General features: G+C 72.8%; 51 protein-coding genes and 2 pseudogenes (2 of these 53 only partly in view). 25 read left to right on the forward strand and 28 right to left on the reverse strand.

The features are described 5' to 3' along the window. Window positions 1-432, reverse strand: the 5' end (the start) of a protein-coding gene (locus tag ACWDAK_RS00245) for an ATP-binding protein (protein ID WP_344638039.1). The gene continues 810 nt to the left of window position 1, outside the view; 432 of the gene's 1,242 nt are visible here — the first part of the coding sequence; it begins with the start codon at window positions 430-432; its stop codon lies off the left edge, out of view. 87 nt (window positions 433-519) lie between these two features. Further along, on the reverse strand, window positions 520-1,194 hold the full coding sequence (locus tag ACWDAK_RS00250) for a response regulator transcription factor (protein WP_344638040.1): 675 nt from the start codon (window positions 1,192-1,194) through the stop codon (window positions 520-522). An 847-nt stretch (window positions 1,195-2,041) separates the two neighbouring features. Here ACWDAK_RS00250 and ACWDAK_RS00255 point away from each other — a divergent pair. Then, the gene (locus tag ACWDAK_RS00255; RefSeq protein WP_344638041.1) at window positions 2,042-3,550 is read left to right on the forward strand and encodes a peptide MFS transporter; all 1,509 of its coding nucleotides are present in this window, start codon (window positions 2,042-2,044) and stop codon (window positions 3,548-3,550) included. Window positions 3,551-3,617: 67 nt separating this feature from the next. Here ACWDAK_RS00255 and hutI read toward each other — a convergent pair whose 3' ends face one another. The 5 genes from hutI to ACWDAK_RS00280 all read right to left on the reverse strand — a co-directional run bounded on the left by hutI (window position 3,618) and on the right by ACWDAK_RS00280 (window position 10,026). Next, a complete protein-coding gene (gene hutI, locus ACWDAK_RS00260) occupies window positions 3,618-4,787 on the reverse strand; it encodes an imidazolonepropionase (RefSeq protein WP_344638042.1) in 1,170 nt (389 codons plus the stop codon). Window positions 4,788-4,889: 102 nt separating this feature from the next. Further along, window positions 4,890-6,245, reverse strand: a complete 1,356-nt coding sequence (locus ACWDAK_RS00265; protein ID WP_427392855.1) for a formimidoylglutamate deiminase — start codon at window positions 6,243-6,245, stop codon at window positions 4,890-4,892. Beyond that, window positions 6,233-7,420, reverse strand: a complete 1,188-nt coding sequence (locus ACWDAK_RS00270) for an allantoate amidohydrolase (protein WP_427392875.1) — start codon at window positions 7,418-7,420, stop codon at window positions 6,233-6,235. The genes ACWDAK_RS00265 and ACWDAK_RS00270 overlap by 13 nt, the downstream gene beginning before the upstream one ends. A 20-nt stretch (window positions 7,421-7,440) precedes the next feature. Then, entirely contained in the window at window positions 7,441-9,114 is a 1,674-nt protein-coding gene (gene hutU / locus ACWDAK_RS00275) for a urocanate hydratase (protein WP_344638044.1), read from the reverse strand. Between the two features lie 174 nt (window positions 9,115-9,288). Further along, a complete protein-coding gene (locus ACWDAK_RS00280) occupies window positions 9,289-10,026 on the reverse strand; it encodes an SDR family oxidoreductase (RefSeq protein WP_427392854.1) in 738 nt (245 codons plus the stop codon). 119 nt (window positions 10,027-10,145) lie between these two features. Between ACWDAK_RS00280 and ACWDAK_RS00285 the strand changes: the two genes are divergently transcribed. Further along, window positions 10,146-10,772 (forward strand): TetR/AcrR family transcriptional regulator, encoded by a 627-nt coding sequence (locus ACWDAK_RS00285; RefSeq protein WP_344638046.1) that lies wholly within the window; start codon window positions 10,146-10,148, stop codon window positions 10,770-10,772. A 25-nt stretch (window positions 10,773-10,797) separates the two neighbouring features. Here the strand turns inward: ACWDAK_RS00285 and ACWDAK_RS00290 are convergent, their stop codons facing one another. From ACWDAK_RS00290 to hutH, 3 genes are all read right to left on the reverse strand, one after another. Next, on the reverse strand, window positions 10,798-11,145 hold the full coding sequence (locus tag ACWDAK_RS00290) for a hypothetical protein (RefSeq protein ID WP_427392853.1): 348 nt from the start codon (window positions 11,143-11,145) through the stop codon (window positions 10,798-10,800). A 144-nt stretch (window positions 11,146-11,289) separates the two neighbouring features. After that, entirely contained in the window at window positions 11,290-12,159 is an 870-nt protein-coding gene (locus tag ACWDAK_RS00295; protein WP_344638129.1) for a MurR/RpiR family transcriptional regulator, read from the reverse strand. Window positions 12,160-12,491: 332 nt separating this feature from the next. Continuing rightward, window positions 12,492-14,066, reverse strand: coding sequence for a histidine ammonia-lyase (gene hutH, locus ACWDAK_RS00300; protein ID WP_344638048.1), 1,575 nt, complete (start codon window positions 14,064-14,066; stop codon window positions 12,492-12,494). 208 nt (window positions 14,067-14,274) lie between these two features. On the opposite strand from hutH, the gene fdhD reads away from it, so the two are divergent. Next, on the forward strand, window positions 14,275-15,168 hold the full coding sequence (gene fdhD / locus ACWDAK_RS00305; RefSeq protein WP_344638049.1) for a formate dehydrogenase accessory sulfurtransferase FdhD: 894 nt from the start codon (window positions 14,275-14,277) through the stop codon (window positions 15,166-15,168). Window positions 15,169-15,290: 122 nt separating this feature from the next. Here the strand turns inward: fdhD and ACWDAK_RS00310 are convergent, their stop codons facing one another. Next, the gene (locus tag ACWDAK_RS00310) at window positions 15,291-16,538 is read right to left on the reverse strand and encodes a macrolide family glycosyltransferase (RefSeq protein ID WP_427392852.1); all 1,248 of its coding nucleotides are present in this window, start codon (window positions 16,536-16,538) and stop codon (window positions 15,291-15,293) included. 76 nt (window positions 16,539-16,614) lie between these two features. Between ACWDAK_RS00310 and ACWDAK_RS00315 the strand changes: the two genes are divergently transcribed. Continuing rightward, entirely contained in the window at window positions 16,615-17,214 is a 600-nt protein-coding gene (locus ACWDAK_RS00315) for a TetR/AcrR family transcriptional regulator (RefSeq protein WP_427392851.1), read from the forward strand. A 17-nt stretch (window positions 17,215-17,231) separates the two neighbouring features. On the opposite strand, the gene ACWDAK_RS00320 is transcribed toward ACWDAK_RS00315, so the two are convergent. The 4 genes and pseudogenes from ACWDAK_RS00320 to ACWDAK_RS00335 form a co-directional block, all read right to left on the reverse strand. Then, entirely contained in the window at window positions 17,232-17,606 is a 375-nt protein-coding gene (locus ACWDAK_RS00320) for a hypothetical protein (protein ID WP_344638052.1), read from the reverse strand. A gap of 690 nt (window positions 17,607-18,296) precedes the next feature. Next, window positions 18,297-19,454, reverse strand: a pseudogene (locus ACWDAK_RS00325) (GGDEF domain-containing protein); the annotation flags it as partial. A 266-nt stretch (window positions 19,455-19,720) separates the two neighbouring features. Continuing rightward, window positions 19,721-20,827, reverse strand: a complete 1,107-nt coding sequence (locus tag ACWDAK_RS00330) for an adenylate/guanylate cyclase domain-containing protein (RefSeq protein WP_344638053.1) — start codon at window positions 20,825-20,827, stop codon at window positions 19,721-19,723. 203 nt (window positions 20,828-21,030) lie between these two features. Further along, window positions 21,031-21,924, reverse strand: coding sequence for a biotin--[acetyl-CoA-carboxylase] ligase (locus ACWDAK_RS00335; RefSeq protein ID WP_344638054.1), 894 nt, complete (start codon window positions 21,922-21,924; stop codon window positions 21,031-21,033). Between the two features lie 291 nt (window positions 21,925-22,215). Here ACWDAK_RS00335 and ACWDAK_RS00340 point away from each other — a divergent pair, with 291 nt between their 5' ends. The 5 genes from ACWDAK_RS00340 (at window position 22,216) to ACWDAK_RS00360 (ending at window position 27,318) form a co-directional block, all read left to right on the forward strand. Next, window positions 22,216-23,805: an acyl-CoA carboxylase subunit beta gene (locus ACWDAK_RS00340; RefSeq protein ID WP_344638055.1), complete on the forward strand. Its 1,590-nt coding sequence runs from the start codon at window positions 22,216-22,218 to the stop codon at window positions 23,803-23,805. A 52-nt stretch (window positions 23,806-23,857) separates the two neighbouring features. Continuing rightward, a complete protein-coding gene (locus ACWDAK_RS00345) occupies window positions 23,858-24,076 on the forward strand; it encodes an acyl-CoA carboxylase subunit epsilon (RefSeq protein ID WP_344638056.1) in 219 nt (72 codons plus the stop codon). A gap of 179 nt (window positions 24,077-24,255) precedes the next feature. Further along, window positions 24,256-24,384: a morphogenic membrane protein MmpB gene (gene mmpB / locus ACWDAK_RS00350; protein WP_344638057.1), complete on the forward strand. Its 129-nt coding sequence runs from the start codon at window positions 24,256-24,258 to the stop codon at window positions 24,382-24,384. A gap of 109 nt (window positions 24,385-24,493) precedes the next feature. Continuing rightward, window positions 24,494-25,090: a nucleoside triphosphate pyrophosphatase gene (locus tag ACWDAK_RS00355; protein ID WP_344638058.1), complete on the forward strand. Its 597-nt coding sequence runs from the start codon at window positions 24,494-24,496 to the stop codon at window positions 25,088-25,090. Window positions 25,091-25,539: 449 nt separating this feature from the next. After that, a complete protein-coding gene (locus ACWDAK_RS00360) occupies window positions 25,540-27,318 on the forward strand; it encodes an acetyl/propionyl/methylcrotonyl-CoA carboxylase subunit alpha (RefSeq protein ID WP_427392850.1) in 1,779 nt (592 codons plus the stop codon). 374 nt (window positions 27,319-27,692) lie between these two features. On the opposite strand, the gene ACWDAK_RS00365 is transcribed toward ACWDAK_RS00360, so the two are convergent. Both ACWDAK_RS00365 and ACWDAK_RS00370 read right to left on the reverse strand, forming a co-directional pair. Continuing rightward, complete coding sequence (locus ACWDAK_RS00365; RefSeq protein ID WP_427392874.1) at window positions 27,693-28,619, reverse strand: DeoR/GlpR family DNA-binding transcription regulator; 927 nt, start codon at window positions 28,617-28,619, stop codon at window positions 27,693-27,695. 234 nt (window positions 28,620-28,853) lie between these two features. Beyond that, a complete protein-coding gene (locus ACWDAK_RS00370) occupies window positions 28,854-30,464 on the reverse strand; it encodes an NAD(P)H-quinone dehydrogenase (protein WP_425557704.1) in 1,611 nt (536 codons plus the stop codon). 21 nt (window positions 30,465-30,485) lie between these two features. Between ACWDAK_RS00370 and ACWDAK_RS00375 the strand changes: the two genes are divergently transcribed. From ACWDAK_RS00375 to ACWDAK_RS00385, 3 genes are all read left to right on the forward strand, one after another. After that, the gene (locus ACWDAK_RS00375; RefSeq protein WP_344638062.1) at window positions 30,486-30,923 is read left to right on the forward strand and encodes a gamma-glutamylcyclotransferase; all 438 of its coding nucleotides are present in this window, start codon (window positions 30,486-30,488) and stop codon (window positions 30,921-30,923) included. A 379-nt stretch (window positions 30,924-31,302) separates the two neighbouring features. Continuing rightward, window positions 31,303-32,136 (forward strand): purine-nucleoside phosphorylase, encoded by an 834-nt coding sequence (locus tag ACWDAK_RS00380; protein WP_427392849.1) that lies wholly within the window; start codon window positions 31,303-31,305, stop codon window positions 32,134-32,136. Window positions 32,137-32,410: 274 nt separating this feature from the next. Then, window positions 32,411-34,105 (forward strand): phospho-sugar mutase, encoded by a 1,695-nt coding sequence (locus ACWDAK_RS00385; protein WP_344638064.1) that lies wholly within the window; start codon window positions 32,411-32,413, stop codon window positions 34,103-34,105. A gap of 138 nt (window positions 34,106-34,243) precedes the next feature. Here ACWDAK_RS00385 and ACWDAK_RS00390 read toward each other — a convergent pair whose 3' ends face one another. Next, window positions 34,244-34,933: a PH domain-containing protein gene (locus ACWDAK_RS00390; protein WP_344638065.1), complete on the reverse strand. Its 690-nt coding sequence runs from the start codon at window positions 34,931-34,933 to the stop codon at window positions 34,244-34,246. Between the two features lie 238 nt (window positions 34,934-35,171). On the opposite strand from ACWDAK_RS00390, the gene deoC reads away from it, so the two are divergent. From deoC to ACWDAK_RS00415, 5 genes are all read left to right on the forward strand, one after another. Further along, the gene (gene deoC / locus ACWDAK_RS00395) at window positions 35,172-36,158 is read left to right on the forward strand and encodes a deoxyribose-phosphate aldolase (protein WP_344638066.1); all 987 of its coding nucleotides are present in this window, start codon (window positions 35,172-35,174) and stop codon (window positions 36,156-36,158) included. 4 nt (window positions 36,159-36,162) lie between these two features. After that, entirely contained in the window at window positions 36,163-37,644 is a 1,482-nt protein-coding gene (locus ACWDAK_RS00400; protein ID WP_427392848.1) for an aldehyde dehydrogenase family protein, read from the forward strand. After that, window positions 37,637-38,539: an aldehyde dehydrogenase family protein gene (locus ACWDAK_RS00405; RefSeq protein WP_427392847.1), complete on the forward strand. Its 903-nt coding sequence runs from the start codon at window positions 37,637-37,639 to the stop codon at window positions 38,537-38,539. The genes ACWDAK_RS00400 and ACWDAK_RS00405 overlap by 8 nt, the downstream gene beginning before the upstream one ends. A 252-nt stretch (window positions 38,540-38,791) precedes the next feature. Further along, on the forward strand, window positions 38,792-39,199 hold the full coding sequence (locus ACWDAK_RS00410; protein ID WP_344638069.1) for a hypothetical protein: 408 nt from the start codon (window positions 38,792-38,794) through the stop codon (window positions 39,197-39,199). 108 nt (window positions 39,200-39,307) lie between these two features. Continuing rightward, window positions 39,308-39,919 carry an ATP-binding protein gene (locus ACWDAK_RS00415; RefSeq protein ID WP_344638130.1) on the forward strand — a complete coding sequence of 204 codons (612 nt, stop codon included), beginning with the start codon at window positions 39,308-39,310 and terminating at the stop codon, window positions 39,917-39,919. Between the two features lie 18 nt (window positions 39,920-39,937). On the opposite strand, the gene ACWDAK_RS00420 is transcribed toward ACWDAK_RS00415, so the two are convergent. Beyond that, window positions 39,938-40,924 carry a zinc-dependent alcohol dehydrogenase family protein gene (locus ACWDAK_RS00420; protein ID WP_344638070.1) on the reverse strand — a complete coding sequence of 329 codons (987 nt, stop codon included), beginning with the start codon at window positions 40,922-40,924 and terminating at the stop codon, window positions 39,938-39,940. A 165-nt stretch (window positions 40,925-41,089) separates the two neighbouring features. On the opposite strand from ACWDAK_RS00420, the gene ACWDAK_RS00425 reads away from it, so the two are divergent. Further along, a complete protein-coding gene (locus ACWDAK_RS00425; protein ID WP_344638071.1) occupies window positions 41,090-42,043 on the forward strand; it encodes an AraC family transcriptional regulator in 954 nt (317 codons plus the stop codon). A 168-nt stretch (window positions 42,044-42,211) separates the two neighbouring features. Here ACWDAK_RS00425 and ACWDAK_RS00430 read toward each other — a convergent pair. After that, window positions 42,212-42,370 (reverse strand): annotated as a pseudogene (locus ACWDAK_RS00430) (diaminopimelate decarboxylase); the annotation flags it as partial. A 110-nt stretch (window positions 42,371-42,480) separates the two neighbouring features. Then, the gene (locus ACWDAK_RS00435; protein WP_427392846.1) at window positions 42,481-43,434 is read right to left on the reverse strand and encodes a SigE family RNA polymerase sigma factor; all 954 of its coding nucleotides are present in this window, start codon (window positions 43,432-43,434) and stop codon (window positions 42,481-42,483) included. A 276-nt stretch (window positions 43,435-43,710) separates the two neighbouring features. Between ACWDAK_RS00435 and ACWDAK_RS00440 the strand changes: the two genes are divergently transcribed. The 5 genes from ACWDAK_RS00440 (at window position 43,711) to ACWDAK_RS00460 (ending at window position 47,744) form a co-directional block, all read left to right on the forward strand. Continuing rightward, entirely contained in the window at window positions 43,711-44,394 is a 684-nt protein-coding gene (locus ACWDAK_RS00440) for a response regulator transcription factor (RefSeq protein WP_344638073.1), read from the forward strand. 111 nt (window positions 44,395-44,505) lie between these two features. Then, window positions 44,506-46,110: an ATP-binding protein gene (locus ACWDAK_RS00445; protein WP_427392845.1), complete on the forward strand. Its 1,605-nt coding sequence runs from the start codon at window positions 44,506-44,508 to the stop codon at window positions 46,108-46,110. Next, entirely contained in the window at window positions 46,107-46,484 is a 378-nt protein-coding gene (locus tag ACWDAK_RS00450; protein ID WP_344638075.1) for a sortase-dependent protein, read from the forward strand. Before ACWDAK_RS00445 ends, ACWDAK_RS00450 begins: the two co-directional genes overlap by 4 nt. 20 nt (window positions 46,485-46,504) lie before the next feature. Next, complete coding sequence (locus ACWDAK_RS00455) at window positions 46,505-47,410, forward strand: VanZ family protein (protein ID WP_427392844.1); 906 nt, start codon at window positions 46,505-46,507, stop codon at window positions 47,408-47,410. 151 nt (window positions 47,411-47,561) lie between these two features. Then, window positions 47,562-47,744, forward strand: coding sequence for a PspC domain-containing protein (locus ACWDAK_RS00460; protein ID WP_344638077.1), 183 nt, complete (start codon window positions 47,562-47,564; stop codon window positions 47,742-47,744). Between the two features lie 124 nt (window positions 47,745-47,868). Here ACWDAK_RS00460 and ACWDAK_RS00465 read toward each other — a convergent pair whose 3' ends face one another. The 3 genes from ACWDAK_RS00465 to ACWDAK_RS00475 form a co-directional block, all read right to left on the reverse strand. Continuing rightward, complete coding sequence (locus ACWDAK_RS00465; protein ID WP_427392843.1) at window positions 47,869-48,294, reverse strand: hypothetical protein; 426 nt, start codon at window positions 48,292-48,294, stop codon at window positions 47,869-47,871. Window positions 48,295-48,563: 269 nt separating this feature from the next. Further along, a complete protein-coding gene (locus ACWDAK_RS00470; RefSeq protein ID WP_344638079.1) occupies window positions 48,564-49,712 on the reverse strand; it encodes an adenosine deaminase in 1,149 nt (382 codons plus the stop codon). 242 nt (window positions 49,713-49,954) lie between these two features. Continuing rightward, window positions 49,955-50,911, reverse strand: a complete 957-nt coding sequence (locus ACWDAK_RS00475) for a LysR family transcriptional regulator (protein ID WP_344638080.1) — start codon at window positions 50,909-50,911, stop codon at window positions 49,955-49,957. Between the two features lie 63 nt (window positions 50,912-50,974). On the opposite strand from ACWDAK_RS00475, the gene ACWDAK_RS00480 reads away from it, so the two are divergent. Together ACWDAK_RS00480 and ACWDAK_RS00485 are read left to right on the forward strand one after the other, a co-directional pair. Continuing rightward, a complete protein-coding gene (locus ACWDAK_RS00480; RefSeq protein WP_427392842.1) occupies window positions 50,975-52,288 on the forward strand; it encodes an MFS transporter in 1,314 nt (437 codons plus the stop codon). Beyond that, window positions 52,285-52,839 (forward strand): Uma2 family endonuclease, encoded by a 555-nt coding sequence (locus ACWDAK_RS00485; RefSeq protein WP_427392841.1) that lies wholly within the window; start codon window positions 52,285-52,287, stop codon window positions 52,837-52,839. Before ACWDAK_RS00480 ends, ACWDAK_RS00485 begins: the two co-directional genes overlap by 4 nt. A 31-nt stretch (window positions 52,840-52,870) precedes the next feature. On the opposite strand, the gene ACWDAK_RS00490 is transcribed toward ACWDAK_RS00485, so the two are convergent. The 4 genes from ACWDAK_RS00490 to ACWDAK_RS00505 all read right to left on the reverse strand — a co-directional run. Then, window positions 52,871-54,154 (reverse strand): thymidine phosphorylase, encoded by a 1,284-nt coding sequence (locus ACWDAK_RS00490; protein WP_344638083.1) that lies wholly within the window; start codon window positions 54,152-54,154, stop codon window positions 52,871-52,873. 160 nt (window positions 54,155-54,314) lie between these two features. Next, a complete protein-coding gene (locus ACWDAK_RS00495; protein WP_344638084.1) occupies window positions 54,315-54,710 on the reverse strand; it encodes a cytidine deaminase in 396 nt (131 codons plus the stop codon). Further along, window positions 54,707-55,978, reverse strand: coding sequence for an ABC transporter permease (locus ACWDAK_RS00500; RefSeq protein ID WP_344638085.1), 1,272 nt, complete (start codon window positions 55,976-55,978; stop codon window positions 54,707-54,709). Before ACWDAK_RS00500 ends, ACWDAK_RS00495 begins: the two co-directional genes overlap by 4 nt. Continuing rightward, window positions 55,975-56,581, reverse strand: the 3' portion of a protein-coding gene (locus ACWDAK_RS00505; RefSeq protein ID WP_344638086.1) for an ABC transporter permease. Its footprint extends 548 nt past the window's final position; only the last 607 of its 1,155 coding nucleotides appear in the window; its start codon lies beyond the right edge, outside the window — the gene reads right to left on this strand; its stop codon occupies window positions 55,975-55,977. The genes ACWDAK_RS00500 and ACWDAK_RS00505 overlap by 4 nt, the downstream gene beginning before the upstream one ends.

Consider the following 56,581-nt stretch of genomic DNA (forward strand, 5'->3'; position numbering starts at 1 on the left):
CGCGAGCGCGACCGCCGCCTGGACCGCCAGCAGGGCCACCAGGCCGAGCAGCAGCAGCATGTTGCCGATCTCGCGGTCCACGTCGGTCCTGGACTGGACGACGGTGACCACCTCCCCGCTCAGCCCCTGCTCGGTGGCGGTGAGGGCGGGGCCGGTGACCGGGCGGCCGACAGCGATCAGCGGCTGGCCCGGGATGTCGACCGTGACGAAACTGCCGTCGGTGACCTGGGCGGCGAACTTCTCCCCGGTGACCGGCTCGCCCGCGGCCAGCCGGCTCTCCACCAGGCCGAGCACGCGGACGGCCGCCGCGTCGACCCGGTCGTTCGCGGCGTTGACGATGCTCTGCTTCTCGATCAGCGCGAGCGGGACACAGAACACCGCCACCACCACCAGGACCACGCCCAGCAGCGAGTTGATCATTCTGCGCTTCACGCCGGGATGCCCTCTGGTCGGTTCACTTGTGCGGTCTGGGGTCGGGGGCGGTCCTTCCCGAAGGCTCGGTCCTCCCCGAAGGCGGGGTCAGTTCTTCTCGAAGCGGAAGCCGACGCCGCGCACCGTGGCGATGTAGCGGGGGTTGGCCGCGTCGTCGCCGAGCTTCTTGCGCAGCCAGGAGATGTGCATGTCCAGGGTCTTGGTGGAGGTCCACCAAGTGGTGTCCCAGACCTGGCGCATGATCTCCTCGCGGGTCACCACCCGGCCGGCGTCCCGGACCAGCACCCGGAGCAGCTCGAACTCCTTGGCGGAGAGGGTCAGCTCCTCGTCGCCGAGCCAGGCGCGGTGCGACTCGATGTCGATCTTCACGCCGTGCGCGCCGGTGGTGAGCTGGTCCACGTTGCCGCGCCGCAGCAGCGCCCGGACCCGGGCGAGCAGCTCGGCCAGCCGGAAGGGCTTGGTGACGTAGTCGTCCGCGCCGGCGTCCAGGCCGACGACGGTGTCCACCTCGTCGGCGCGCGCGGTCAGCACCAGCACCGGGCAGCTGCGGCCGTCGGCGCGCAGCCGCCGGCAGACTTCAAGGCCGTCCATCTCGGGCAGGCCGAGATCGAGGACGACGAGGTCGACCTCCTCGGTCAGGGCGGCGCCGAGCGCGGACGGGCCGTCCTCGCGAACGAGGACCTCGTAACCCTCGCGGCGCAGCGCGCGGGCCAGCGGTTCGGAGATTGCCGGGTCGTCCTCGGCCAGCAGCACACAGGTCATGGGGCGATGGTAGTCGGCTTGGCGGCCCGCGATCAGGCCCCCCGGAGTGCGGATTCTCCTCGGACGGCGCAATCCCGTCCGGTCCTGCCCGGCTCACCGGACGCCGGATCCCGACGTGATCTCTCACCGACGGCGGGCTCGGGAGGGCGAATGGGGGGCAGCACAGCCGAGTTGCGGGGCGGACGAGGTCCCGGTCGGCTCCCCGCGCCGGGCGCACCGCGCTGATCCGCGTGCCGGCCGTCCTGGGCGGCTGGGTGTCGGACCGCCTCTGCGGCGCCCGCCGGGCGGTGCTGGCCGGCGCGCTGACCACCATGACCGGGAAGCCGAACGTCTCGACGATCGCCGGCCGGCTGGCTCCGGCGAAGTGCGGCAGCCAGATGCCGGGTACGCGGTTCCTCTCGATGGCGACCGGGGACGCGTGGCCGGCTGGACGACACGGCTGCGGCGGCTGGTCGGTGGGTCCCCGTACTTCTGGCTCCAGGGCGCGCCGGCGGCGCTCGCCGGGGCCGTGTTCCTGCTGGCGGCGGGCCGGATCCGACGACTGACGGGCGCTGTGAGGTAGTTCACAGAGCGTGATTGTTATCAATCGTTGCCATGCCCCCCTTCAACCCGAAGGTCGCTCGGGGATGGCCAAAAATCCTCCCGCATAAACCTGCGGTTCGAAGGAATAGTCACCGACTTGCCATGGAACTCGTCAGTCAAGTGCCTTGATCCTTTACTTGGGCAATACGCTCATAGCCCGTTTTGTCCTCCGATTGAGAGGAATACCGCCACGTACAGTGGCCTGGTACCCGTTCGCCCCAACCCCCCTCATGGGCGAACGCTTCAGGCAAGGAACCACTTACCTATGGCGTCTACGACCGTGGCTGCCGACCTCCAGTCGGCTCCCTCCAGCGGCAAGACCTTCCTCGGGCACCCCCGGGGCCTCGCCACGCTCTTCATGAGCGAGATGTGGGAGCGCTTCAGCTACTACGGCATGCGTGCCCTGCTGGTGCTCTACATGACCGCCTCCGTGGCCGAGGGCGGCCTCGGAATGAAGGTGGCCATCGCCAGCGCGGTGTACAGCGTGTACACGGCCATGGTCTACCTGCTGGCCCTGCCCGGCGGCTGGATCGCTGACCGCTTCCTCGGTGCGCGCAAGACCGTCGCGGTCGGCGGCACGATCATCATGATCGGCCACTTCCTGCTGGCCGTCCCGGCCTCCGTGTCGTTCTTCGTCGGCCTGGCCTTCATCGCCATCGGCTCCGGTCTGCTCAAGGCCAACATCTCCACGATGGTCGGCCACCTGTACGACGGCCCGAACGACCCCCGCCGCGACGGTGGCTTCACCGTCTTCTACATGGGCATCAACCTCGGTGCCTTCGCGGCCCCGCTGGTCATCGGCACCGTCGGCCAGAGCGTCAACTGGCACCTGGGCTTCGCCCTCGCCGGTGTCGGCATGGCCCTGGGTCTGGGCCAGTTCCTGCTGGGCACCCGCCACCTGAGCGCCAAGAGCGACGTGGTGACCTCGCCGATCTCCGCCGAGGAGAAGAGCGCGATCTTCCGCAAGGCCGGCATGTGGCTGGCCGCGGCCGTGGTCTTCTACGGCGTCGTCGTGGCGACCGGCTCCTTCACCATCGACTGGGCGGTCTGGCCGCTGTCGATCGCCGGCATCGCGATCCCGGTGTTCGTCTTCGCCAAGGTGAAGAAGGACCAGGACCTCAACTCGGACGAGCAGTCCAAGATGAGCGGCTACATCTGGTTCTTCATCGCCGCCGCCGTGTTCTGGATGATCTACGACCAGTCCGGCTCGACGCTGAACGTCTTCGCCGACAAGAACACCGCCTCGGACCTGTTCGGGATCAACTTCCCGTCCAGCTGGTTCCAGTCGCTGAACCCGCTCTACATCATGGCGCTGGCCCCGGTCTTCGCCTGGCTCTGGGTCTGGCTGTCCAAGCGCGGCAAGAACCCCAGCACCACCATGAAGTTCGCCATCGGTCTGCTGATGATCGGCGCCTCCTTCCTGGTGATGATGATGGCGATGGCCGCCGCCTCCGGTGGCGTCAAGGTCACCCCGCTGTGGCTGGCCATGGTCTACCTGATCCAGACCGTCGGTGAGCTGACCCTCTCCCCGGTCGGCCTCTCGGTCACCACCAAGCTGGCCCCGACCAAGTACGCCAGCCAGATGATGGGTGTCTGGTTCCTCGCCGTCACCGCCGGTGACTGCGTGGCCGCCATCTTCCAGCTGGTCCTCGGCGACGCCGCCGTCGGCAGCACCTGGTACTTCGCGGTCCAGGGCGTGATGGCCCTCATCGCCGGTGTCGCCCTGACGATGTACCGCAAGAAGGTCGTCGCCCTGATGGGTGACGTGCACTGACGCACCGCTGATCCCCACCGGCGAAGGGTCGGTACCCCCACGGGTACCGGCCCTTCGCCGCTTTGGCTCAGACCATCCGCACGCCCGCGCGCCAGACCGCCGCCGTGAGCGGCACGCCGGGACGGTAGGCCAGGTGCACGTGCGAGGGGGCGTCGAGCAGCTGCAGGTCGGCCCGGGCTCCCACGGTGATGCCGCCGACGTCGGTGCGCCGCAGCGCCCGGGCGCCGCCGGCGGTCGCGGCGTACACGGCCTCGTCCGGGGTCATGCCCATCTCGCGGACGGCCACCGCGATGCAGAAGGCCATCGAGCTGGTGAAGCTGGAGCCCGGGTTGCAGTCCGTGGACAGCGCGACGGTGGCGCCCGCATCCAGCAGCCGGCGCGCGTCGGGGTACTTCGCGCGGGTGGAGAACTCCGCGCCGGGGAGCAGGGTGGCCACGGTGTCCGACTCCGCCAGCGCGGCCACGTCGGCGTCGGAGAGATGGGTGCAGTGGTCGGCCGAGGCCGCGCCGAGCTCCACGGCCAGCTGCACCCCGGGCCCGTGGGACAGCTGGTTGGCGTGCACCCGGGGGATCAGTCCGCGCTCGGCCCCGGCGGTGAGGACGGCCCGGGCCTGGTCCCCGTCGAAGGCGCCCTGCTCGCAGAAGACGTCCACCCAGCGGGCGTGCGGAGCGCAGGCGTCCAACATCTCGCCGGTCACCAGCTCCACGTAGGCCGCCGGGTCGTCGGCGAACTCGGGGGCCACCACATGGGCGCCCAGGTAGGTGGTCTCGGGGGTGTGCGAGGCGGCGATCCGCAGCGCGCGTGCCTCGTCGGCGACCGTGAGGCCGTAGCCGGACTTGCACTCCACGGTGGTGGTGCCCTGGCGGAGCGCCTCGTTCAGGAAGCGGACCAGGTTGGCGTCCAGCTCCTCGTCGCTCGCGGCGCGGGTGGCGGCGACGGTGGTCCGGATGCCGCCCGCGCTGTAGGACTGGCCGGACATCCGGGCGTTGAACTCGGCGGTACGGTCACCGGCGAAGACCAGGTGCGCGTGCGAGTCCACGAAGCCCGGCAGTAGCGCCCGGCCGCCCGCCTCGTACCGCTCGTCGGCGGCGGGCGCCGAGGCCGCCGGGCCGACCCACGCCACCCGCCCGGCCTCGACCAGCACGGCGGCGTCCTCCAGCAGGCCCAGCGGGCCGGTGCCGTGCGCGGGGTCGTTGGTGACCAGACTGCCGACATCGGTGATCAGGAGAGTGCTCAAGGGAAGCCTTTCGGGGGGTTTCGGGGCGCGGAAGGTGCACCACCGGGGGCGCTGCGACTTCCCGCGCCCGTGGCCGCGAACCGTCCGCGCGCCTGGCAGGACTCAGGACTGCAGTGCGGCGATGGAGTCGCGCAGCGCCGCCGGAACGTCCGCGACCAGCTGGTGCACCCCGTCGCGGACGATCTGCCGGCCGCCCACCACCACGTGCCGGACGTCGGCGGCCGAGGCCGCGAAGACGGCCGTCTCGGCACCGAGCGCGGGGGCGGGCCCGGCGGTGCGTACCGAGTCCAGCGCGACCACGGCGAGGTCCGCCAGCGCACCGGCCTCGATCCGGCCCGCCTCGGGCCAGCCGAGCGAGGCGTGGCCGTCCTCGGTGCCGGCCCGCAGCAGGGCGCCGGCCGTCCAGTGGCCCCGGGTGCGGCTGTGCAGGCGCTCGTTCAGCTCCAGCGCCCGGGCCTCCTCGAACGGGTCGATGACGGCGTGGCTGTCGCTGCCCAGGGTGATCGGGCAGCCGCCGCTGGCCAGCCGCCGGGCCGGTCCGATGCCGTCCGCGAGGTCGCGTTCGGTGGTCGGGCACATGCAGATGTTGGTCGAGGAGTCGGTGAGCAGCCGGATGTCCTCGTCGGTGAGGTGGGTGGCGTGCACGGCCGAGGTGCGCGGGCCGAGGACGCCGTGGTCGGCGAGCAGCCGGGTCGGGGTGACGCCGTGGGCGGTGAGGCAGGCGTCGTTCTCGGCGGTCTGCTCGGAGAGGTGGACGTGCAGCGGTGCCCTGCGCATCGCCGCCCAGTGCGCGACGGTGGCCAGCTGGTCGGCCGGGACGGCCCGGACCGAGTGGATGGCCGCGCCGATCCTGGCGTGCCCGCGCTCCTTGAGCTCGCCGGCCCGCGCCGCCCAGGCGTCCGCGTCGCCGTCGCTGAACCGCAGCTGCGGCTCGGTGGGCTCGGCGCCGAACCCGGAGGAGAGGTAGCAGGTGTCCAGCAGGGTGATCCGGATGCCGGCCCGGGCCGCCGCCTCGATCAGCGCCTCACCCATGGCGTTGGCATCGCCGTAGCGGCCGCCGCCGGGCGCGTGGTGCAGGTAGTGGAACTCGCCGACGGCGGTGATCCCGGCGAGGGCCATCTCCGCGTACACGGCGGTGGCCAGCCCCAGGTAGCTGTCCGGGTCGAGCGCCCCGGCGAACCGGTACATGGTGTCCCGCCAGGTCCAGAAGGTGCCCGAGCCGATCTGGACGTGGCCGCGCAGGGCGCGGTGGAAGGCGTGCGAGTGGGCGTTGGCCTGGCCCGGCAGGGTCAGGCCGGTGAGCTTGACGGCGTCCGGCGGGCAGGGCCCGCTGTCCGGGGTGACCTCGGTGATCCTGCCGTCCGGGCCGACACCGATCAGCACCTCGTGCCCGACCACCGGACCGCCGGCGTGCGGCAGCCAGGCGTGCTCCGCCCAGTACGTGGCTACGGCTGGCATGCGAGGTCCTCCAGTACGTCGGCGAGGGCGGCCACTCCGGCGAGGCAGTCGGGCTCCTCGGCGTGCTCGGCCGGGGAGTGCGAGACTCCGCTCGGGTTCCGCACGAACAGCATGGCGGTCGGGATCACCGATGCCAGGATTCCGGCGTCGTGTCCCGCCCCGGTGGGCAGCACGGGGACGTTGCCGAGCAGCTTGGCGAGGCGGTCGCGCAGCGGGGAGTCGAAGTCGACGACCGGCGTGAACGACTCCCGGGTCAGCTCGACCCGCACGCCGTCGCGGGCACCGCGCTCGTACGCCGCCTGCCGGATCTCCTCGACCAGCGCGTCCAGGGTCCGCTCGTCGGCGGCCCGGGAGTCCAGCCAGCCGCGGACCAGGGAGGCGATGGCGTTGGTGCCGTTGGGCTCCACCGCGACCTTGCCGAAGGTGGCCAGCGCACCCGCCAGCTTCGCCTTCTTGCGGGCGGCGAGCACCGTGTTGGCGTAGGTGAGCATCGGGTCGCGGCGGTCCTCGATCCGGGTGGTGCCGGCGTGGTTGGCCTCGCCGTGGAAGTCGAAGCGCCAGCGGCCGTGCGGCCAGATCGCGCTGGCCACCCCGACCGGCTGCCCCTGGGTCAGGTAGCGGCCCTGCTCGACGTGCAGCTCGACGAAGGCGCCGATCCGGGCGAGCCGGTCGCCGTCCGCGCCGATCGCGCCCGGGTCGTGGCCGGCCCGCTCCATCGCGTCGGGCAGCCGCACGCCGTCGGCGTCGCGCAGCTCAAACGCCTGCTCGCGGCTCAGCACCCCCGCGCTCAGCCGCGATCCGACGCAGGCGACGCCGAACCGGGCGCCCTCCTCGTCCCCGAAGTTGACGATCGCCAGCGGCCTGCTGAACTCGGCACCGCGCAAGCGGAGTTCGTCCAGGGCGGCGAAGGAGGAGACCACCCCGAGCGGGCCGTCGAAGGCACCGCCGTCCGGGACGGAGTCCAGGTGCGAGCCGGTGACGACCGCGCCCTCGCCGCTCGGATCGCCCAGCCAGGCCCACTGGTTGCCGTTGCGGTCCAGCTCGTAGGTCAGGCCGCGTGAGCGGGCCTGTTCCTCGAACCAGGCCCGGCACTCGGCGTCGGCGGAGTTCCAGGCGAAGCGGCGGTAGCCGCCGGAGGAGGCGGAGCGGCCCACGGGGAGCAGCTCCGCCCACATCCGTTCGAAACTGCCGGAGGTCACAGCTCGCCCATCGGGACGCGCACCCCGCGCTCGGCCGCGACCTCACTGGCGCGGTCGTAGCCGGCGTCGACGTGCCGGATGACGCCCATGCCCGGGTCGTTGGTGAGCACCCGGCGGATCTTCTCGCCCGCGAGCGCCGTACCGTCGGCGACGGTGACCTGGCCGGCGTGGATCGAGCGGCCGATGCCGACGCCGCCGCCGTGGTGGATGGAGACCCAGGACGCGCCGGAGGCGACGTTGACCATGGCATTGAGCAGCGGCCAGTCGGCGATGGCGTCCGAACCGTCCAGCATCGCCTCGGTCTCGCGGTACGGGGAGGCGACCGAGCCGCAGTCGAGGTGGTCACGGCCGATGACGATCGGGGCGGAGAGCTCGCCGGAGGCGACCATGTCGTTGAAGCGCTCGCCGGCCTTGTCGCGCTCGCCGTAGCCGAGCCAGCAGATGCGCGCCGGGAGGCCCTGGAAGTGCACCTTCTCCTGGGCCATCTTGATCCAGCGGTGCAGCGACTCGTTCTCCGGGAAGAGGTCGAGCACGGCCTTGTCGGTCTTGTGGATGTCCTGCGCGTCACCGGAGAGCGCCGCCCAGCGGAACGGGCCCTTGCCCTCGCAGAACAGCGGGCGGATGTACGCCGGGACGAACCCGGGGAACTCGAAGGCCCGCTGGTAGCCCGCGAGTTGGGCCTCGCCGCGGATCGAGTTGCCGTAGTCGAAGACCTCGGCGCCGGCGTCCTGGAAGCCGACCATCGCCTCGACGTGCCTGGCCATCGACTCTCGGGAGCGCTGGGTGAACTCGGCCGGCTTGGCGGCGGCGTACTCGGCCATGTCGGCGAACTCGACGCCGATCGGCAGGTAGCTCAGCGGGTCGTGGGCGCTGGTCTGGTCGGTGACGATGTCGATCGGGGCGTCCATCGCCAGCAGCTGCGGGACCAGCTCGGCGGCGTTGCCCAGCACGCCGATGGAGAGCGGCTGCTTCTTGTCCCGGGCGGCGGTGGCCAGTTCGAGCGCGTGGGCGAGGTCCTTCGCCTCGACGTCCAGGTAGCGGTGCTCGATCCGGCGGGCGATCCGGGAGGGGTCGCAGTCGATGCAGATCGCCACGCCGCCGTTCATGGTGACGGCCAGCGGCTGGGCGCCGCCCATGCCGCCGAGACCGGCGGTCAGCGTGATGGTGCCCGCCAGCGTGCCGTTGAACTTCTTGGCGGCGACGGCGGCGAAGGTCTCGTAGGTGCCTTGCAGGATGCCCTGGGTGCCGATGTAGATCCAGGAACCGGCGGTCATCTGCCCGTACATGGTGAGCCCGAGGCTCTCCAGCCGGCGGAACTCCTCCCAGTTGGCCCAGTCGCCGACCAGGTTGGAGTTGGCGATCAGGACGCGCGGCGCCCACTCGTGGGTCTGCATCACACCGACCGGGCGGCCCGACTGGACCAGCATGGTCTCGTCCTGCTTGAGCGTCTGCAGGGTGCGGACCATCGCGTCGAACGAGCGCCAGTCGCGCGCGGCCTTGCCGGTGCCACCGTAGACGACCAGCTTGGACGGGTGCTCGGCGACCTCGGGGTCGAGGTTGTTCATGAGCATCCGCATCGCGGCTTCCTGCTGCCAGCCCTGCGCGGTCAGCTGAGTCCCGCGCGCCGCACGCACCTCGCGCGGGCCACTGCCCGCCTGCTGCTGAACCATGCTCCCGGCCTCCTTGCGGATGGATTCATTCAGGATCGAACGCTCTGAATATATCCAAACAAGAGGGCCGAGACCAGAGGGCAGTCCTGAATAGATCCATACAGCAGCAGACGGTCCGCCGGGCGGCCATCCGACGGGCGGGCGGTGGCCCGGCCCCGGCTTCGGCCGCCCGGCTCAGCGACCGGTGGCCAGGGTGGCGCCGCCGGCGCAGTCCAGCACGGTGCCGGTGACGAAGCCGTTGCCCGCGAGGTAGGTGATGGCCCGGGCGATGTCCTCGGGCCGGCCGACCCGGCCGACCGGGAGGCTCGCGGCAACACCCTCGAAGAGCGCGGCACGGTCGGCCTCCGGCATCCCGGCCCACCAGGCGGTGTCGACCACGCCCGGCGAGACCGCGTTGATCCGCAGCGGAGCCAGCTCGGCCGCGAGCGGCGGCACCGCCGACTCCAGCGCCCCGTTGACCGCCGCCAGGCCGGCCGAACCGGGGAGCGCGGCCCGCGCGGAGGCCGCCGTGATCAGCGTGACCGAGCCGTCCCGGCGGATCCTGGGAAGCGCAGCCCGGAGGATGCGCAGGTGCGCGAAGACCTTGCCGTCGAAGGCCGTGCGCAGGTCGGCCTCGGCGAGCTCGGCGAAGGGGCCGAGACCGATCGCACCGGAGCTGAGCGCGATCACCAGGTGGTCCAGCGGCTCGACCGCGGCGAAGAAGGCGGCCACCGAGTCCGGATCGGTGGCGTCCATCTCGGCGACGGCGACCGGGTGGCCGATCCGGGCCGCGGCGGCGTCGAGGCGCACCTTGGCCCGCCCGGTGATGACCACCTGGGCCCCGGCCTCGGCGAACTCCCGAGCGGTGGCTTCGCCGATGCCGTGGCTGGCACCCATGACGGCGACGCGCTGGCCTGCGAAGGATGCGGACATGGTGACTCCCCCGTGAAGAGGCCGGCCCAAGGACCACGGACCGGCGAGTTGTTGAGACGATCTGTCTCGACAAATCTTTGTCGAGACTCCCAGTCTCGTCAAGGTGTATTCTCGGCACCATGGAAGAACCGCAGGTCAGCGCCGTGGAAGAGAGCGGCCGTCCGGCAGCCGCCCGGCCGCACACCGGTCGCAGGCGCAACGAGGCGGCCCGGCAGGCGGTACTGAGCGCGACCATGGAGCTGCTCCGCGACCCCGGGCAGCAGGAGCTGACCATCGACAAGATCGCCCGCGCGGCGGGCGTCGGCAAGCAGACCGTCTACCGCTGGTGGCCCACCAAGGGCGCGGTGGTCGCCGAGGCGATGGACCGGCACGCGTCCGCCGTGGTCGAACTGCCCGACACCGGCTCGTTGTCCGGGGATCTCGCCGAGTTCTTCCGGGCCTCCTTCGCCGCACTGGCGGACCAGGGCATGACCCGGCTGCTCGTCGAAGTGGTGTCCGGGGCGCAGCGCGAGCGGGCGGTCGCCGCGGTGCTCGCCGACTTCACCGCCCGGCGCCGCTCCGCGCTCCGGCTGCTGTTCCAACGCGCCCAGGAGCGCGGCGAGTTGAGGCCGGACGCGGACCCGTCCGTACTGGTCGACCTCGGCTACGGCTTCCTCTGGTACCGGCTGCTGGTCGGCCACGAGCCGCTGGACGCGGCGGCCGCCCGGGCACTGGCCGAGCACCTGGCGGCCGCCGCGCGGCGCTGACGCCGAGGATCCGGGGGCAGGTGGCTCAGGCCGCCGCGCCGCCGTCCCAGTCGATGCCGATCTCGGCCAGCCAGGCGCGGTCCTCGGCGTCGGGCCCGACCAGGTCGCCCCGCGCGGCATCGGACCGCACGGCGTCGGGGGCGGCGGGAGCCGGCGGGCGCGGGATCTCCTGGATCGGGCCGAGGCCGTACTTCTCCGCCACCGCCGCGGCGGCCTCGTCCGGCTCGACGAGCCCGACGTGGACGGCGGACTCGTCGCCGACGTCCAGGACCACCACTTCCGGATCGGGCGGACGCCGCAGCGCGATACGACGGCCGCAGGTGGGGCAGGACCACTCGTCGGCCCCCGAGGCGAGCCGGCCGGTCAGTCTCATCTGGTGGATCGGACGCATGGCTGGCACCCCCGTCCGGCCCCTGCACCGGGGCCTGTTGATGAGATGCCCGCCCACGGGGTGTCAGCAACCGCCCCGGAGCGAGCGGATGTCTCCGTTTCCCGGCCGACCGGAGCGGCCGGGCGGCTATTCCAGGAACAGCCCGCGCGCCGCAGCCGAGTGCTCGATGGCCTCCAACCTGGCTTCCGCACCCGGGAGTTCGTCGCACATGCTCTGCAGCAGGACCCGGCCGAGCATCATCGGCGCGCAGGCGGTGTCGAAGACCAGACCGGTGCCGACCGCCGCCGGGAGGAGGAGGTCGGAGAGCTTGGCGACCGGGGCGAAGGAGCTGTCCGCGACGGTGAGGACGGTCAACCCGCAGTCCCGGGCGACGGCGAGGGCGTCCATCAGCTCGCGCGGGTAGCGCGGCAGGGCGAAGCAGAGCAACGCGCTCGCCCCGGCGGCGGCGGCCTGTTCCAGCCGGTCGGCGAGCATGCTGCCACCCTCGTCCAGCAGCCGGATGTCCGGGTGCACCTTGGCCGCGAAGTACGCGAAGCCCCTGGCCTGGGCGGAGGCCGCGCGCAGCCCGAGCACCGGCAGCGGACGGGAGGCGGCCAGCAGCCGGGCGGCGCGGACGATCGGCTCGGGGTCGGCCAGCAGCTCGGCGAGGTGGCGCAGGTGCTCGATCTCGGCGAGCACGGCCTGCTGGTGCTCGTTGCGGACCGCGTCGTCGGGCGTCTCGGGCGCCGCCTGCTCGCCCGCGCCCAGATCGCGCAGCTGCCGGCGCAGTGCCGGGTAGCCGTCGAAGCCGAGCGCGACGGCGAAGCGGGTGACCGAGGGCTGGCTGACCCCGGCGAGTTCGGCCACCTCGACGCTGGAGAGGAACGGCGCCTCGTTGGCGTGCCGGACCAGCGAGTGCGCGATCCGCCGCTGGGTCGGGGTGAGCCGGTGGCCCTCGAAGAGCTGCAGCAGTCGGGCGGAGGGGCCGGCCGTGCCGGTCTCGTCCATGGCGGTCATCAGCGGTACCTCCGGGCTCTGGTGGCAGCACACGCCGTCGGCCACGGGACCGGTCACGACGGGTGGGACGACTGTGGCGCAGTCCCGCCCGGGCGGGCAACGACGTATCGAACAGCGGGACGGCCCGCCGGGGGCGTCGGGCCAGGGTATCCGGGCCGCCGAACGGGCCCTTCCGGGCGGTCGGGCGAACCCGCGGGGCGCGGTGCCCGCCCGGTCGACCGCGTACGCGCCGCGGGCTGGCCGGGCAGGGCCTCGCGCCCCTGCTCGGACCGACCGGCGTTAGGGCCCGCGGCCGCGCTCCCTGCTGCCGGTCGGTCTTACACCCCGGGTGCTCAGGCCAGCGGCCCGGTCACCCGCTCGACGGCCCGGACCAGCTCGCCCGAGGCGACCAGCGCCGCGGCGGCCTCCAGGTCGGGCGAGAGGAAGCGGTCCCGCCCGGGCCCGCCGACACCGGCCGCGCGCGCGGCGGCGACGGCGGCGGCGGTGGCGGGCGCGGTCGGCCCGCTGCCGTTGTCGGTACGGATCTCCAACGCACGGGCGGCGGCGGTCAGTTCGACCGCCAGGATCCGGCCGAGGTTGTCCACGGCCGCTCGCAGCTTGCGGGCCGCGGACCAGCCCATCGAGACATGGTCCTCCTGCATCGCCGAGGACGGAATGGAGTCCACCGAGGCCGGGACGGCCAGCCGCTTGTTCTCGCTGACCAGGGCGGCCTGGGTGTACTGGGCGATCATCAGACCGGAGTCCACGCCCGGGTCGTCGGCCAGGAAGGCCGGCAGGCCGTGCGAGCGCGCCTTGTCCAGCAGCCGGTCGGTGCGGCGCTCGGAGATCGAACCCAGGTCGGCGGCGGCGATGGCGAGGAAGTCCAGCACGTACGCGACCGGGGCGCCGTGGAAGTTGCCGTTCGACTCGACCCGGCCGTCCGGCAGCACCACCGGGTTGTCGACCGAGGCGGCCAGTTCGCGGGAGGCGACCAGCTGGGCGTGCGCGAGGGTGTCGCGACCGGCGCCTGCCACCTGCGGGGCGCAGCGGATGGAGTAGGCGTCCTGGACGCGCGGAGCGTCGTCCTGGTGGTGCCCGGTCAGCCCGGAGCCCTGGAGCACGGCGAGCATGTTGGCCGCGCTGAGCGCCTGGCCGGGGTGCGGACGGATCGGGGCGTGCAGCTCGGGGGCGAGCACCTTCTCGGTGCCGAGCAGCGCCTCCAGGGTCATCGCGGCGGTGATGTCGGCGGTGGTGAACAGGCGGGAGAGGTCGGCGATGGCCATCACCAGCATGCCGAGCATGCCGTCGGTGCCGTTGATGAGGGCCAGGCCCTCCTTCTCCAGCAGCTCGACCGGCTCGATGCCGGCCTCCTCCAGCAGCTCACCGGCGGGGCGGATCCCGCCGTCCGGGCCGAACGCCTCGCCCTCGCCCATCAGGACCAGCGCGCAGTGCGACAGCGGGGCCAGGTCGCCGGAGCAGCCCAGCGAGCCGAACTCCCGCACCACCGGGGTGATGCCCGCGTTGAGGATGGCGGCCATGGTCTGCGCGACCAGCGGACGGACACCGGTGCGGCCGGAGGCCAGCGTCTTCATCCGCAGGAACACCAGCGCCCTGACCACCTCCCGCTCCACCGCGGGGCCCATGCCGGCGGCGTGCGAGCGGACCAGCGAACGCTGGAGCTGCGCCCGCAGCTCGGGGCTGATGTGCCGGACGGCGAGCGCACCGAACCCGGTGGAGACGCCGTAGACGGGACGCGGCTCGGCCGCGAGAGCATCGATCCGCGCCCGGGCACCCGCCATCTCGGCGAGCGCGTCGGGGCCGATCTCGACCCGGGCATTGCCCCGCGCGACGGCGATCACGTCCTCGGCGCTGACGTCGGCCTTGCCGACCAGCACGAGCGGCGCGTCGGGGGCCACAGCACTGTGCATATCCATATACATAATCAGAGCAGGTGAATGAGAATATGACAACCATCGTTCCGAGAGATCTCGTCCCACGGGATCCCCGGCCCGGGTCGGTGGCGGCGGCCGACGACGGCGTCCCGCGGGTGGCGGAGCCCGGCGGACCCCGCGGATTTCCGCCGTGGCGGCCGGGTGGCGCAAGCTGAGCGAGGAGACACGGGGAGGCGGAGGGCTGATGGCACGGGCAACGGTGCGGCGTCGGGTGATACGGCTGCGCGGGGACGAGCGGGGCGCACGGCCGGACGCGCTGGCGGCGGAGGAGCCGCTGGAGATCCGGGTCGGCGGCCAGGCGCTGACCGTGACCATGCGCACCCCCGGGCACGACTTCGACCTGGTGGCCGGGTTCCTGGTCGGCGAGGGGATGGTCGAGCGCTCCGACCAGCTCGCCGCGCTCCGCTACTGCGCCGGGACCGACGCCGACGGCGCGAACAGCTACAACGTGGTGGACGCGACCGTACGCGGCGGCGCCACCGCCCTCTCCAGCCACCGCAACCTGCTGACCACCAGCGCCTGCGGCCTGTGCGGCCGGGACACCGTCGACGCGGTGCGGATGCACGTCCGCCATCCGCTCGACCGGGACTCGCTCACGGTCACCCCCGAACTGCTCTACGCCCTGCCGGACCGGCTGCGCGCGGCGCAGCGCACCTTCGAGTCCACCGGCGGACTGCACGCGGCCGGCCTGTTCACCCCGGACGGCGAACTGCTCTGCGCCCGCGAGGACGTCGGCCGGCACAACGCGGTGGACAAGGTGATCGGGTGGGCCCTGCGCGAGGGGCGACTGCCGCTGACCGGCCACCTGCTGCTGGTCAGCGGCCGCGCCTCGTTCGAACTGACCCAGAAGGCGGCCCTCGCCGGGATCCCGCTGCTCGCCGCGGTCTCCGCGCCGTCCTCGCTCGCGGTGGACCTGGCCGAGGAGCTCGGCCTCACCCTGGTCGGCTTCCTGCGCGGTCACGGCGCCAACGTCTACACCCGCCCGGACCGCATCGCGGAGCCGGCCGAAGCCCGTCCGGGGCGCGGGAAGGGCACGACAGAGCCCGACGGGGGAGGGCGCCGGCCCCCTGGAGCGTGAGGCCCACCGGCGGGACACGGCCGGCCGGGCGCCCTCAACCGACCGTCGCAGCCTGCCGGTTCACGCCGGCGGCCCGCTCCGGCAGGGCCCGCGCCGGCGCCACCGGCCGCCCGGAGGCAGGGTCAGCCGGGAAGGTGCGCCTCGATCAGGTCGGCGGCCCTCGCGCTGCCGCCCTCCGCGCGGAGCTCGCTCCGGATCCCCTCCAGCCGCGCGGCGACCTCCGGGTCCGCGGTGAGCTCCAGCAGGGCCGCGCGCAGCTCGGCCGCGGTCGCCTCTGCGGTGTCGATCCGCCGCCCGACCCCGAGTTCGACCAGCCGGTCGGCGTTGGAGAACTGGTCCGCCGCCTGCGGCACGGCGATCATCGGCAGCCCGCAGTACAGCCCCTCGCTCGCACCGCCCATACCGGCATGCGTGACGAACGCGTCGGCCTGTTCCAGCACGGCGAGTTGGGGCACCCACGAGTGCACCTCGACGTTGCCGGGCAGCTCGCCCAGCCCGGCCGGGTCCACGTGCCTGCCGATCTGGAGCACCACGTGCCAGTCGGGCAGGTCACCGAAGGCCTTCAGGCACTCGCGGTAGAACGCGGGCTGCTGGGTGAAGGCCGAACCGAGCGAGATCAGCAGCACCTTCCCGGCGTCCGCCGGCCGCGTCCAACCGCCCTGCGCGGAGCGGTCGCCGAAGCACGGTCCGACGAAGGCGTACCGCCCGGGGTCGACCCGGTCCGCGTTGGGCTGCAGGGCCCGCGGGACGAGTACGAGGCTGCGCTCCGGCCGGCCGGTGAACGCCTTCGGGTCGGGGCGGTCGCCGCCCGCGCCGTTCTCGGCGAGCCAGCGGGCGAAGCGGGCGTAGTGCCCGAGGCCGCGAGGAGTGCCCATGACCGGTTCGAAGACCGGCGCCATCTCCTCCTCGTAGCCCTCCCAGGCGACATAGGTCGGCGAGAGCTGGACGATCGGCAGCCGCCAGCCCTCGGCCAGCACCCGGGCGGCGTAGGCGGCGATGTCGCACAGCACCAGGTCCGGCCTGTCGTCGTCGAAGGCGGCGCGCAGCTGCGGAAGCATCGCGATCGCGTCGTCCAGGAAGAGGTCCTGCACCTCGACCAGGTCATCGGGCCAGCCCGACGGGTCGTCGGCCAGTGGCAGGGTGGAGCCGCAGGGGACGAGGCGGGCACCGGCGGACTCCACCACTGCGGCGAACGACGGGTCGTTGGCGTAGCTGACGCGGTGTCCGCGCGCGACCAGCTCACGGATGACCGCCAGGCTCGGGTTGACATGGCCGTGGGCCGGGATGGAGACCATGGCGATGTGCGCGGGGCGGGGCATACGTCCTCCAGATCGGGCGATCGATCCTGGCGAGACGCTCCGTCTCGCCACCCCTCCAGGGTGCACAGCTTCCGATGGTTCGTCAATACGAGACGTATCGTCTCGTCTGACTCGCTAGAATTCCCGCATGGCACGCACCAGCAGCACCCCGGACCCGGCCCGCCGCAACGAGCGCTCCAGACAGGCCATCCTCACCGCCGCCGCCGAACTGGCGACCGAGCTCGGGTACGCGAAGCTCACCATCGAGGCGATCGCCGCCCGAGCGGGCGTCGGCAAGCAGACCATCTACCGCTGGTGGCCCTCGAAGGGGGCGGTGGTCTTCGACGCCTTCCTGGCCGCCAACGAGAACGAGGCCGGCAGCCTGGACCTCCCCGACACCGGGGACCTGGCCGCCGACCTACGGGCCCTGCTCCGGCCGGCCGCCGAACAGCTCGCCGATCCCGCGTTCGAACGGGTCGGCCGCGCCATCTCGGCCGAGATCCAGCTCGACCCCACCCTGCTCCGGGAGTACCGGGCCCGACTGCTCGGCCCCCTCCTGGAGGTCACCAGGGACCGGCTGCGCAGCGCCCAGCGGGCCGGGCAGCTGGCCGAGGACCTCGACCTGGACCTCGCCGTGGACCTGGTCTACGGCCCGCTGCACTACCGCTGGCTGCTGGGCACCGGACCGATCGATCAGGCGTACGCGGACGCCATGGTCGAGGCCCTGCTGCGCGCGCTGCGCCCCTGACCGGCCCCGCCGCCGGGTCACCCGTTCTCGCGCCGGCGGCTGCCGCGCCGCGCCACGACCACCAGCACGATGACGACGAACAGGACCACGAACAACGCGACCAGGCCGAAGGCCGTCCCGACCAGCCTCCCGACGAAGCCCCGCTTCCTCCGGATCTTGGACTTGCCCCGTGCCAGCGGAACGGACGCGAGCGACCGTGCCCGGGCCCGCGCCCCGACCGGCCCCACCCCGTCCGACCGCTGTTGACCCTCCGTCGGCAGACTCTCCGTCGCCCGACTCGCCGTCGGCGCCTGGATCGCGAGTGGCGCGGCCGAGGCCGGCGGACCCGCCAAGGTGGCCCCGCCGGCGGCCAGGGCCAGCGCGAGCAGTACCGCGGCCGGACGTGTGCGCATGACATCCCCCGTTCCCAGCCCCGGCCCCGCAGCCAGCGGCAGTGTCGACTGTCGCACCCCGCAAGGCCGCTGCGACAGCACCCGGGTGCGGCCGTGCCACGACCGTGACCCGGCGGGCGCGAGGGCTCAGGGCGGCGGCGAGGTCGGTCCGGACAGGGCCACCGCGACCAGGGCCCGCAGTGCCGCGGTGACCGGGCCGAACGGCAGGGTGGACTCGTCCGCGAACAGCTCCACCAGCCAGCCGCCCGCCGCGTTGCCGCCGCCGGCCGCGAGCATGCCCTTGTAGCCGCTGACCATCATCATCGCCTCCTCCGCCGGGTCGTTCCCGGCGGCGCCGGAGCGCAGAGCGAAGGACCCGCCGCGCACGGCCCGGCGGGTGAGCGGGTAGTAGCCGAGGTCGAACACCGCGTCCGGGGCCTCGATCTGGGCCCGCTGGGTCTCGGCACCGCTGCTGGTCGGCCCGCTGGTCATCCGGTAGACGGCGTGCTGGACGGTGCGCATCAGCTGCGAGCCCGGCGGTACGTAACTGACCCACCAGCCGACCGCGTTCAGCAACCGGGCAGCGGTCCCGGCGACGGTGACCAGCCGGCCGAGGGTGTCCGCGGGGTGGTGGGTGCGGACCGCGCCGTGCTGGTCGAGCGAGGCGAGCACGACGGCGAGCAGCTGCCCCGGGTCGGCGCTGTTCGTGGCGCCCCGGAACCGGCGGCGGTCGCCGACGTGGGCGTGGCCCCGGCCGGGGCGGCGGTCGGTGCGGTGGTGCGGGTCGGCGGAGTCGGCCAGCAGCACGGTCGGGTCGGGGGCGAACCCGGGACCGTGGCCCCGTCCGGCGACCACGGGATGGGTGGCCCGGGCGGCCTTGGCCCGGTACTGGGCTGCGTCGGCGAGCCGGAACAGCCTGTCCGGGGTGGTGACCGGGCCGATCGAATCACCGGTGGAAGCCACCCCGCAGGCGACCCCCTCGCCGTCCGCGAGATCCAGCGAGTGGGCGACCAACTCCTCGGCCACCGCGACAACTTCGTCTGCTTTGCGGCCCTCGACCAGCAGGCAGAACTCGTCACCGCCGAGCCGGGCGGCCAGGCTGCCGGGGAGTTTGGCGGCGGCCAGCGAGAGCTGGTGGGCGAACCGTTCCAGCAGCCGGTCGCCGACCTCGTGGCCGAGCCGGTCGTTGACCCGCTTGAGTCCGTTGACGTCGCAGACCACCAGGCTGACCACGGTGTCGTCCCGGTTGTGGGCCGCCAGGGCGGTCTCCAGCCTGGCGTCGACCGCCCGGCGGTTGGCTAGACCGGTGAGCGGGTCGGTGAAGGCGAGCCGGCGCAGGTCGGTCAGCCGCTCGGTCTGGGCGAGCCCGGCGGAGATCTGGGCCGCCAGTAGCGTCGCGTAGTCGGCGTCCGCGTCGGTGAAGACCGGCAGGTCCGCCTTCCGGGCCAGATAGAGCTCACCCCATGCCTGGCCGTGCAGGACGATCGGCGCGACCAGGCAGCACTTCCGTCCGCGTCGGCGCAATCCCACGGCGCGCTGCTTACAGAACGCGCCGGCGCCCGGGTGCGCGTGCACGGAGTGCGTGGCATCGGCGTGCTCGGCGGTCTGCACCCAGGCGCGCGGGAGGCGGCCGGTGGTCCAGTGCTCCTCCAGATATGTGACGATCTCCGGGAAGTCCGCCACCGGGTAGGACTCGTCCTCCGGCAGCTCCTCCTCGCCCTGGGCCAACTCGCCGTGGTTGACCAGCACCCGCAGCCGGCCCGACTCGCGGTCCCACACCGAGACGGCGGCCATGGTGGCGCCGAGTGCGGTGGTGGCCCGCGCGGCCGCGGCCCGAACGGCGTCCAGCGGGGTGACGGCGACCGCCATGTCCTGGGCCAGCTCGACGACGGCCTGCAGTCGCGGATCGAGGGCCGGCGGTACGGACACGTGCACGGGTTCCGACATGGTCGCCTCGCTCACCGGCTCCGCCTCATCCCTGATCCCCCGGGGCCGCCCGGGAGCACTGGCCCGGGGCCTGCCCGAACGTGCCCAGAACGCTCCAGGACTACCGTCCTGGACCAAGGTTATGGTCCTTCGCCGGGACTTTGCCCCATTTGTCCGCGCGAATATGTGCGAATCCCGTGAGACCGGGTTCAGAGATCGTGGACGTGACGGCTCAGCAGCCAGGGCTCCACCAGGCCGAGCCCGCGCACCGGGCGGCGCCACATCGGCTGCAGGTGGAACCGGTGCTCGGCGGAGCCGGGCGTGTGGTGCTCCTCCAGCCCTTCCATCGAGGCGCAGACCGACGGCGGCACGACCGCGCCGTTCTGCTCCAGCGCGGCGGCGAACTCGCCGTCCACCAGCACCGCGTCCTTGGGCGCGATCGAGGTCAGCCGGCTGGCCAGGTTCACCGTGGTGCCGAAGACGTCGCCCATCCGGGAGGTGACGGTGCCGAAGGCCATCCCGACCCGCAGGGCGGGGATGGTGTCCTCCTTGGCCAGCGCCTCCACCAGGCTGAGCGCGATCTCGGCGGCGGTGGCCGGATCCTCGGTCACGTACAGGATCTCGTCGCCCAGCGTCTTGATCACCCGGCCGCCGAATCCGGCGATCAGGTCGGAGCAGGTGTTCTCGAAGTTCTCGACCAGCGTGCCGAGTTCCTCCTCCTCCAGGCGGCGGGAGAGCCTGGTGAAGCCGACCAGGTCGGCGAAGCCGACGGCGAGCCGGCCGCTGGTGATCTCGGTGTCCTCGGCGGCCTGCACCACCCGGCCGGTGACGGCGGCCAGCTGGCGCCGCCAGACGTACACCAGGAACTGCTCCAGCTCCGGCAGCAGCAGTTCGACCAGCGGGTAGGCCACCTCGGCCCTGGTCATGCCGGGCTCGATGGACTGGGTGAGGCTCTCCAGGAAGGTGTCCATCTGCCAGCCGGCCAGCCGGGCGGTGGTCTGGCCGGTGGAGCGGGCCACCTGGATCGCCATCGGCTCGCTGATCAACCCGGACTCCACCAGGCCGGCCAGCCTGCGCAGGGCGATCACGTCGCCGTCGGTCAGGGCCCGGGACTGGCCGATGTCCGGGAAGCCCATGGCCCGCCAGAAGCGGGTGGCCAGTTCCATCGGCACGTCGGCGGCGCGGGCGGCCTGGTACGGCGTGTACCGGCGCGGCGCGTCGAGGATCAGCCGTTCCAGGTCCAGCGCGACCGTCTGCTCCTCCGAGTCCGCCGCGTCGCCTTTGCCGCCGTTGCCACCGACGTTTTCGCCTACCACCGGTCCATCCCCGTGCGGTTGCCGCACTTGCCTCTCGCCCTGCCCTGTCCAGGGGCGCCCCGACCACCGCTCGGGTAGTGGCGCGCCTCACACCGCTGCCAGGTGGAATGTTCGCACGGAATCACGTGATCCGGGGCATCCGGCCGGGACAAGGCCGGATCAGAACCCCGCCGGGACTCCGCCGTTCCGTCCGCCCGGCCCGGTCACCCCTGGTCCGGCCGTACGTGTACGACGTCCCCGGCGGCGACCGGGTGGCGCTGCCCGTCGGCGGTGCGGACCACCAGCCGGCCGAGGCCGTCCACCGCCACGGCCTCGCCGAGCAGTTCGCGCTCGCCCGGGAGTTGGACCCGCACGGACCGGCCCAGGGTGGTGCAGCGGGCCGTGTAGGCGGGCAGCAGCCCGCTGGCGTACGGGTCGCCCGCCGCCGCCACCCACTCCTGGTACAGCTCGGCGAACTCCCGCAGCAGCGCGCGCAGCAGGGTCTCCCGGTCGGCCACCCCGGCCCCGGCCAGGACCAGCGAAGCGGCGGCGGGAACGGGCAGTTCGGACTCGCGCAGCGAGACGTTGACACCGAGACCGGCGACCACCGCGCCGGCGCTCAGCTCGGTCAGGATGCCGCCCACCTTGCGCTCGACGCCGTCCACGGTGACCAGCAGGTCGTTGGGCCACTTCAGGCCGATCTCCACCTCCGCCACCCGGCCCAGCGTGCTCGCCGCCGCGACACCGACCAGGATCGGCAGCCAGCCGTACCGCTCCATCGGCACGTCGGCGGGGCGCAGCAGCACGGAGAGGAAGAGGCCGGAGCGGGCCGGTGCGCTCCACACCCGTTCGAGCCGGCCACGGCCCGCGTTCTGCGCCTCGGCGACCAGGACGGCGCCCTCCGCTTCGCCCGCCCCGGCCCGGGCGGCGAGGTCGGTGTTGGTGGATCCGGTCTCGTCGACCACGTCCACGGCGGTCCAGAACCCGCCCGGGACCACCAGGTCCCTGGCGAGCCGGGCGCCGTCCAGCGGCGGGCGGTCGAGATCGGTCCAGGGGGACGGTCCGTCGTGGCCGAAGCCACGCAGGCCGCTACGACGAGGGCGGGTCGGCTCGGTCACCAGCTCAGCGTACCCACGCCGGCCCCCGAAACCCCTCAGGTGCACGGATGGGTGGACCGGGTGCCGGATGCCGCCCGGGCCCGGGCCCCCGCACCGCCACCCCAAGAGGCGCCAGGCCGCCCCATGCTCCCGCAGAAAGCCGGATGAACACACTGTGTCGCTGGCCATAACCGCAAGCCGCCCGCGCTGGCTACGCTACCCAACGGTAGTTCGCAGCGCCGCCCTGCCCGCACGCGCCCTCACGCACGGGACCGAACAGGCCGCGGCCCATGGACCAGGGAGAGCCACCGGATGACCGAGGCGCCGTACGACCCGCACACCACCGCCGGAAAGCTTGCCGACCTGCGGCGCAGGCTCGACGAGGCGGTGCACTCCGGCTCCGCCGCCGCGGTCGAGAAGCAGCACGCCAAGGGCAAGCTGACGGCACGTGAGCGAGTGACCGAACTCCTCGACGAGGACTCCTTCGTGGAGTTCGACGAGTTCGCCCGCCACCGTTCCACCAACTTCGGCCAGGAGAAGAACCGACCGTACGGCGACGGCGTGGTGACCGGTTACGGCACCGTCGACGGCCGCCAAGTGGCCGTTTTTGCCCAGGACTTCACCGTTTTCGGCGGTTCCCTCGGCGAGGTCTTCGGCGAGAAGATCGTCAAGGTGATGGACTTCGCGCTGAAGACCGGCTGCCCGGTCATCGGCATCAACGACTCCGGCGGCGCCCGGATCCAGGAGGGCGTGGTCTCGCTCGGCCTCTACGGCGAGATCTTCCGCCGCAACGTGCACGCCTCGGGTGTCATCCCGCAGATCTCGCTGATCATGGGACCGTGCGCGGGCGGCGCGGTCTACTCCCCCGCCGTCACCGACTTCGTGGTGATGGCCGACCAGACCTCGCACATGTTCATCACCGGCCCGGACGTCATCAAGACCGTCACCGGCGAGGACGTCGGCATGGAGGAGCTGGGTGGCGCGCGCACCCACAACACCAAGTCCGGCAACGCGCACTACCTGGCCGCCGACGAGAAGGAGGCCATCGAGTACGTCAAGAACCTCCTCTCCTACCTGCCCTCGAACAACCTCTCCGAGCCGCCGGTCTACCCGGAGCAGGCCGATGTGGCCATCACTGCCGAGGACCTGGAACTCGACACGCTCGTGCCTGACTCGGCGAACCAGCCGTACGACATGCACACGGTGATCGAACACATCCTGGACGACGGCGAGTTCCTGGAGACCCAGCCGCTGTACGCGGGCAACATCATCACCGGCTTCGGCCGGGTCGAGGGCCATGCGGTCGGCGTGGTCGGCAACCAGCCGATGGACCTGGCCGGCTGCCTGGACATCGCCGCCAGCGAGAAGGCCGCCCGCTTCGTGCGCACCTGCGACGCGTTCAACATCCCGGTGCTCACCTTCGTGGACGTCCCCGGCTTCCTGCCCGGCACCGGCCAGGAGTGGGACGGCATCATCCGCCGCGGCGCCAAGCTGATCTACGCCTACGCCGAGGCCACCGTCCCGCTGATCACCGTGATCACCCGCAAGGCCTTCGGCGGCGCCTACGACGTCATGGGCTCCAAGCACCTGGGCGCGGACCTCAACCTGGCATGGCCGACCGCGCAGATCGCCGTGATGGGCGCCCAGGGCGCGGTCAACATCCTGCACCGGCGCGAGATCGCCGAGGCCCAGGCCGCCGGGAACGCCGACGCCAAGCGCGCCGAGCTGCTCGCCTCCTACGAGGACACCCTGCTCAACCCCTACCTGGCCGCCGAACGCGGTTACGTGGACGCCGTGATCGCGCCGAGCGAGACCCGTCGGCACATCGTCCGCGGGCTGCGCGCACTGCGCGGCAAGCGCGAGGTGCTGCCGCCCAAGAAGCACGGCAACATCCCGCTGTAGTCGGACCTTTCGCGCACTTTCGGACCGGTCCGAACAGGAAGAGGATATGAGCATGCCTCCGATTCAGGTGCTGCACGGGCAGCCGACCCCCGAGGAGTTGGCCACCGTCCTGGCGGTGGTCCAAGCCCGGGCCGCCGCCGCACAGGCCGCGCTCGACGCGGCCCGGCAGGCGAGCGGCCCGGCCTCCGCATGGAACGACCGGGCCAGGCTGCTGCGCCGCATCCCACAGCACGGCGCCCACGCCTGGCGCACCTCCGGCTGGGCCGGCTGACCCCGGCAGCGGCCGTCCGCGCCCCGCGCGGCTCCGCGCGGAGCGGACGGCCGCCCGCCGGTCGGGCCACAGGGCGCGAGCGGCCACCACCCGCGGTGTCATGCGCGCACCAGAAAATGTGGACGAACTGAGTACGGATACTCAAGCGCCCGGCACACCTGCCGCCGCAGGCTTGGGGAATGCTGTGGTCAGATCCTCGGGACGAGCCCTCGGCCGAAACCCGCCAGGTGCAGGAGCGGCTGCGCCGGGCCGGCCCGGTGCTCGCCGTTCTCCTTCTGGTGGCCGCCATCGTGCTGATGGTGGTCTGAGGTTGCTGGTGGCCCGGGGTTGCTGGTGGCCCGAGGCTGTTGACGGCGTGGGGACGGCCCGGGCCCGCCCGCGACCGGCTCCACCGCCGAAGCGCATAGGCTTGGCCGCATGACCAAGCGCACCCTCGTCCTCGCCTCCGCATCCCCCGCCCGGCTCGGACTGCTGCGCCAGGCCGGCCTCGACCCGCAGGTGATCATCAGCGGTGTGGACGAGGACGCGCTGACCGCGCCCACGCCCGGCGAGCTGGCGCTGGTGCTGGCCGAGGCCAAGGCCCGCGCGGTCGCCGCCGAGCTCGCCGACGGCCAGCTAGTGGTCGGCTGCGACTCCGTCCTGGAGCTGGACGGCCGAGCCCTCGGCAAGCCCGCCGACGCGGCCGAGGCGCTCGCCCGCTGGCAGTCCATGCGCGGCCGGGACGGCGTGCTGCGGACCGGCCACTGCGTCATCGACACCGCCACCGGCAAGCAGTCCTCGGCGACCGCCTCCACCACCGTCCGCTTCGGCAACCCGGACGACGCCGAGGTCGCCGCGTACATCGCCACCGGTGAACCGCTGCACGTGGCCGGGGCGTTCACCCTGGACGGCCGCTCGGCGCCGTTCATCGACGGCATCGACGGCGACCCGGGCAACGTCATCGGCCTCTCGCTGCCACTGCTGCGCCACCTGCTGGCCGATCTCGACGTCCGGCTGACCGACCTCTGGAGCTGACGCCGGCTCAGGACGCGCCGATCCGGTTGCGCCGCGACGAGCCCCGGGGCCGTCGCGGCGTTTCCCTCCGGGGCTCCCCGCACCCGGGCACCGGAGCCCGGCGAAGCGTTCGGACCGATTCCGGAACCGCGCTGCGGATCCGGACAGATCCCGGCCCCGACATCTGTCACTCCGGTCCAGTCCCACGGGGCGGCCCGGCCGATAGGCTGGCGCCGCTGCCGTCGAGCGACTGTGGCGAAGACCACGACGCCCGACGGGGCGCCACGGGTTGCCGCGGACCACCGACGACCACCGTCCAAGACCTCTCCCACCTGCGAGGCGTCCCGCTCCGTGCTCAACTGATCACGAATCAGCGTCACGCTCCGTGTGGGCAAGCTCACCACCTGGGGCTACTCGCCGGTACGACCCGGCAATCCCTAGACTCAACGAGGTTCAAGAAGGGAGCCACAGTGCGCAAGGTGCTCATCGCCAATCGCGGGGAAATCGCCGTCCGCGTCGCCCGGGCCTGCCGGGATGCCGGTATCGCCAGCGTCGCCGTGTACGCCGAACCGGACCGGGACGCGCTGCACGTCCGCGCGGCCGACGAGGCCTACGCGCTCGGCGGCGACACCCCCGCCACCAGCTACCTGGACATCGCCAAGGTCCTCCAGGCCGCCGCCGACTCGGGTGCCGACGCGGTCCACCCGGGCTACGGCTTCCTGTCGGAGAACGCCGACTTCGCGCAGGCGGTCATCGACGCCGGCCTGACCTGGATCGGCCCGCCGCCGCAGGCCATCCGCGACCTCGGTGACAAGGTCACCGCCCGGCACGTCGCCCAGCGCTCGGGCGCGCCGCTGGTCGCGGGCACCCCGGACCCGGTCTCGGGTGCGGACGAGGTCGTGGCGTTCGCGAGCGAGCACGGCTTGCCGGTCGCCATCAAGGCCGCGTTCGGCGGTGGCGGCCGCGGTCTGAAGGTCGCCCGCACGCTGGAGGAGATCCCGGAGCTCTACGAGTCGGCGGTCCGCGAGGCCGTGGCCGCGTTCGGCCGCGGTGAGTGCTTCGTCGAGCGCTACCTGGACAACCCCCGGCACGTGGAGACCCAGTGCCTGGCCGACCAGCACGGCAACGTGGTCGTCGTCTCCACCCGTGACTGCTCGCTGCAGCGCCGCCACCAGAAGCTGGTGGAGGAGGCCCCGGCGCCGTTCCTGACCGAGGAGCAGAACGCCGAGCTGTACCGCGCCTCCAAGGCGATCCTGCGCGAGGCGGGCTACGTCGGCGCCGGCACCTGCGAGTTCCTGGTCGCCCAGGACGGCCTGATCTCCTTCCTCGAGGTCAACACCCGTCTGCAGGTGGAGCACCCGGTCTCCGAGGAGGTCACCGGGATCGACCTGGTCCGCGAGATGTTCCGGATCGCCGACGGCGAGCCGCTCGGCTACGACGACCCCGAGGTGCGCGGCCACTCCATCGAGTTCCGCATCAACGGCGAGGACCCGGGCCGCAACTTCCTTCCGGCGCCGGGCACGGTGACGCTGTTCACCCCGCCGTCGGGCCCGGGCGTCCGGCTGGACGCGGGCGTGGAGAGCGGCTCGGTCATCGGCCCCGCCTGGGACTCGCTGCTGGCCAAGCTGATCGTCACCGGTGCGACCCGCAAGCAGGCGCTCCAGCGGGCCGCCCGCGCCCTGGCCGAGTTCAAGGTCGAGGGCATGGCCACCGCCATCCCGTTCCACCAGGCCGTGGTCACCGACCCCGCGTTCGCGCCCGAACTCACCGGCAGCGACGAGCCGTTCAAGGTCTACACCCGCTGGATCGAGACCGAGTTCAACAACACCATCCCCGCCTTCACCGGCGCGGGTGGCGACGGCGAGGAGCCCGAGGGCCGCGAGACCGTCGTGGTCGAGGTCGGCGGCAAGCGGATCGAGGTCTCCCTGCCGTCCTCGCTCGGCGTCTCGGCCGCACCCGCCGTCGGCGCGGGCGCCGGCAAGGCCGTGGCCAAGCGCCGGGTCGGCGCCAAGAAGGCCGGCTCCGCGATCAGCGGTGACACTCTCGCCTCGCCGATGCAGGGCACCATCGTCAAGGTCGCCGTCGAGGAGGGCCAGACCGTCGCCGAGGGCGAGCTGATCGTCGTCCTGGAGGCGATGAAGATGGAGCAGCCGCTCAACGCCCACAAGGCGGGCACCGTCGTCGGCCTCAAGGCCGAGGTCGGCGCCAGCGTCAGCAGCGGCGCCGCCCTCTGCGAGATCAAGGACTGACACCCTCGCAGCAGCCACGACCGGTCCGTACACCCCCGGGGTGTGCGGGCCGGCCGTCTTTTCACCGGCTGCAGCGCCGGTGACGAGGAGAGGCGGATCGGCCTCGCCCGGGTGGCGGCCGGTCGCCGTGAACCCGCGTCGCTGCGAGGCCCGCGCCGCCAGGCGGGAGGTCCGCGGACTGCCGCCGGCCCGTCGCACCCGGCTGACCGCGGGCCCCACCGCGCGCCCGCGATCGGACCGGACAGCGCTCCCCGCGCCCCTGCCGGCTCACCGGTAGCTGAACAGGCCGGCCCGTCCGGGGTGTTGCAGCGCCCGCGCCCCTGCGGGCCCGCCCGTACGGGGGCGCAACGGCTTGGTGGAACGTTCCGCTAGCACTAGCGGCCGCGCGGTGCGCCCAACTCCGCCAGCCGGCCGGGGAGTTGCCCGGGCGGACCGCCGTGCACACCGGGCCGCCGCGGCCCGGGCAGCGGCGCGGGGGCGGACGGCGGCCCGCTGCGCCGCGGCACCACCGGGGCCGTCGACACCGACTGGTGCACCGGCGGCTCGGCGTGCAGCCCGAGCGGCGCCACGGCGATCTGCACGCCGCAGTCGGCCAGCGCGTCCAGCTCGCGCGCGGTCGGGTCCTCTGCGGCGGCCTGCTCGTCCGTCACCAGCCTGGTGATCGCCTCGGTGGGCACGGTCTGGAACATGGTGTCCGCGCCGAGCTTGGTGTGGTCGGCGAGGACGATCACCTCGGCGGCCGACTGCACCAGTGCCCGGTCCACGCTCGCGGAGAGCATGTTGGTGGTCGACAGGCCGCGGTCGGCCGTCAGCCCACTGCCGGAGATGAACGCCTTGGCGACCCGCAGGCCGTGCAGCGACTGCTCGGCCCCGCTGCCCACCAGCGCATAGTTGGAGCCGCGCAGGGTGCCGCCCGTCATCACCACCTCGACCCGGTTGGCGTGCGCCAGGGCCTGGGCGACGAGCAGCGAGTTGGTCACCACCGTCAGACCGGGGACCCGGGCCAGCCGGCGGGCCAGCTCCTGGGTGGTGGTGCCGGCGCCGACCACCACGGCGTCCCCCTCCTCGACCAGCCCCGCCGCGAGGTCGGCGATGGCGCTCTTCTCGGCCGCGGCGAGGTGGGTCTTCTGCGGGTAGCCGGGTTCCCGGGTGAAGCCGCCGGGGAGCACCGCGCCGCCGTGCCGGCGGTCGAGCAGCCCTTCGGCCTCCAGGGCCCGGACGTCTCGGCGTACGGTGACTTCGGAGGTCTGGACGACGCGGGCCAGCTCACGGAGCGACACGGCTCCGTTGGCGCGCACCATTTCGAGGATCAACTGGCGACGTTCTGCAGCAAACACAGAACCGACGGTAACCTGAATGACCGTCTGCTTTCAGGCGTTTGCTCCTGGTAACGGGAAATGCTCACGTCGGAGCAGCGCGCGACCGTACAATGCGCGCCGCCGACAGGCCTGCTCCACGCCCCGCCGCCCGGGTGACGGCGCACGCCCGCGCGAGCGGCGGCCGCGCCGGCGGCCGCCTCAACTCGCTTGGCCGGCTCAGGAGTCCGGGATCTCCCGCTTGCGGATGTGCAGCTGCCGGGCGGCCTCCGCGGTGGAGCCGGAGACGGACGGGTAGACCGTGAACGCGCTGGCCACCTGTTCGACCGTCAAGTTGTTGTCCACGGCGAGCGAGATCGAATGGATGAGTTCGCTGGCCCGGGGGGCGACCACCACGCCGCCGACCACGATGCCGGTGCCGGGGCGGCAGAACAGCTTCACGAAACCGTCCCGGATGCCCTGCATCTTCGCCCGCGGGTTGCCGCGCAGCGGGAGCTTGACCTCGACGGCGTCCATCTTGCCGCAGGAGACGTCCGCGGCGGTGTAGCCGACGGTGGCGATCTCCGGGTCGGTGAAGACGTTGGAGGCCACGGTCTTGAGGTTGAGCGGCTGCACCGCGTCGCCCAGCGCGTGGTACATCGCGATCCGGCCCTGCATCGCGGCGACCGAGGCGAGCATGAAGACACCGGTGCAGTCACCGGCCGCGTACACGCCGGGGGCGGAGGTGCGGGAGACCCGGTCGACCTGGATCTGGCCCCAGTCGTTGAGCTTGACCCCGGCCTCCTCCAGGCCCATGTCGGCGGTGTTGGGGATGGAGCCGACCGCCATCAGGCAGTGGGTGCCGCGGATGACCTTGCCATCGGAGAGCGTGACCTCGACGTGGTCGCCGACCCGTCCCTCCTCGCCCGCCTCCGGCGAGGAGGGACCCTCCGCAGCGTCCGTCCGTGCCGAGATCCTCTTCACCGTCTCGGCCCGGGAGCGGCTCATCACGTTCATGCCGCGCCGACGGAAGACCTCCTCCAGCACCTCGGCGGCGTCCGGGTCCTCGCCGGGCAGCACGCGGTCGCGGGAGGAGACCAGGGTGACCTCGGAACCGAGCGCCTGGTAGGCGCCGGCGAACTCGGCGCCGGTGACGCCGGAGCCGACCACGATCAGCTCGCGCGGCAGCTCCTCCAGGTCGTAGACCTGGGTCCAGGTCAGGATGCGCTCGCCGTCCGGCTGGGCGTCGGGCAGCTCGCGCGGGTGGCAGCCGGTGGCGATCAGCACGGCGTCCGCACGCAGCGACTCGGCGCTGCCGTCCTCGTGTTCGACGATCACCTCGCGCGAGCCGTCCACGTGCTGGCCGCCGGCGCCCAGGCGACCCTTGCCGCGCAGGACCGTCACGCCCGCCCGGGTCACGGACTGGGTGATGTCGTGGGACTGGGCGATCGCCAGGCGCTTCACCCGTCGGTTGACCTTGCCGAGGTCCACGCTGAGCACCCGGGAGGGGCCCTGGCTGCAGTCAGCGATGGTGATGCCCAGCTCTTCGTAGGAACTGTCGAAGGTGGTCATCACCTCGGCGGTCGCGATGAGGGTCTTGGACGGCACGCAGTCCGTCAGCACCGCCGATCCGCCCAGACCGTCGCGGTCGACGACGGTCACCTCCGCGCCGAGTTGGGCAGCCACCAACGCTGCCTCGTATCCGCCGGGTCCGCCACCGATGATCACGATCCGAGTCACGTCCACCATTGTCCCGCACGCCGGAACCAAAGCCACGCCGGGGGCGTTGCCATATGCTCGCCCCCGAGCCGGTGTGACGGTGGACACTCCCCGCCCCGCACCCGCGCGCACACCTCACGTAGGCTGACGCCCATGCCCCTCTACGCCGCGTACGCCACCAATCTCGACGCCCGGCAGATGAGCCGTCGCGCGCCCCACTCCCCGCTGCGCGGCACGGGCTGGCTAAACGGCTGGCGGCTGACCTTCGGCGGCGAACACCTCGGCTGGGAGGGCTCGTTGGCCACGGTGGTGGAGGACGAGAAGCACCAGGTCTTCGTCTCCCTCTACGACGTGGCGCCGATGGACGAGGACGGTCTGGACCGCTGGGAGGGCCTCCAGCTCGGCCTGTACCGCAAGATCCGGCTGCGCGCCCAGACCCTGGACGGGGACATCCCGGTGTGGACGTACGTCCTCAACGACTACGAGGGCGGACTGCCCGCCGCCCGCTACCTCGGGCTCATCGCGGACGCGGCGGAGAGCGCCGGCGCCCCCGCCGACTACATCACGGAGCTGCGACACCGGCCCTGCTGAGCGCCCTCCAGGGAGAACGGCCGGGCGGGTACGCCCCCCTTCGGGCGCGGTGCGCCCCTCACGGGCGCGGGGTGAGCCGCCCGGGGCGTCGCACCGCACCGCACCGCACCGCACCGCACCGCACCGCACCGCACCGCACCGCACCGCACCGCACCGCACCGCACCGCACCGCACCGCACCGCACCGAGAGTGTCCGGGTCCTGCCCCCGGGCGCGCCCGGCGCCCCCTTCTCCGGTGATTCCGGACTCAGAGGTTCCGACAGTCCCAAGTCGCGAATACCGCCCGTGGCCTGTCGTTTCAGGTCGGCCGGGTAACAAATCGGCATGGCTTGAGCGAACTGTCTACGCGCGTAGGCCGAATCTTGTCTATCCTCGGCGATGTGAATGCAACTCCTCAGTCGGTCGTCTCCGCCGACCCCTACGCCGCCGCCCAGGCCGCCGCTGCGCGCCTGCGCGAGCTGACCGGTGCCGAGCGCCACGACTTCGCCCTTGTGATGGGCTCCGGCTGGGTGCCGGCCGCCGACGCGCTGGGCGACCCGTCGGCTCCGGGCAACTTCGAGTTCCCCATCACCGAGCTCCCCGGCTTCCCGGCCCCCGCGGTCGCCGGCCACTCGGGCAAGATCCGCTCCGTCAAGATCGGCGACAAGCGCGCCCTGATCTTCCTCGGCCGCAACCACTACTACGAGGGCTACGGCGTGGCCACCGTGGTCCACGGTGTCCGCACCGCGGCCGCCGCGGGCTGCGAGGTCATCGTGCTGACCAACGGCTGCGGCGGTCTCCGCCGGGGCTGGATCCCCGGCCAGCCGGTCCTGATCAGCGACCACATCAACCTGACCGCGGACTCCCCGATCGTCGGCGCCAACTTCGTCGACCTGACGGACCTGTACTCGCCGCGCCTGCGCCAGCTCTGCCGCGAGGTGGACCCGTCGCTGGACGAGGCCGTGTACGTCCAGTTCCGCGGCCCGCACTACGAGACCCCGGCCGAGGTCAACATGGCCCGGGTGCTCGGCGGTGAGCTGGTCGGCATGTCCACCACCCTGGAGGCCATCGCCGCCCGCGAGGCCGGCGCCGAGGTGCTCGGCATCTCGCTGGTCACCAACCTGGCCGCCGGCATGACCGGCGAGCCGCTCAACCACGAAGAGGTGCTGGAGGCCGGCAAGGCCAGCGCCGAGCGGATGGGCGCGCTGCTGGCCAAGGTCCTTGAGCGGATCTGAGCCGGAGCTGACGCAGAATCAGTAGAGGGGTCTTCGGGTGCAGCTCGCCCGGAGACCCCGTCTGCGCGTCGACGTCCCTCCGACCCCTCGGAGGGAGCCGGCACAGCGTGACTCCGCCCTCCCGGCCCCGAGAGGGCTCCTCGCTCCCGCGACGGTCAGCCCCTGGCCGTTGCCCGAAGACACGCGGCGACCGTACCGCGACGCGCAACGCCTTGACCGGCAGAGCAGCTTCCCCCCTTCGGGTGACACCGAAGGTCTCACGAGAAGAGACGAGATGGCGCAGGCATCCACCACCGACCTCCTCGCCCGGGCCCGGACCTGGCTCGCCGAGGACCCCGACCCGCAGACCCGCGAGGAACTGACCGCACTGCTGGCCGCCGCCGAGGGCCCCGACGCGGAGAGCGAGGAGCGCCTCGCCTGGTCGCACCTGGCCGAGCGCTTCGCCGGCCGGCTCCAGTTCGGCACCGCCGGACTGCGCGGTGAGCTCGGCGCGGGCCCGATGCGGATGAACCGCGCCGTGGTGATCCGCGCCGCCGCCGGCCTCGCCGCCTACGTCAGGAAGCAGCAGCTCGGCGACCTCGTGGTGATCGGCTACGACGCCCGCCACAAGTCGTACGACTTCGCCCGCGACACCGCCGCCGTGATGGTCGGCGCCGGGCTGCGCGCCGCCCTGCTGCCGCGCGCGCTGCCGACCCCGGTCCTGGCCTTCGCGATCCGCCACCTCGGCGCCGCCGCGGGTGTCACGGTGACCGCCAGCCACAACCCGCCGCAGGACAACGGCTACAAGGTCTACCTGGGCGACGGCTCGCAGATCGTCCCGCCCGCCGACGCCGGCATCGCCGACGAGATCGACGCCATCGCCTCGCTCTCCGACGTGCCGCGCGCCGAGAGCGGCTGGGAGGTGCTCGGCGAGGAGGTCGTCGATGCCTACCTGAACCGCGCCGTCTCCACCGTCGAGGCCGGCGGCGCCCGCGACCTGAACGTCGTCTACACCCCGCTGCACGGCGTCGGCCGGGACGTCCTGCTGTCCGCCTTCGAGCGGGCCGGCTTCCCCGCCCCCACCGTGGTCGCCGAACAGGCCGACCCGGACCCGGACTTCCCGACCGTGGCCTTCCCCAACCCGGAGGAGCCGGGCGCGATGGACCTCGCGTTCGCCACCGCCGCCTCCGTCGGCCCGGACGTCGTCATCGCCAACGACCCGGACGCCGACCGCTGCGCCGTGGCCGTGCCCACCGGCGACAACGGCGGCTGGCGGATGCTGCGCGGCGACGAGGTGGGCGCGCTGCTCGGCGAGGCCCTGGTCGCCAAGAAGGCCGTCGGCACCTTCGCCACCACCATCGTCTCCTCCACCCTGCTGGGTCGGATCGCCGCCGCGGCCGGGCTGGACTACACCGAGACGCTCACCGGCTTCAAGTGGATCTCCCGTGCCGACGGCCTGCGCTACGGCTACGAGGAGGCGCTCGGCTACTGCGTCGACCCGTCCGGCGTCCGCGACAAGGACGGCATCACCGCCGCCCTGCTGGTCGCCGAACTGGCCGCCACCCTCAAGCAGTCCGGCCGCACCCTGACCGACCTGCTGGACGACCTGGCGCTGGCACACGGCCTGCACGCCACCGACCAGCTCTCCGTCCGGGTGCAGGACCTCTCGCTGATCGCCGACGCGATGCGGCGCCTGCGCGAGCAGCCGCCGACCGTGCTGGCCGGTCTGCAGGTCACCCGGGCCGACGACCTGGCCGCCGGCTCCGCCGAGCTGCCGCCCACCGACGGCCTGCGCTACTACCTGGCCGGCGACGGCGTGACCTCGGCCCGGATCGTGGTCCGGCCGTCCGGCACCGAGCCCAAGCTGAAGTGCTACCTGGAGGTCGTCCTCCCGGTCGCCTCCGCCGCCGAGCTCGCCGAGACCCGCCGCCGGGCCGCCGAGGTCCTGGACGCCGTCAAGCGCGACCTCGCCGCCGCGGCCGGCATCTGACCGCGGCGCGGCACGCGAACGGGCCCGGTGCCCCGACCTCCTTCGGTCGGGGCACCGGGCCCGTCGTACGTCCTGCGCCGCCAGCGCGGCCCGGCCCGGCCCGGTCGGTCTTGAATGATCCGGGTGCCGAAACGGCGCTCAGGTGGCCGCGATCAGCGTGACGAAGGCGACCAGGCCGGCCAGCGTGGGCACGATGATCCACCAGCACCAGCGGACCGCCACCTCGCCGGCCGCGTCGGGCCGGCCCGCATTGCGCTCGGCGATCTCCTGCAGGGTGTCGACCACCTGGTCCGACCAGGCGCGGGTCGGGTCCGAGTCCCCATGCCGCAGTCCGCGCCGGGCGGGCGCCGGGCGGCTCGACGCGGACGCACCGCCCTTGAACGCCTCGGCGGCGGTGACGGCGGCCCGGCTCGCCGCGCGGTTGGCCCGCTTGCGCTGCCGGAGCGACACCGGCACGGCCCAGACCTGGTACTTCTTGCCGCCGGCGAGCAGCTCCACCGAGTACCCCGCCCGCAGGGCCTCCACCGAGGCCCACGGCGCCTCCACCGTCCGCAGCGGGTTGCGGACCAGCAGCCGCCGGTCGTTCGCGTACACGACGGGCCGCAGGGTGTACGCGACCACCGGGAACCCGAAGACCGGGGCGGCGGCCAGCGCGACCCACGGCGTGCGGCCGGTACCGGTCACGATGGCGTCGATGATCAGCCACCCGGCGACGGCGAGCAGCAGCACGCCGGAGACGACACCGGGAACGGAGCGATAGACGCGGTCGGCGTACTGCTCCTCGGGGGCGGCGTTGCCCGGGTCGGGCGTGCCGTCGGATTCGGTCATGGGGACGATTCTGCCCGATGGGAACCGGCTTCCCCATGGGCCCGAGATCACGAAATGCCGACACTCGCGGCCCCGCGCCGGTGACCTCCCTCCCCGCCCCGGCGGCCTCCCGGTCGGCGGACTCACCGGCCGGTGAGCGGCGCTCCCGGCCGCCGGCCGCTCAGGTCTCGGTCCCGCATCGATAAAGGGCACCCCCTATGCGGCTTGCTACGCGCGTAGATATGCTGCCCTTGTGACCATGTCCACTGTTGCAGCCAACGCCCTCGGCGCTGCGGGCGGCGGCCTTCAGGACGTTGCGGCGTCCGAGGCCTCGCTCCGTCGCTTCCTGCACGGCCTGCCCGGCGTCGACGCCGTCGGCCTGGAAGCCCGCGCCGCCTCCCTCGGCACCCGTTCGATCAAGACCACGGCCAAGGCGTACGCCATCGATCTGGCCATCTCGATGATCGACCTGACCACGCTCGAAGGCGCGGACACGGTCGGCAAGGTGCGCGCACTGTGCACCAAGGGCCGGAACCCCGACCCGACCGACCGGACCACCCCCCGCGTCGCCGCGATCTGTGTCTACCCGGACATGGTCGCCACCGCGAAGGAGACGCTGAAGGGGACCGACATCCAGGTCGCCTCCGTCGCCACCGCGTTCCCCGCCGGGCGCGCCGCGCTCCCGGTCAAGCTGGCCGACACCGCCGACGCGGTCGCGGCCGGCGCCGACGAGATCGACATGGTGATCGACCGCGGCGCCTTCCTCTCCGGCCGCTACCTCGACGTCTACAACGAGATCGTCGCGGTCAAGGAGGCGTGCAAGCGCCCGGACGGCACCTACGCCCACCTCAAGGTGATCTTCGAAACCGGCGAGCTGCAGACGTACGACAACGTGCGCCGCGCCTCCTGGCTGGCCATGCTGGCCGGTGCCGACTTCATCAAGACCTCCACCGGCAAGGTCGCGGTCAACGCGACTCCCCCGGTGACCCTGCTGATGCTGGAGGCCGTCCGCGACTTCCGGGCGCTGACCGGCATCCAGGTCGGCGTGAAGCCGGCCGGCGGCATCAAGACCACCAAGGACGCCATGAAGTACCTGGTGATGGTCAACGAGACCCTCGGCGACGACTGGCTGACCCCGCACTGGTTCCGCTTCGGCGCCTCCAGCCTGCTCAACGACCTGCTGATGCAGCGTCAGAAGCTGACCACCGGCCGGTACTCCGGTCCCGACTACGTGACGGTGGACTGAGACCATGGCCAAGACCAACAAGAAGGCGGAAGAGACCGTGACCCCCAAGGGCCGCCTCTTCGAGTACGCCCCCGCGCCCGAGTCCCCCGCCGCGGCGGGGGACATCCAGAGCTCGTACGGCCACTTCATCGGCGGCGAGTTCGTGGACTCCAGCGGCAGCGAGGCGCTGAAGACCGTCAACCCGGCCACCGAGCAGGTGCTGGCCGAGTTCGCGCAGGGTACCGAGGAGGACGTCGACCGCGCGGTCGCCGCCGCCCGCAAGGCGTTCACCGACTGGTCGGCGCTGCCGGGCAGTGAGCGCGCCAAGTACCTGTTCCGGATCGCCCGGATCGTCCAGGAGCGCTCGCGCGAGCTGGCCGTGCTGGAGTCGATCGACAACGGCAAGCCGATCAAGGAGACCCGGGACTTCGACCTGCCGATGGTCGCCGCCTGGTTCTTCTACTACGCGGGCTGGGCGGACAAGCTGGACTACGCCGGCTTCGGCCCGAACCCGCGTCCGGTCGGCGTGGCCGGCCAGGTCATCCCGTGGAACTTCCCGCTGATGATGCTGGCCTGGAAGATCGCGCCCGCGCTCGCCACCGGCAACACCGTGGTCCTCAAGCCCGCCGAGACCACCCCGCTGACCGCGCTGCGCTTCGCCGAGATCTGCCGCCAGGCCGGCCTGCCCAAGGGCGTCGTCAACATCGTCACCGGTGACGGCCGTACCGGCGCCGCGCTGACCGCGCACCCGGACGTCAACAAGGTGGCCTTCACCGGCTCGACCCCGGTCGGCCGGGCGATCGCCCGGCAGGTGGCCGGGACGCGCAAGAAGCTGTCGCTCGAACTCGGCGGCAAGGCCGCGAACATCGTCTTCGACGACGCGCCGATCGACCAGGCGGTCGAGGGCATCGTCAACGGCATCTTCTTCAACCAGGGCCACGTCTGCTGCGCCGGCAGCCGCCTGCTGGTCCAGGAGTCGATCCAGGACGAGCTGCTGGACGCCCTGAAGCGCCGGATGGCCACCCTGCGCGTCGGCGACCCGCTGGACAAGAACACCGACATCGGTGCGATCAACTCGGCCGGCCAGCTGGCCCGGATCACCGAGCTGGCCGCCTCCGGCGAGGCCGAGGGCGCCGAGCGCTGGGCCCCGTCCTGCGAACTGCCCAGCGCCGGTTACTGGTTCCGCCCGACCCTGTTCACCGGGGTCAGCCAGGCGCACCGGATCGCCCGCGAGGAGATCTTCGGCCCGGTGCTCTCCGTACTGACCTTCCGTACGCCGGCCGAGGCCGTCGAGAAGGCCAACAACACCCAGTTCGGTCTCTCCGCCGGCATCTGGACCGAGAAGGGCTCGCGCATCCTGTGGATGGCGAACCAGCTCAAGGCCGGTGTGGTGTGGGCGAACTCCTTCAACAAGTTCGACCCGACCTCGCCGTTCGGCGGTTACAAGGAGTCGGGCTACGGCCGCGAGGGTGGCCGCCACGGTCTGGAGGCCTACCTCGATGTCTGAGCTCATGAGCCGTCTTGACGTCTTCAAGACCTACAAGCTGTACGTCGGCGGGAAGTTCCCGCGCTCCGAGAGCGGGCGGGTGTACGAGGTGACCGACAGCAAGGGCCAGTGGCTCGCCAACGCCCCGCTCGGCTCCCGCAAGGACACCCGGGACGCCGTCCTCGCCGCCCGCGCGGCGGTCAAGGGCTGGTCGGGCACCACCGCGTACAACCGCGGCCAGGTGCTCTACCGCGTCGCGGAGATGCTCCAGGGCCGCCGCGAGCAGTTCGCCGCCGAGGTGTCGGCCGCCGAGGGCGTCGGTGCCAAGAAGGCCGCCGCGCTGGTGGACGCCGCGATCGACCGCTGGGTCTGGTACGCGGGCTGGACGGACAAGGTGGCGCAGATCGCGGGCGGGGCCAACCCGGTCGCCGGTCCGTTCTTCAACCTGTCCTCCCCCGAACCGACCGGCGTGATCGGCATCGTGGCGCCGCAGTCCGGGTACGGCTTCTCCTTCCTCGGCCTGGTCTCCGCGATCGCTCCGGTGATCGCCACCGGCAACACGGTCGTGGTGGCCGCCGCCACCGACGCGCCGCTGCCGGCGCTCTCGCTGGGCGAGGTGCTGGCCACCTCCGACCTGCCGGGCGGCGTGGTCAACGTGATCTCCGGCCGTACGGTGGACATCGCGCCCACCCTCGCCTCGCACCAGGACGTGAACGGCCTCGACCTGTCGGGCGCGATCGCCGCCGAAGGACCGGGCTCCGCCGCCGAGTTGGAGGCCGCGGCCGCCGACACCCTCAAGCGAGTGGTCCGCCCGGCGCTCGACCCGGCCGCCCTGGACTGGACCGATGCGCCCGGCACCGAGCGGCTACTCTCCTTCATGGAGACCAAGACGGTCTGGCACCCGATGGGTATCTGACCGCCTCCCCACCAGCCGGCCGTCCCCAGTGCCCCTCTCCCCCCAGGGGCCCGGACGTGCCGAGGACGGACCCGCACCTCCCCCCTGGTGCGGGTCCGTTGCCTTGGACCGACCGGCAACGGGGCGCGCGGCGTCGCGCTCCCCGTTACCGGTCGGTCTCACCCACCCGCCGTCCTTCGGGGCCACGAGCCGCCGACCGGCGGGCAACCGGCGCCGCGGCCGGGAGGTCCTCACTCACGGAGGACCGCGAAGGTGGGGAGGACAGCCGTGTGGGAGATCCTGGCCGAGCTTGCCGTGCTGGCGGGGGACGGGCTGCCGCGGGCGCTGCGGGCCCGCCGGGCGCGGCGGCGGCTGGCGGCCGGGCTGCCGGCCCGGATCCCGTGCTCCGTCCGCTCCGAGCGACCGGGCTGGCCGACCCGGTACACCCGCGGCAGCCTGCGGTTCACCCCCGCCAGCTCCACGGCGGCTTTCGGCTCACGGCACCACCCGTACCTGGGACTGCCGCCCGGCGGCGAGTTCTTCGACCCCGGGCCCGCGGCCCCCGACGACCAGGACTGGCTCGTCACCGTCTACCAGCCACCCGGCGGCGGGGCCGCGGTGAACATCCAGGTGCGCACCCGCTACCTCCCCTCGGTACGGCTGGCGTTGGGCGGCGGCTGAGCGCACGGGGGCCGGAAGCGAAGAGGTGACGTACGCCCGGTTTCGGCATCGGTGCCTGATGCGTCAGACTGGTGTCCCGTGAGTGACTCCCCGCTTAACCAGCCGTCGATGCTCCCTGCCCGCGTGGTACTGCTCTCCGGTCCCTCCGGTTCGGGCAAGTCCTCACTCGCCGCCAGGACGGGACTTCCGGTCCTCCAGCTGGACGACTTCTACAAGGACGGCGACGACCCCTCCCTCCCCCTCCTGCCCGACGGCGGGGTGGACTGGGACTCCCCGCTCGCCTGGCACCGCGAGCAGGCGGTGGCGGCGATCAGGCGGCTGGCGGAGGACGGCCGGGCCGAGGTGCCGGTGTACTCGATCCCCGACAACGGCCGGATCGGCACCCACGTCCTGGACCTCGGCGGCGCCCCGGCGTTCATCGCCGAGGGGATCTTCGCCGCCGAGATCACCGAGCAGTGCGCGGACGAGGGACTCCTCGGCGACGCGCTCTGCCTGCGCAACCACCCGCTCACCACGGCCTGGCGGCGCCTGCGGCGGGATGTCCGCGAGGGACGCAAGTCGCTCCCGGTGCTGCTGCGACGCGGCTGGCGACTGATGCGGGCCGAGCACGGCATCGTGTCCCGGCAGGTCGGGCTCGGCGCGTACGCCTGCGGCGGTCCTGAGGCCGAGCGCAGGGTGCGGACCGTCGCCGCGCGGACGCCGGCGGCCGTCGGGGTCTGATCCCGTGCGGCCCGCGGGTCAGTGCCGGACGGTGACCACCACCTTGCCGACCTGGTTGTTGGACTCCAGGTGGCGATGGGCCTCGGCGATCTCCGAGAGGTCGAAGGTGCGGTCGATCACCGGGGCCAGCGTCCCGGCCCGCAACCCGGCGTCGACGAAGTGCTCGGCGCGGCGGCGGGCGCCCGGATCGGCCAGCACGTCCAGATGGGCGTAACCGAGGATCCGCAGGCCCCAGTTGAGCGGCAGCGGGGCGGGCCGCGGGTCCAGCCAGCCGTAGACGATCAGCAGGCCGCCGGGGGCGACCGCCTGGGCGGTGGTCCGCAGGCCGGGACCGGCGACCGGGTCGAAGACGAACTCGGCGCCCCGGCCGTCGGTGATCTCCCGGACCCGGTCGAGCAGGTCCTCCTCGTCCAGCACGATGACGTGTGCGGCGCCGAGCTCCAGCAGCTGCTCGCGCTTGAGCGCGCTGCGGGTCACCGCGACGGGGATCGCGCCGAGGTGGCGCGCGATCTGGATCGCGGCGACGCCGACGCTGCTGGAGGCGGCGGTGACCAGCACATGGTCGCCGGGCCGCAGGCCGCCCTGCTCGACCAGGGCGCCGTAGGCGGTGCCGTACGACAGCCGGACGGCCGCGCCGGTGACGGCGTCCACCGTCTCCGGCCGGTGGACCAGGTTCGAGGCGGCGGTGACGACGTGGTCACCGTAGACGCCGTGCTCGCTCATCCCGCCGAACGCCACTGAGTCGACCTGGTCGCCGACCGCGAAGCCGGTGACGCCCTCGCCCACGGCCAGGACCTCACCGGAGGCCTCGTAGCCGAGCCGGGAGCCGGGCAGGGTCGGCTGGTAGTAGTAGGTGCCGGCACGGAACAGGGCCTCGGCCCGGTTCAGCCCGAGCGCGTCCACCCGGACCAGCACCTCGCCGGGCCCCGGCGCACCGAGCTCGGTCTCGACGATGCGCAGCACCTCGGGGCCGCCGATCTCGTCGAACACGACTGACTTGGCCATGCTGTCACTTCCCCCATGATGGATCGGTTATCTGACGCAACATCAGTTCTGCTGCGCCGTCGACCCGTTAACCGTACGGAGGGTGGACGCCGGCCGCCCATGCCGCAACCGCTCGCGATCATGTCCGATCGTCCACCGGAACGGCCCCCGGCTACCCTGCCGGACATGGACGTACTCAGCGACGCGATCACCGCGATGCGCACCGGCCTGCCGCACGCCGGCCGCTCCCGCAGGTCGGCTCCGTGGGGGATCCGCTTCCCCGACTCCGACGGCACCGGGGTGCACGTGGTGCTGCAGGGCTCGTGCTGGCTACTGCCCTCGGACGGCGCACCGCCGCTGCGGCTCGGCGTCGGCGACGTGCTGCTGCTGGCGCGCGGCGGCTCGTACGGGCTGGCCGACCACCCCGACACCCCGCTCGAGGACGTGGTGCTCCGGCCCGACGGCACCCTGCCGAGCCACCCGGACGAACCCGAGGACGGCCACCCGTCCGCCCGACTGCTCTGCGGCGCCTACCAGTTGAACCGGGCCAGGGCCCACCCGCTGCTGGCCTGCGTACCGCCGGTGGTCCATCTGCCCGCCCAGGTCGGCCGCCATCCGGGGCTGCGCGCCGTGGTCGACCTGCTCGGCAGCGAGGCCACCGGGCACCGGCCGGGTTCGGACGCGATCGTCCCGGCACTGCTCGACACGCTCCTGCTGCTGGTGCTGCGGGCGTGGTTCGAGGAGGAGTCCGACCGGGGCGCCACCGGGTGGGCGGCGGCGCTGGGCGACGGCGCGGTCGCCTCCGCCCTGCGCGACATCCACGGCGACCCGGCCCACCCTTGGACGGTCGAGGAACTGGCCGTCCGGGCCGGCCTCTCCCGGGCCGCCTTCGCCCGCCGCTTCACCGCCCTGGTCGGACAGCCGCCGCTCGGCTACCTCACCTGGTGGCGGATGACCACGGCCGGCCGGCTGCTGCGCTCGGACGACGCCCCGCTGCGGGTCGTCTCCCGCCGGACCGGCTACACCTCCGAGTTCGCCTTCGCCAAGGCCTTCAAACGCGAGTACGGCCTCTCCCCCGGCCAGTACCGCGACCAGCGCCGCCCGGCACGTCCCGGTCTCGCCGCGAGATCCGTCCGGTGAGCCTCCAGGAGCCCCGCGGGCTCGGGCCAGGCCCCGCCGCATCAGGTCCCGGCAGGTCTCCCGCCGCGCCACCGCCCGGGAGTGCCCGTCCCCGCAGAACACCGCCGGCGGCCGCCGGGCACCGTTGTAGTTGTTGCTGAGCGCGTACGTGTAGGCGCCGGTGGCCGGCACCGCGACCAGGTCACCGGGCCGCGGAGCCCGCAGCGGCACACCGTCGCCGAGCGTGTCCCCCGACTCGCAGTGCCGGCCGACCAGCCGGCACGGCTCGCCCCGCCCACCCCGGCGCGCGGCCTGGACGGCAGAAGGCCCGGTGCCTCTCCCCGGCACCGGGCCCTTCCACCGGGTCAGATCTTCGGGTTCCCCCTCCGGCCGCCGCTCCCCCGAGCCGGCGATCGCGCCCTCGATCCGCCCTACCCGTCCCCCTACGGGAGTCCTTGTCAGGCGACGAGCTCCCCGAACGCGAGCACGGTGTCACCCGTGCGGTTCAGCTGCTCGTCGTCCCGCAGCCGGCGCAGCGCGCGCCAGATGCTGCTCTTCACCGTGCCGACGCTGATGCCGAGGATGTCGGCGATCTCCGGGTCGGTGCGGCCCTCGTAGTAGCGGAGCACCAGCATGGTCCGCTGGTTCTCCGGCAGCTTGGCCAGCGCCTGCCACAGCACGGCCCGCAGCTCGGTGCCGCCCATGGCGTCGGTGTCGCCGACCGTCTCCGGCAGTTCCTCGGTCGGGTACTCGTTGACCTTGCGGCGCCGCCAGGCGGAGATGTGCAGGTTGGTCATGGTGCGGCGGAGGTAGCCGCCGACCGCCGCCTTGTCGGTGATCCGACCCCAGGCGCGGTAGGTGCTGAAGAGCGCGCTCTGCAGCAGGTCCTCGGCCTCGTGGCGGTCACCGGTGAGGTGGTAGGCCGTGGCGTACAGCGAGGCGCGGCGCTCGCGGACGTACGCGGTGAACTCCTTCATGTGCTCCGCCTCGGCGGCCGCCGCGGCCGGCGCGGAAGCCGCCACCGGTGCGGCCTTCTCCGCGACCGGAAGCCGGAACACCGACGCCCCGGGGGCGGTGGCGGCGCGGCCGGCCGGCTCCCCCGAGCCGAGACCGACCGCGATGCCCTTGCCCGTTGCGCTCCCCTGACCCGTCACGCGGACGGGGAGGACTCCCCGCAGCGTGAGGGTCGAACCGGTCTCGGCCGCCGCCCCCCGGTGGCCGATCCCGAACAGGTCCCCCGACCTGCTCCCGCCGCTGATGCGGCGGTTCCCGGTGCTGTGTGCGCACCCCCGTACGATCACGGCACCGGAAGCCTCGTCCGTCCGTACCTCGAAGTGGGTCCTGGTGGCGACTGCCGACGAACGCGCGTTTCGGACGGCCGCGGTGCTGCGGGTCTTGAGCGTGGCGTTCATCGTGACACCTCCATGATCGGTACGAGCGGTTCGCTGTCCGCCGCCGCGCTCCCCCGTCCCTCGGGCCGGGGCGTCGTCGCGGCGACAGGGAAAATCCTGCCCGCCGGTCGTCATGGCGCTGTCCGCCGACTGTCACAGAGCTGTCACAGCGGCCGGGACTTTGGTCCACAATTCCCCCGCACCAGCCTGGACGCCCAGGGGCGCGTTCCGGTTCCCGATCCCCGCGGCCGTGACGCAGCAGGTGATTCGATCCGCCGAGTGGGCCAGAATGAGGCCGTGCCATACCTCCTTCTGATCGAGGACGACGACGCCATCCGGACCGGCCTCGAACTCGCCCTCACCCGCCAGGGTCACCGCATGGTCACCGCCGCCTCCGGCGAGGACGGGCTGAAGCTCTTCAAGGAGCAGCGCCCGGACCTGATCGTGCTCGACGTGATGCTGCCCGGCATCGACGGCTTCGAGGTCTGCCGCCGGATCCGCCGCACCGACCAGCTGCCGATCATCCTGCTGACCGCGCGCTCGGACGACATCGACGTGGTGGTGGGCCTGGAGTCCGGCGCGGACGACTACGTGGTCAAGCCGGTGCAGCCCCGGGTGCTGGACGCCCGGATCCGCGCGGTGCTGCGCCGCGGCGAGCGGGAGAGCTCTGACTCCTCGGTGTACGGCAACGTGGTGATCGACCGCTCGGCGATGACCGTCACCAAGAACGGTCAGGACCTCCAACTCACGCCCACCGAGCTGCGGTTGCTGCTGGAGCTGAGCCGCCGGCCGGGCCAGGCGCTGTCCCGGCAGCAGCTGTTGCGGCTGGTCTGGGAGCACGACTACCTGGGCGACTCCCGACTGGTGGACGCCTGTGTGCAGCGGCTGCGGGCGAAGGTGGAGGATGTACCCTCGGCGCCGACGCTGATCCGCACGGTCCGCGGGGTGGGCTACCGGCTCGACCCGCCCAACCAGTCCTGACGGCCGTCCGCGGCACTCTCCGGCAAACCGCCGGCCCGGCTCCGAACGACCGAGCACCCAGCCCTGGACGACCAGCGGCCCGGCTCTGAACGACATTGGTGAGAACCCCAGTTGACTGTTGACCCTCATACCTCGCGCCGTCCGCGCCCCTGGCGGTGGCAGCAGCTGCGTTCGCTGCGGGTACGGCTGATCGCGGTGTTCGCCGTCGTGGCGCTGTGCACCGCCGTCTCGGCGTCCGGGATCGCGTACTGGCTCAACCGCGACGCGGTGCTCAAGCGCGCCCAGGACACCGCACTGAACGACTTCCGGGTCTCCCTCACCCGCAATGTCTCCGACCTGCCGCTGAACGCGTCCTGCCCGCAACTGACCAACCTGGCGAACCTGGTGGCCACCTCCGGCCTCAACTACCAGGTGGTGGTGGTCGACGAGAACCAGCCCGACTGCGCCGCCTCCTCCGCCCCGTCGAGCTTCACGCTCGCCCAGGTGCCGCCGGCGCTGCGGGCCACGGTGGCCAGGCCGCGCGAGACCAACTCGGCCAACCCGTACGCGTACCACCTGTACTGGCAGCGGGTGAACCTGGACGGGAAGCCGTACGTGGTCGGCGGCACCAAGGTGGTGCCGAGCGGGCCGACGGCGTACATGTTCAAGTCGCTGGACAACGAGCGGGCCGACCTCAACACCCTGGGCTGGTCGCTGGCGATCGCCACCCTGCTCGCGCTGATCGGCTCCGCGCTGCTGGCGCAGGCCGCCTCGGCCACGGTGCTGCGGCCGGTGAAGCGCCTCGGCGAGGCGGCCCGGCGGCTCGGCGAGGGCGAGCTGGACACCCGGCTCGACGTCGAGGGCGGCGACGAACTCGCCGACCTGGCACGGACGTTCAACCGGGCGGCGGAGTCGCTCTCCGAGCAGGTGGAGGAGCTCAGCGCCCGGGAGGCGCAGAGCCGGCGGTTCGTCGCCGACATGTCGCACGAGCTGCGCACCCCGCTGACCGCGATGACCGCGGTGACGGACATCCTGGAGGACGAGGCCGAGCTGCTCGACCCGATGGTCGAGCCGGCCGTGCGGATCGTGGTCAGCGAGACCCGCAGGCTCTCCGACCTGGTGGAGAACCTGATGGAGGTGACCCGGTTCGACGCGGGCACCGCCAAGCTGGTCGCCGACGAGATGGACATAGCCGACCTGATCATGTCCTGCATCGACGGCCGGGCCTGGTACGACGCGGTCGAGGTGGACGCCCCGCGCGGGATCCTGGCCGTGGTCGACCCGCGCCGCCTGGACGTGGTCTTCGCCAACCTGATCGGCAACGCGCTCAAGCACGGCGGCTCGCCGGTACGGGTCAGGGTCCGCCAGATCGGCCAGACCGTGGTGGTGGAGGTCTCCGACAGCGGCCCGGGCATCCCGGAGGACGTCCTGCCGCACGTCTTCGACCGCTTCTTCAAGGCCGACAAGGGCCGCGCCCGCTCCGAGGGCAGCGGGCTCGGGCTGTCCATCGCGATGGCCAACGCGCAGATCCACGGCGGCACCATCACCGCCGCCAACGGCGAGGTCGGGGCGGTGTTCACGCTGACCCTGCCGCTCACCCCCGGCGGACCGCTGGACGGCCCGGGTGCCGCGGACCCGGCTCCCGCCGTGGCCACGGAATCGGAATCGGACCGGGGCCCGGCAGTGGCACCGACCGCGGAACAGGCCGGCGCGGCCGATCAGGAAGGTGCCCGGTGAACGTACCCAGGACCGCTGCGGCGGCCGCACTGCTGACCGCCGTCCTGGCGACCGCGACGGGCTGCGGCATCCGGCCGACCGCCGTGCCCGTCGACGCGGGCGCCCCGGCCAGTCGAACGGCCTGCCCCAACCCGTACACGGTTCCGACCGCGGTGCTGGCTCCGACGCCGAGCACCGCGCCCCGGCCGTCCGCCGCAGCGGGGAGCCCGTCGGCCGCTCCGTCCGGCACGCCGTCGTCCGCGCCGTCGGGGGTGCCCTCGACCGGCACGCCGGGTGCGACGGCGAGCGGCAGCCCCGGCGCGGACGCCACGGCCAAGGGGCCCGTCAGTGTGTTCAGCGCGGTCCCCTCACCAGGAGCGTCCCGCTGCCCATGAACGGGTTACCCCGAACCCGCGTGACCGAGCGCGGAACCGTGAACGACAAACGGGGCGTCCTCCCCGGCGTGCAGCGAGATGGCACCACCACGCGCCACGAGCGCGAGCGCGGGACCGGCGTACGGGCCGGCAGCAGCCCCACCCAAGGGGCGTACGCTCCGTCCTTCGCGCCGGATTCCTCCCGGTCCGGGCTTCCGCGGCAGCCGAAGGAGGCGCCGCAGGACGCATCCCCGGACGGACCACCTTCCCCGGACGGACCACCGGAGCAGTCGCAACCCTCCGGGGACGGTTACGCGCCCGAGGCGTCACCCCGGGCGCGGCGGATCGGTCTGACCGTGCTCGCCGGATATCTGGCGGTGGTCGGGTGGTTCACCCTCCGTCCGGTGACGGTCGGGTGGGCACCTCCGGCCAACCTGACCCCGTTCGCCTCGGTCGGCCAGGCGCTGGCCGTCGGCGGCCTGGCCGGTGCCCTGCAACTGGCCGGCGGGCTGCTGCCGCTGGCACCGCTCGGCGTCCTGCTCCCGCTGGCCGGCGGACGGCTGCGGACCGGCTGGCTGCCGTCCTTCCTGCACACCGTGGGCGGTTCGGCACTGCTGGCCACCGGCCTGGAGATCCTCAAGGGCTGGACACCCTGGCACGTCTCGAACGTGGACGACATCCTGCTGGGCACGCTCGGTGTCGCCGCCACCCACCTGGCCTTCGTCCCGGCCGGCCGGAGCGCGCTGCGCCGACGGGCCCCCAGAACGCCCGCGACGCCCGCGCCACCCTCCTGTGCCGCGCCTGCGGCCGAGCCCGCTGGCGAGCCCGCACCAGCACCCCGGATGACCGCGTCCGTGTCCCAGGGGCCCACGCCGGTGCCCCAGGTGACCGCGGTGGCCGCCCCGCTGGGCGCCGCCCACCGACCGGTTCTCAGGGGCCATCCCTGAACCGACCCCGAGCCGCCGCTACGCCGGCCCGGTGAGAGCTCAGGGGGCCGGATCACCATCGCGGCTGACGTCCAGAGCGGCGGGAGAACCGAGGATGGAGACATGCCCGCCGGAGAGACCGGCACCGGGCCGAAAGACTTCGGAGAGCTCCATGAGCGTCCTTGCCCGCCCTCGCCACAACCGCGTCATCGCCGGCGTCTGCGCCGGGATCGCCGACCGCTTCGGACTCTCCCCGTGGACCGTCCGGCTCATCTTCCTGGCCTCCTGCCTGCTGCCCGGGCCGCAGTTCCTGATCTACCTGGCGCTCTGGCTGCTGCTCCCGCAGGAGCCGTGAGCCGACGGCGCCGGCCGCGCCTCGACGCACACCACAACGCCCCGAAGGGCCGCCGGTCCGGGCGGCCCTTCGGGGCGTTCGGGCGATTGCGCGCCGGCCGCGAGGCCGGCCCGCGGCCGGTGGGTCAGCCGGCGAGGCCGGGCAGCTGGGCGTTGCCGAGCGCACCGGTGAGCACACCGGCGCCGGGCACCTTGCTCAGGGCGTCCGCACCCGGCAGGCCGCGGGTCGCCTTCTTGGCGCCGGCCGAAGCGTCCTCGGCGGGCGCGTCGGCGGTCCCGTCGGCCGCGGGGTCCTGCGCCGCCGGGGCCGGGGCCAGGGAGGAGCCGACGCCGTGGTTGAGGTCGCCGACCGCGTTGGTGACCGGGGCGGTCGGCAGCTTGCCGGTCGCACTGGTGGCGGCGCCGGTCAGCACCCCGGACTTGTCCAGCACGTTGGCCGGGCTCCCGAACCCACCGGAGCCGGCGGCGGCGGAGGCGGAACCGGCGGCAGCCGCCGCGAGCGCGACGCCGAGCGCCGCGGTTCCGGCGATCTTCAGAGTGGCCTGCTTCATGTGTTGGTCCTCGGTCCTCGTCGGTGGGCGGCGCGCGGACGCGCCCGGGGACGCACACCGCTACACCGTGTCAACAGTGACTGGCACACCGTAGTGACAAGGTTCCGGGAGGTACAACGACCGTTAACTCCCAGGGGTGACCGGTCGGATGAACGCAGGACCCGGGCAGTGGCCCCACGTTCATCCGACCGCTCGTCAGGCGCGGTTTCGGGCATCCCGGGACCGCGTCAACACGGAACGCGGTCGCCGAGGGCCGCCCGCGGCGACCCTCAGGCGCCGGCGCTGAACAGCCACTCCGCCTTGAGCTCGGCGTAGCCGGGCTTGATCACGTCGTTGATCATCGCCAGGCGCTCGTCGAAGGGCAGGAAGGCCGACTTCATGGCGTTGACGGTGAACCACTCCATGTCACCCAGGGTGTAGCCGAACGCCTCGACGATGTGCTCGAACTCGCGGCTCATGCTGGTGCCGCTCATCAGTCGGTTGTCGGTGTTCACGGTGACCCGGAACTTCAGCCGGCTGAGCAGGCCGATCGGGTGCTCGGCGTACGAGGTCGCGGCGGCCGTCTGCAGGTTGGAGGTGGGGCACATCTCCAGCGGGATGCGCTTGTCACGCACGTACGCGGCCAGGCGGCCCAGCTCGACCCGGCCGTCCTCGTGGACGGTGATGTCGTCGATGATCCGCACGCCGTGACCGAGCCGGTCGGCGCCGCAGCACTGCAGGGCCTCCCAGATCGACGGCAGGCCGAAGGCCTCACCGGCGTGGATGGTGAAGTGGTTGTTCTCGCCCTTGAGGTAGTCGAAGGCGGCCTGGTGGCGGGTGGGAGGGTAGCCGGCCTCGGCACCGGCGATGTCGAACCCGACCACGCCCTGGTCGCGGTAGCGGTTGGCGAGCTCGGCGATCTCCTGGGAGCGGGCGGCGTGGCGCATCGCGGTGAGCAGCGCGCCGACCCGGATCCGGTGGCCGTTGGCCTTGGCCCTGGCCTCACCGAGGCGGAAGCCCTCGTTGACGGCCTCGACCACCTGGTCGAGGGTGAGGCCGGCCTCAAGGTGCTGCTCGGGGGCGTACCGGACCTCGGCGTACACCACGCCGTCGGCGGCCAGGTCCTCGGCGCAGTCGGCGGCGACCCGGATCAGGGCCTCGCGGGTCTGCATCACGGCGCAGGTGTGCGCGAAGGTCTCCAGGTAGCGGACCAGCGAGCCGGAGTCGGCGGCCTCGCGGAACCACTCGCCGAGCTTGGCCGGGTCGGTGGTGGGGAGCCCCTCGTAGCCGCAGGCGGCTGCCAGTTCGACGATGGTCTGGGGGCGCAGCCCGCCGTCGAGGTGATCGTGCAGGAGCACCTTCGGGGCACGGGCGATCTGGTCGGAGGTGGGAATGCGGGGGCCTGTGGTGCCCGCAGCGACAGGGATCTGCTTCTCCATTGCGGGAGTGTAGCCCCTACGCGCGTAGATTCACCATGTCGATCATCGCCCGTCCACCCGGACAGCGCAACGGGACCACCCGAGGGGCGGGGGCGCCCCGGGCCGCGCGGAGAGCCGCCCATCAGCGGAGAGCCGCCCATCAGGGGCACCGGCTCCGGACGGCGGCCCGCCTCGTCCGGCACGGGGCGGGTCCGGTCCACCGCGGCAGGTCCCCGCGCAGCCCGCCGGCCCCGGGGGCGCCCTCAGTCGTGGTCGAGCAGCCGCCCCCGGCGGGAGAGGACGAAGTCGCGGAAGGCCGCCGCCGGCGGGGTCAGCGGCCGGCCCGCCACCCAGGCGAGGCCGATCGCCCGGCGGGTGCGGGGCGCCGTCACCTCCAGTTCGACCACGCCGGGGCGCGGGACGAGACCGGGCGGCAGCAGCGCCACCCCGAGCCCGGCCGCGACCAGCCCCCGCAGCGTCTCCGCCTCCTCCCCCTCGAAGGCGATCCGGGGCGCGAACCCGGCCTCCGCGCAGAACGCCTCCGTGATCGCGCGCAGGCCGTACCCCTCCTCCACCACGACGAACGGCTCCTGGGCCACCTCGGCCAGCCGGATCCGGCGCCGCCCGGCGAGCCGGTGGTCACAGGGGACGGTCAGATAGAGCCGCTGCTCGTCCAGCGGACGGGCCGTCAGGTCGGTCGCGTCCGGCAAGGGTGAGACCAGGCACAGGTCCAACTCGCCGTCGCGCAGCCGCTCCAGCATCGCCGCGACGTAGTCCTGCACCAGCTGGAACCGCACCTGCGGGTGATCGGCCCGGAAATCCCGCAGCAGCGCCGGCACCGCGTCCGTCCCCATGGTGTGCAGGAAGCCGAACGCCACCCGCCCGGACACCGGGTCGGTCTCCGCGCGGGCCAGCTCGACGCCGCGCTCCAGTTCGGCCAGCGCCCGCTCGACCGAGCCCAGCAGCAGCCGGCCCGCCCGGGTGAGCCGGACGGTACGGCCCTGCCGGGCCAGCAGGTCCACCCCCAGCTCGCCCTCCAGCCGGGCCACCGCCCGGGAGAGCGTCGGCTGCGGCATCCCCAGCAGCTGTGCCGCCTGCGTGACGTGTTCCAGCCGGGCGACCGCCGCGAACTGGGCCAACTGCGGCGCGAGGTTGGCGACGGCGGACTCCCGGCCGAGTTCGGCCGGGTGCAGGGGCGGCGAGCTGCTCTCATGCGTCACAGCATCGATTCTCCGTCAGTCATGCATTGGACGCATCAAGCAGCACGGTCCTACGTTCTAACCATGTCGCCTGCCATTGAGGGGGCATCCGCACCGGCACGACCGGGCGCCCCCGCCCAGCCAGCTTCCACCGCTCCCACCGACGCCGGGCCCGAGGACTCGCGGCACCGCCCGGGTGAGCGCGGCTTCCGCCACGCCAACCTCGCGCTGTTCGCCGCCGGGGTCGCCACCTTCGTCCTGCTGTACTCCACCCAGGGCTTGCTGCCGATCCTCTCCGCCGACCTCGATCTCACGCCGGGGCAGGCGAGTTGGACCTCCTCGGCGGCAACCCTGGGACTGGCTTTGGCGCTTCTCCCGGCAAGCGCGCTGTCCGACCGGTTCGGCCGCACCGCGGTGATGACCACCTCCACCGTGGCCGCCTCGGTGGTCGCCCTGGCCCTACCCCTCGCGCCGGACCTCTCCGCCATGGTGGTGCTGCGGGTGCTCCAGGGCGCCGCCCTCGCCGGGCTGCCCGCGACCGCGATGGCCTACCTCGCCGAGGAGGTCCACCCGAGCGCGCTGGCCTCCGCGATGGGCCTGTACGTGGCGGGCAACAGCATCGGCGGCATGGGCGGCCGCCTGGTCTCCGGCTGGGTGGCCGCCGCCTGGGGCTGGCGCTGGGGCCTCGCCGCCTCGGCCGCCATGGCCGTGCTGGCCACCCTGGCGTTCCGGCTGCTCATCCCGGCCGCCCGGAACTTCCGCCGGGCCCCGGTGGACGCCCGCGCCCTGACCCGTACGGTCTCGGCCCACCTGCGCAATCCGCTGCTGCTGCGGCTGTACCTGCTCGGCCTGCTCTTCATGGCCGTGTTCGGCGCGGTCTACAACACCGTCGGCTACCGGCTCATCGCCGCGCCGTTCCACCTGCCCGAGTCGCTGGCCGCCTCTGTCTTCGGGGTGTACCTGGTCGGCACCGCCACCTCGGCCTACGCCGGCAGGCTCGTCGGCCGCGTCGGCCGGCGCGGCGCGCTGTACGCCTCGATCGGCACCACCACCGCCGGGCTGCTGCTCTCGCTCGGCGACTCGCTGGTCTGCGCGCTGCTCGGCCTGGTCCTGATCACCGCCGGCTTCTTCGCAGGCCACGCCACCGCCTCGTCGTCGGTCGGCCGCACCGCCACCCACGGCCGCGCCCAGGCCTCCGCGCTCTACCTGATCGCCTACTACCTCGGCAACAGCCTCGGCGGCACCGTCGGCGCCGACGAGTACCACGCCACCGGCTGGACGGGCACCGCCGCCGTCGGCCTCATCGCGATGGCTCTCGCCGCCGCCGTCACCCTCTACGCGACCCGGCAGGCCGCCGCCGCCCGACGGGAGTCGGCCGTCGGTACACTCCGGACATGAGCATCGATCCGGCTGCGTACGCCCGGCTGCGGGAGATCGCCGACCAGCTGCCGCAGATCCCCGGGATAAGCAAGGTGGAGATCGCCGACGGCGAGATCGTCATGATGATGTCACCGGTGAAGAGGCACGAGTTGGCCGTCGTGCGGATCGCCCGTCAGCTCAACCTGCAGCTGCCGAAGACTCATCCTGGCCACATTGCGCACCCGGGCGCAGATCTGGAGGACACGGGTCTCGGCCGGTTGCGGTGCCCTGACCTCATGGTCTTTCCCGAACAAGTGCTTGAGGGCGAGGAGCCGGCAGTCCAGCCGCACGAGGTGCTGCTCGTAGTCGAGGTCGTCTCCAAGTCCAACCCCGAGAGCGACTACCAGAACAAGGTCCGCGACTACGCGGCCATGGGTATCCCGCTGTACTTGCTGGTCGACCCGCGCAAGGGCACCGGTATCGTCCACGACCAGCCCGGCTACGCCTCCCGCAAGGAGTTCGCGTTCGGCGACACCGTCACCGTCGGCCCCTGGACGATCGACACCTCGGTCCTGCTGACGTACGCCTGAGACCGGCGTACGTCAGCAGGACCTCGGCGGATCACGCGATGCGGTCGAGGATGATCGGGGTCGGGGTGAACCCGGTGCCCGCCGGGGAGATCTCGATGCCGCCGGACAGCGCCTCGATCGCGTAGTCGTAGCGCTCGGGGGTGTCGGTGTGCAGGGTCAGCAGCGGCTGGCCGGCCACGACGGTGTCACCCGGCTTGAAGTGCATCTCGACACCGGCACCCGCCTGCACCGGGTCCTCCTTGCGGGCGCGGCCGGCACCCAGGCGCCAGGCGCAGACGCCCACGCCGTAGGCGTCCAGCTTGGTGAGCACGCCGCTCTCCGCAGCGGTGATCACGTGCTGCTCGCGGGCGACCGGCAGCGGGGCGTCCACGTCGCCGCCCTGGGCGGTGATCATGCGGCGCCAGTGGTCCATCGCGGAGCCGTCGCGCAGCGCGTCCGCCGGGTCCTTGCCGTGGACGCCCGCCGCGGCGAGCATCTCGCGGGCCAGCGCGATGGTCAGCTCGACCACGTCGGCCGGGCCGCCACCCGCCAGCACCTCGACGGACTCGCGGACCTCCAGCGCGTTGCCGGCGGTGAGCCCGAGCGGGGTGGACATGTCGGTCAGCAGGGCGACCGTGTTGACGCCCGCGTTGGTGCCGAGACCCACCATGGTGCGGGCGAGCTCCTGGGCGTCGGCGAGGTTCTTCATGAACGCGCCGGAGCCGACCTTGACGTCCAGGACCAGTGCGCCGGTGCCTTCGGCGATCTTCTTGGACATGATCGACGAGGCGATCAGCGGGATCGCCTCGACCGTGCCGGTGACGTCGCGCAGCGCGTACAGCTTCTTGTCGGCGGGGGCCAGGCCGTCGCCCGCCGCGCAGATGACCGCGCCGGTGTCGCGCAGCACCTGCATCATCTCGTCGTTGGAGAGCAGCGCCCGCCAGCCGGGGATGGACTCCAGCTTGTCCAGGGTGCCGCCGGTGTGGCCGAGGCCCCGGCCGGAGAGCTGCGGGACGGCCGCACCGCAGGCCGCGACCAGCGGGGCCAGCGGCAGCGTGATCTTGTCGCCGACACCGCCGGTCGAGTGCTTGTCGGAAGTCGGCACGCCCAGCTCGGAGAAGTCCATCCGGACCCCGGAACGGATCATCGCGTCGGTCCAGCGGCTGATCTCCCGGAGGTTCATGCCGTTCAGCAGGATGGCCATGGCCAGCGCGGACATCTGCTCGTCGGCGACCTCGCCGCGGGTGTAGGCGTCGATCACCCAGTCGATCTGAGCGTCGGTCAGCTCACCGCGATCGCGCTTGGTGCGGATAACGGAGGGGGCGTCCATGGACATGGAATCTCCAAGAGGGTGGGTCAGGTACTCACATGCATGCGATCGGCGACTCGCTTGCGGGAGTTGCCGCAGGAACATCGCCGCGAAAAACGGAGAGTGCCGCGAAAAGACCGGATTTCAGTCTCCTCGCGACACTCTACGCGCGTAAAAAGAGCTGCTGCTAGAGCCGCTCGGGTCCGAACGCGTCCGGCAGGACCTGCGCCATGGTCTTCACGCCCGAGGGCAGGTCGATCAGCAGGTCCGGACCGCCGTGCTCGTACAGCAGCTGGCGGCAGCGGCCGCACGGCATCAGCAGCTCACCGGCGCCGTCCACACAGGTGAACGCCACCAGCCGGCCGCCGCCCGAGGCGTGCAGCGCGGAGACCAGGCCGCACTCGGCGCACAGCCCGAGCCCGTACGAGGCGTTCTCCACGTTGCAGCCGGTGACGGTGCGCCCGTCGTCGACCAGGGCCGCGGCCCCGACCGGGAACTTGCTGTACGGCGCGTACGCACGCGACATCGCGTCCCGGGCGGCGGCCCGCAGCCGCTCCCAGTCCGGGGCCCCGGCGGCGGTCACTTGCCCTGGCCCTTGCGGTAGATCTGCCCGTCGGCCTTCGGCGGGCGCAGTCGCTGCGAGGCCAGCGCGAGCACCACCAGGGTGATCACGTACGGCGTGGCGACGATCAGCGGACGCGGCACCGAGTCGGTGGTCGCGTACCAGGCGGCCAGACCGCCGGCCACCACGAAGCTGACGATCGCACCGGTGACCTTGCGGCGGTACAGCTGCCACAGCGCCATCAGCGCCATCGCCACGGCGACCACGATCAGCAGCACGTGCACCGAGTCGGCGTCGCGCAGCTGGAGGCTGTCGGTGAAGCCGAACAGGCCCGCACCGGCGGCCAGGCCGCCCGGCAGCCAGTTACCGAAGATCATCGCGGCCAGACCGATGTAACCGCGACCCTGGGTCTGCCCGTCCTTGTAGAAGTGGGCCGCCACCAGCGAGAGGTACGAGCCCGCCAGGCCGGCGAAGGCACCGGAGACGATGACCGCGATGTACTTGTACTTGTAGACGTTGACGCCCAGCGACTCGGCGGCCGTCGGGTTCTCGCCGCAGGAGCGCAGCCGCAGACCGAAGACGGTGCGCCAGAGCAGGAAGTAGCTGGCGACCACCAGGGCGGCGGCGATCAGGATGACCACCGAGAGGTTGGTGACCACGCCACCCAGGATGCCCGCGACGTCGGAGACCAGGAACCAGTGGTGCGACTCGACGGTGTCCAGCCAGTGCGACAGGCCCGGCACCGTGATGTTCGGCAGCGAGTTGGCCGGCGGGGACTGGTTGGCGCCGGCGCCGTCGGCGACGTAGTCGGTGTAGTAGATCTTGTTGATGTACGCGCAGATGCCGGGGATCAGCAGGTTGATGCCGACGCCGGAGACGATGTGGTCCACACCGAAGGTGACGGTGACGACCGCGTGCAGCAGACCGCCGAGCGCGCCGCCCGCCATGCCGGCGAGCAGGCCGACCCAGGGGTTGACCAGGAAGCCGGCCCAGGCACCGCAGAAGGTGCCGGCGACCATCATTCCTTCCAGACCGATGTTGACCACACCGGCCCGCTCGGACCACAGACCGCCGAGGCCGGCGAGCGCGATCGGCACGGCCGAGCCGAGCGCGGCGGCGACCTGGCCGGAGGAGGTCAGACCGTGGTTGCCGGTCAGCATGCCGACCACGGAGAACAGCGTCAGGACGCCGGCGATCAGCAGCAGCACGACCGGGGTCGAGAGCTTGGCCTTCTTGGCGGGCGTGCCGCCGGGGGCCTTGGGCTTAGCAGCAGCGGTTGCGGTACTCATGCCGCCACCTCCTTCTTGGCGGCCGCCGCGGCCTGTGCGGCGAGCTGGGCGCCGACCTTCTGCTGCTGGCGCTTCAGACCGAAGCGGCGCACCAGCTCATAGGCGACGACGACACAGATGACGATGACACCCTGCATGACCGCGGCGATCTCCTGCGGGTAGCCGGAGAACGGCAGCTGGACCGCGGTGGCGTCCAGGAAGGCGAACAGCAGCGCCGAGAAGGCGATGCCGATCGGCGAGTTCCGGCCGAGCAGCGCGATCGCGATGCCGAGGAAGCCGAGACCGGGCTGGAAGCTCTGGCCGTAGCTGTACGAGTTCTGCAGCAGGTCGGGCAGACCGATCAGACCGGCCAGCGCACCGGAGACCAGCATGCTGGTCAGCACCATGCGCTTGACGTTGACGCCCGAGGCGTGCGCGGCGCTCTCCGAGCGACCGGTGGCGCGCAGGTCGAAACCGAACCGGGTGCGGGTGAGCACCAGTTGGAAGACCACGCCGACCAGGACCGCGATGAAGATGAAGCCCCAGAGGCTGCCGCCCTGGGTGTCCAGGGCGAAGAAGTGGCTGGAGGCCGAGACCGGGTCGGTCTGGATGGAGTTGCTGACG

It is taken from the genome of Kitasatospora sp. NPDC001175 (assembly GCF_053598215.1).

Bases quoted from the DNA above. Each gene is read 5' to 3' on its own strand.
- deoC (WP_344638066.1), top strand. From the start codon at position 35,172: ATGTCCACTGTTGCAGCCAACGCCCTCGGCGCTGCGGGCGGCGGCCTT.
- ACWDAK_RS00270 (WP_427392875.1), bottom strand. From the start codon at position 7,420: ATGTGGGCGGAGCTGCTCCCCGTGGGCCGCTCCGCCTCCTCCGGCGGC.
- ACWDAK_RS00400 (WP_427392848.1), top strand. From the start codon at position 36,163: ATGGCCAAGACCAACAAGAAGGCGGAAGAGACCGTGACCCCCAAGGGC.
- mmpB (WP_344638057.1), top strand. From the start codon at position 24,256: ATGCTGTGGTCAGATCCTCGGGACGAGCCCTCGGCCGAAACCCGCCAG.
- ACWDAK_RS00280 (WP_427392854.1), bottom strand. From the start codon at position 10,026: ATGTCCGCATCCTTCGCAGGCCAGCGCGTCGCCGTCATGGGTGCCAGC.
- ACWDAK_RS00435 (WP_427392846.1), bottom strand. From the start codon at position 43,434: ATGAACGCCACGCTCAAGACCCGCAGCACCGCGGCCGTCCGAAACGCG.
- ACWDAK_RS00315 (WP_427392851.1), top strand. From the start codon at position 16,615: ATGGCACGCACCAGCAGCACCCCGGACCCGGCCCGCCGCAACGAGCGC.
- ACWDAK_RS00425 (WP_344638071.1), top strand. From the start codon at position 41,090: ATGGACGTACTCAGCGACGCGATCACCGCGATGCGCACCGGCCTGCCG.
- ACWDAK_RS00385 (WP_344638064.1), top strand. From the start codon at position 32,411: ATGGCGCAGGCATCCACCACCGACCTCCTCGCCCGGGCCCGGACCTGG.
- ACWDAK_RS00265 (WP_427392855.1), bottom strand. From the start codon at position 6,245: ATGCCAGCCGTAGCCACGTACTGGGCGGAGCACGCCTGGCTGCCGCAC.
- ACWDAK_RS00500 (WP_344638085.1), bottom strand. From the start codon at position 55,978: ATGAGTACCGCAACCGCTGCTGCTAAGCCCAAGGCCCCCGGCGGCACG.
- ACWDAK_RS00285 (WP_344638046.1), top strand. From the start codon at position 10,146: ATGGAAGAACCGCAGGTCAGCGCCGTGGAAGAGAGCGGCCGTCCGGCA.
- ACWDAK_RS00465 (WP_427392843.1), bottom strand. From the start codon at position 48,294: ATGAAGCAGGCCACTCTGAAGATCGCCGGAACCGCGGCGCTCGGCGTC.
- ACWDAK_RS00290 (WP_427392853.1), bottom strand. From the start codon at position 11,145: ATGAGACTGACCGGCCGGCTCGCCTCGGGGGCCGACGAGTGGTCCTGC.
- ACWDAK_RS00375 (WP_344638062.1), top strand. From the start codon at position 30,486: ATGCCCCTCTACGCCGCGTACGCCACCAATCTCGACGCCCGGCAGATG.
- ACWDAK_RS00345 (WP_344638056.1), top strand. From the start codon at position 23,858: ATGCCTCCGATTCAGGTGCTGCACGGGCAGCCGACCCCCGAGGAGTTG.
- ACWDAK_RS00365 (WP_427392874.1), bottom strand. From the start codon at position 28,619: ATGGTGCGCGCCAACGGAGCCGTGTCGCTCCGTGAGCTGGCCCGCGTC.
- ACWDAK_RS00250 (WP_344638040.1), bottom strand. From the start codon at position 1,194: ATGACCTGTGTGCTGCTGGCCGAGGACGACCCGGCAATCTCCGAACCG.
- ACWDAK_RS00340 (WP_344638055.1), top strand. From the start codon at position 22,216: ATGACCGAGGCGCCGTACGACCCGCACACCACCGCCGGAAAGCTTGCC.
- ACWDAK_RS00480 (WP_427392842.1), top strand. From the start codon at position 50,975: ATGTCGCCTGCCATTGAGGGGGCATCCGCACCGGCACGACCGGGCGCC.
- ACWDAK_RS00355 (WP_344638058.1), top strand. From the start codon at position 24,494: ATGACCAAGCGCACCCTCGTCCTCGCCTCCGCATCCCCCGCCCGGCTC.
- ACWDAK_RS00255 (WP_344638041.1), top strand. From the start codon at position 2,042: ATGGCGTCTACGACCGTGGCTGCCGACCTCCAGTCGGCTCCCTCCAGC.
- ACWDAK_RS00295 (WP_344638129.1), bottom strand. From the start codon at position 12,159: ATGACCGCCATGGACGAGACCGGCACGGCCGGCCCCTCCGCCCGACTG.
- hutH (WP_344638048.1), bottom strand. From the start codon at position 14,066: ATGCACAGTGCTGTGGCCCCCGACGCGCCGCTCGTGCTGGTCGGCAAG.
- ACWDAK_RS00390 (WP_344638065.1), bottom strand. From the start codon at position 34,933: ATGACCGAATCCGACGGCACGCCCGACCCGGGCAACGCCGCCCCCGAG.
- ACWDAK_RS00320 (WP_344638052.1), bottom strand. From the start codon at position 17,606: ATGCGCACACGTCCGGCCGCGGTACTGCTCGCGCTGGCCCTGGCCGCC.
- ACWDAK_RS00420 (WP_344638070.1), bottom strand. From the start codon at position 40,924: ATGGCCAAGTCAGTCGTGTTCGACGAGATCGGCGGCCCCGAGGTGCTG.
- fdhD (WP_344638049.1), top strand. From the start codon at position 14,275: ATGGCACGGGCAACGGTGCGGCGTCGGGTGATACGGCTGCGCGGGGAC.
- hutU (WP_344638044.1), bottom strand. From the start codon at position 9,114: ATGGTTCAGCAGCAGGCGGGCAGTGGCCCGCGCGAGGTGCGTGCGGCG.
- ACWDAK_RS00415 (WP_344638130.1), top strand. From the start codon at position 39,308: ATGCTCCCTGCCCGCGTGGTACTGCTCTCCGGTCCCTCCGGTTCGGGC.
- ACWDAK_RS00460 (WP_344638077.1), top strand. From the start codon at position 47,562: ATGAGCGTCCTTGCCCGCCCTCGCCACAACCGCGTCATCGCCGGCGTC.
- ACWDAK_RS00405 (WP_427392847.1), top strand. From the start codon at position 37,637: ATGTCTGAGCTCATGAGCCGTCTTGACGTCTTCAAGACCTACAAGCTG.
- ACWDAK_RS00470 (WP_344638079.1), bottom strand. From the start codon at position 49,712: ATGGAGAAGCAGATCCCTGTCGCTGCGGGCACCACAGGCCCCCGCATT.
- ACWDAK_RS00485 (WP_427392841.1), top strand. From the start codon at position 52,285: ATGAGCATCGATCCGGCTGCGTACGCCCGGCTGCGGGAGATCGCCGAC.
- ACWDAK_RS00490 (WP_344638083.1), bottom strand. From the start codon at position 54,154: ATGTCCATGGACGCCCCCTCCGTTATCCGCACCAAGCGCGATCGCGGT.